At 59.4% G+C, this 42945-nt stretch carries 36 protein-coding genes and 4 pseudogenes; 28 read left to right on the top strand and 12 right to left on the bottom strand.

The features are described from left to right. Positions 1–112: 112 nt before the first annotated feature. Positions 113–1057 (top strand): annotated as a pseudogene (locus tag J2858_RS24015) (IS630 family transposase). Between the two features lie 13 nt (positions 1058–1070). Here J2858_RS24015 and J2858_RS24010 read toward each other — a convergent pair. From J2858_RS24010 to J2858_RS24000, 3 pseudogenes are all read right to left on the bottom strand, one after another. Then, a pseudogene (locus J2858_RS24010) lies at positions 1071–1471 on the bottom strand (IS5 family transposase); the annotation flags it as partial. A 50-nt stretch (positions 1472–1521) separates the two neighbouring features. Then, positions 1522–1719: pseudogene (locus J2858_RS24005) on the bottom strand (IS30 family transposase); the annotation flags it as partial. 15 nt (positions 1720–1734) lie between these two features. Continuing rightward, positions 1735–2727 (bottom strand): annotated as a pseudogene (locus J2858_RS24000) (IS30 family transposase); the annotation flags it as partial. Positions 2728–3218: 491 nt separating this feature from the next. Here J2858_RS24000 and J2858_RS23995 point away from each other — a divergent pair. Further along, on the top strand, positions 3219–3962 hold the full coding sequence (locus J2858_RS23995) for a FadR/GntR family transcriptional regulator (protein WP_210107406.1): 744 nt from the start codon (positions 3219–3221) through the stop codon (positions 3960–3962). Here J2858_RS23995 and J2858_RS23990 read toward each other — a convergent pair whose 3' ends face one another. Further along, complete coding sequence (locus J2858_RS23990; protein ID WP_210107400.1) at positions 3963–4748, bottom strand: discoidin domain-containing protein; 786 nt, start codon at positions 4746–4748, stop codon at positions 3963–3965. It lies immediately after the preceding gene. 12 nt (positions 4749–4760) lie between these two features. Then, on the bottom strand, positions 4761–6554 hold the full coding sequence (locus J2858_RS23985; protein WP_210107399.1) for a heparinase II/III domain-containing protein: 1794 nt from the start codon (positions 6552–6554) through the stop codon (positions 4761–4763). Between the two features lie 209 nt (positions 6555–6763). Here J2858_RS23985 and J2858_RS23980 point away from each other — a divergent pair, with 209 nt between their 5' ends. The 8 genes from J2858_RS23980 (at position 6764) to J2858_RS23945 (ending at position 16479) form a co-directional block, all read left to right on the top strand. After that, positions 6764–7714 (top strand): carbohydrate ABC transporter permease, encoded by a 951-nt coding sequence (locus J2858_RS23980; protein WP_348635529.1) that lies wholly within the window; start codon positions 6764–6766, stop codon positions 7712–7714. Positions 7715–7717: 3 nt separating this feature from the next. After that, positions 7718–8554: a carbohydrate ABC transporter permease gene (locus J2858_RS23975; RefSeq protein ID WP_210107397.1), complete on the top strand. Its 837-nt coding sequence runs from the start codon at positions 7718–7720 to the stop codon at positions 8552–8554. A 5-nt stretch (positions 8555–8559) separates the two neighbouring features. Continuing rightward, positions 8560–9732: a glycoside hydrolase family 88 protein gene (locus J2858_RS23970; RefSeq protein ID WP_210107396.1), complete on the top strand. Its 1173-nt coding sequence runs from the start codon at positions 8560–8562 to the stop codon at positions 9730–9732. 12 nt (positions 9733–9744) lie between these two features. Further along, complete coding sequence (locus J2858_RS23965; protein ID WP_210107395.1) at positions 9745–10854, top strand: ABC transporter ATP-binding protein; 1110 nt, start codon at positions 9745–9747, stop codon at positions 10852–10854. A 9-nt stretch (positions 10855–10863) separates the two neighbouring features. After that, positions 10864–11571: a DUF624 domain-containing protein gene (locus J2858_RS23960; protein WP_210107394.1), complete on the top strand. Its 708-nt coding sequence runs from the start codon at positions 10864–10866 to the stop codon at positions 11569–11571. Between the two features lie 57 nt (positions 11572–11628). Next, positions 11629–12909: an ABC transporter substrate-binding protein gene (locus J2858_RS23955; RefSeq protein ID WP_210107393.1), complete on the top strand. Its 1281-nt coding sequence runs from the start codon at positions 11629–11631 to the stop codon at positions 12907–12909. 78 nt (positions 12910–12987) lie between these two features. Further along, positions 12988–14835, top strand: a complete 1848-nt coding sequence (locus tag J2858_RS23950) for a DUF2264 domain-containing protein (RefSeq protein WP_210107392.1) — start codon at positions 12988–12990, stop codon at positions 14833–14835. A 3-nt stretch (positions 14836–14838) separates the two neighbouring features. Continuing rightward, positions 14839–16479 (top strand): acyltransferase, encoded by a 1641-nt coding sequence (locus J2858_RS23945; protein WP_210107391.1) that lies wholly within the window; start codon positions 14839–14841, stop codon positions 16477–16479. A gap of 316 nt (positions 16480–16795) precedes the next feature. Here the strand turns inward: J2858_RS23945 and J2858_RS23940 are convergent, their stop codons facing one another. After that, a complete protein-coding gene (locus J2858_RS23940; RefSeq protein ID WP_210107390.1) occupies positions 16796–17665 on the bottom strand; it encodes an SDR family oxidoreductase in 870 nt (289 codons plus the stop codon). Between the two features lie 121 nt (positions 17666–17786). Here J2858_RS23940 and J2858_RS23935 point away from each other — a divergent pair, with 121 nt between their 5' ends. Next, on the top strand, positions 17787–18677 hold the full coding sequence (locus J2858_RS23935; RefSeq protein ID WP_210107389.1) for a LysR family transcriptional regulator: 891 nt from the start codon (positions 17787–17789) through the stop codon (positions 18675–18677). A gap of 291 nt (positions 18678–18968) precedes the next feature. Here the strand turns inward: J2858_RS23935 and J2858_RS23930 are convergent, their stop codons facing one another. Together J2858_RS23930 and J2858_RS23925 are read right to left on the bottom strand one after the other, a co-directional pair. After that, the gene (locus tag J2858_RS23930) at positions 18969–22079 is read right to left on the bottom strand and encodes a multidrug efflux RND transporter permease subunit (protein ID WP_210107388.1); all 3111 of its coding nucleotides are present in this window, start codon (positions 22077–22079) and stop codon (positions 18969–18971) included. A gap of 10 nt (positions 22080–22089) precedes the next feature. Further along, on the bottom strand, positions 22090–23253 hold the full coding sequence (locus J2858_RS23925) for an efflux RND transporter periplasmic adaptor subunit (RefSeq protein ID WP_210107387.1): 1164 nt from the start codon (positions 23251–23253) through the stop codon (positions 22090–22092). 160 nt (positions 23254–23413) lie between these two features. Between J2858_RS23925 and J2858_RS23920 the strand changes: the two genes are divergently transcribed. The 3 genes from J2858_RS23920 to J2858_RS24210 all read left to right on the top strand — a co-directional run bounded on the left by J2858_RS23920 (position 23414) and on the right by J2858_RS24210 (position 25694). Then, positions 23414–24103 carry a response regulator gene (locus tag J2858_RS23920; RefSeq protein ID WP_210107405.1) on the top strand — a complete coding sequence of 230 codons (690 nt, stop codon included), beginning with the start codon at positions 23414–23416 and terminating at the stop codon, positions 24101–24103. Then, entirely contained in the window at positions 24100–25161 is a 1062-nt protein-coding gene (locus J2858_RS23915; RefSeq protein WP_210107386.1) for an ATP-binding protein, read from the top strand. The genes J2858_RS23920 and J2858_RS23915 overlap by 4 nt, the downstream gene beginning before the upstream one ends. A gap of 218 nt (positions 25162–25379) precedes the next feature. Then, positions 25380–25694: a hypothetical protein gene (locus J2858_RS24210; RefSeq protein WP_245367284.1), complete on the top strand. Its 315-nt coding sequence runs from the start codon at positions 25380–25382 to the stop codon at positions 25692–25694. A gap of 873 nt (positions 25695–26567) precedes the next feature. On the opposite strand, the gene J2858_RS23905 is transcribed toward J2858_RS24210, so the two are convergent. After that, on the bottom strand, positions 26568–27416 hold the full coding sequence (locus J2858_RS23905) for a MurR/RpiR family transcriptional regulator (protein WP_210107385.1): 849 nt from the start codon (positions 27414–27416) through the stop codon (positions 26568–26570). Between the two features lie 101 nt (positions 27417–27517). Between J2858_RS23905 and J2858_RS23900 the strand changes: the two genes are divergently transcribed. The 7 genes from J2858_RS23900 to J2858_RS23870 all read left to right on the top strand — a co-directional run bounded on the left by J2858_RS23900 (position 27518) and on the right by J2858_RS23870 (position 34326). Continuing rightward, on the top strand, positions 27518–28255 hold the full coding sequence (locus J2858_RS23900) for a 5-formyltetrahydrofolate cyclo-ligase (protein WP_210107384.1): 738 nt from the start codon (positions 27518–27520) through the stop codon (positions 28253–28255). Between the two features lie 58 nt (positions 28256–28313). Next, positions 28314–29285, top strand: a complete 972-nt coding sequence (locus J2858_RS23895; RefSeq protein ID WP_210107383.1) for an ABC transporter substrate-binding protein — start codon at positions 28314–28316, stop codon at positions 29283–29285. Further along, positions 29285–30055: an ABC transporter ATP-binding protein gene (locus J2858_RS23890; RefSeq protein ID WP_210107382.1), complete on the top strand. Its 771-nt coding sequence runs from the start codon at positions 29285–29287 to the stop codon at positions 30053–30055. Before J2858_RS23895 ends, J2858_RS23890 begins: the two co-directional genes overlap by 1 nt. Continuing rightward, positions 30045–31655, top strand: a complete 1611-nt coding sequence (locus J2858_RS23885; protein WP_210107381.1) for an ABC transporter permease — start codon at positions 30045–30047, stop codon at positions 31653–31655. Before J2858_RS23890 ends, J2858_RS23885 begins: the two co-directional genes overlap by 11 nt. Before the next feature lie 19 nt (positions 31656–31674). Continuing rightward, positions 31675–32430, top strand: a complete 756-nt coding sequence (locus J2858_RS23880) for a 5-formyltetrahydrofolate cyclo-ligase (RefSeq protein ID WP_210107380.1) — start codon at positions 31675–31677, stop codon at positions 32428–32430. A gap of 361 nt (positions 32431–32791) precedes the next feature. Next, a complete protein-coding gene (locus J2858_RS24205) occupies positions 32792–33052 on the top strand; it encodes a LysR family transcriptional regulator (protein ID WP_348635530.1) in 261 nt (86 codons plus the stop codon). 62 nt (positions 33053–33114) lie between these two features. Further along, positions 33115–34326 carry a GGDEF domain-containing protein gene (locus J2858_RS23870; protein ID WP_210107379.1) on the top strand — a complete coding sequence of 404 codons (1212 nt, stop codon included), beginning with the start codon at positions 33115–33117 and terminating at the stop codon, positions 34324–34326. Positions 34327–34571: 245 nt separating this feature from the next. Here J2858_RS23870 and J2858_RS23865 read toward each other — a convergent pair whose 3' ends face one another. The 3 genes from J2858_RS23865 to J2858_RS23855 form a co-directional block, all read right to left on the bottom strand. Then, entirely contained in the window at positions 34572–35279 is a 708-nt protein-coding gene (locus J2858_RS23865) for a GntR family transcriptional regulator (protein ID WP_245367273.1), read from the bottom strand. Then, a complete protein-coding gene (locus tag J2858_RS23860; protein WP_210107378.1) occupies positions 35280–35951 on the bottom strand; it encodes a GntR family transcriptional regulator in 672 nt (223 codons plus the stop codon). It abuts the gene before it with no gap. A gap of 86 nt (positions 35952–36037) precedes the next feature. After that, entirely contained in the window at positions 36038–37930 is a 1893-nt protein-coding gene (locus J2858_RS23855; protein ID WP_210107377.1) for a bifunctional sugar phosphate isomerase/epimerase/4-hydroxyphenylpyruvate dioxygenase family protein, read from the bottom strand. Between the two features lie 201 nt (positions 37931–38131). Here J2858_RS23855 and J2858_RS23850 point away from each other — a divergent pair, with 201 nt between their 5' ends. From J2858_RS23850 to J2858_RS23820, 7 genes are all read left to right on the top strand, one after another. After that, the gene (locus J2858_RS23850) at positions 38132–38962 is read left to right on the top strand and encodes a transporter substrate-binding domain-containing protein (RefSeq protein ID WP_210107403.1); all 831 of its coding nucleotides are present in this window, start codon (positions 38132–38134) and stop codon (positions 38960–38962) included. Between the two features lie 122 nt (positions 38963–39084). Then, a complete protein-coding gene (aroQ, locus tag J2858_RS23845) occupies positions 39085–39558 on the top strand; it encodes a type II 3-dehydroquinate dehydratase (RefSeq protein ID WP_210107376.1) in 474 nt (157 codons plus the stop codon). Next, a complete protein-coding gene (locus tag J2858_RS23840) occupies positions 39555–40223 on the top strand; it encodes an amino acid ABC transporter permease (RefSeq protein WP_210107375.1) in 669 nt (222 codons plus the stop codon). The genes aroQ and J2858_RS23840 overlap by 4 nt, the downstream gene beginning before the upstream one ends. Before the next feature lie 10 nt (positions 40224–40233). Continuing rightward, positions 40234–40875, top strand: a complete 642-nt coding sequence (locus J2858_RS23835) for an amino acid ABC transporter permease (RefSeq protein WP_210107374.1) — start codon at positions 40234–40236, stop codon at positions 40873–40875. 91 nt (positions 40876–40966) lie between these two features. Beyond that, positions 40967–41695 carry an amino acid ABC transporter ATP-binding protein gene (locus J2858_RS23830; RefSeq protein ID WP_210107402.1) on the top strand — a complete coding sequence of 243 codons (729 nt, stop codon included), beginning with the start codon at positions 40967–40969 and terminating at the stop codon, positions 41693–41695. A 49-nt stretch (positions 41696–41744) separates the two neighbouring features. Continuing rightward, entirely contained in the window at positions 41745–42572 is an 828-nt protein-coding gene (locus J2858_RS23825; RefSeq protein WP_210107373.1) for a shikimate dehydrogenase family protein, read from the top strand. A gap of 54 nt (positions 42573–42626) precedes the next feature. Next, on the top strand, positions 42627–42869 hold the full coding sequence (locus J2858_RS23820) for a hypothetical protein (RefSeq protein ID WP_210107372.1): 243 nt from the start codon (positions 42627–42629) through the stop codon (positions 42867–42869). Positions 42870–42945 lie beyond the last annotated feature (76 nt).

Here is a 42945-nt window from a genome sequence, read left to right as displayed (position 1 = left end):
ATCCTCTTCCGTTCCTTTCCCAGCCAGGAAAATGCACCGGAAAACTCTAGCCAAAAATGGTCCAGTTTGAAGGGGTCAGATCAGGTTCAGATCAGATGGGAGGCCAGCAATGATGGTGCGACCTCTATCTCTTGATTTGCGAACGCGCATTGCAGCGGCGTTGAAGGACGGCATGACCGTTCGTGCCGCAGCGGAGCGGTTTGGGGTGTCGGCTGCAACAGCGGTCCGTATTGGGCAACGCGATCGGCTCGGTAAAGGCCTGATGCCGGCGAAGATCGGCGGGTATGCCAAACCGACACTGAGGGGCGCTGCGGCCGATGCGGTGCGTCAGCGGCTGCAGGTAAAGTCCGACTGGACGGTGCGTGCGCTGTCGGCGGAGCTGAAGTCTGCGGGGATCAACGTGTCTCATGACACCGTCTGGCGCTTCCTGCGCAGCGATGGCAAGACCTTCAAAAAAAACGCTGATGGCAAGCGAGCAGGATCGTCCGAAGGTGGCCCGGTTCCGGATGCGATGGAAGACCCATCAACATCGGCTTGATCCGGACCGCCTCGTCTTCATCGACGAAACTTGGATCAAGACCAACATGACGCGCACTCGCGGCTGGTGTCAGCGCGGCGAGCCACTCATCGCAAAAGTCCCTCATGGTCATTGGAAGACGCTGACGTTTCTGGCCGGCCTGCGCCGCGACAGCATCGTTGCCCCCTTCGTCCTCGATGGCCCGATCAATGGCATCGCCTTTACCGCATGGGTCCAGCAAAGCCTGGTCCCAACTCTGAAGGCTGGCGATATCGTCATCCTCGACAATCTCGGGAGCCACAAAGGAAAACGAGCCCGAGACGCGATCCGAGATGTCGGCGCACATCTCTTTTTCCTGCCGCCATACAGTCCAGACCTCAATCCCATCGAGATGATGTTCGCCAAGCTCAAGACGCTCGTCAGAAAGGCGGACGAGAGAACCGTCGAAACAACATGGAGACGAATAGGAGAACTCCTCAAGGCGTTCAGTCCGCAGGAGTGCTCAAACTATTTAGACATGCAGGTTATGGTTCAATTTAAATCTGACAGACTCTAGAGCATCGGTCAGCGCCAGGATTTTGGTTGTCATTCCACCTTTTGAGCGACCAATGGCCTGGCTCTGAGTCCCCCTTTTGCGCCCTGACCGTGTCGGTGGACCTTGACGATGGTGGCATCCACCATAGCGTATTCCATGTCCGGTTCTTCAGAGAGGGCATCGAAGATGCGTTTGAAAATATCGGCTTCACGCCAGTCGCGAAACCGACGGAATGCCGTGCTCCAGTTGCCGAACACAGCGGGCAGGTCGCGCCATGGGCTGCCCGTGCGTACAATCCAAAGCACGGCTTCAATGAACAGCCGGTTGTTTCTTCCGCTGCGACCGGGATCCATAGCTTTTCCCAGGCAATGCGGTTCTATCTTCACCCATTGGGCGTCTGTCACTACAAAACGATCCATTCAAAGCGTGAATCACATTCGCGCTGATTTGTGAATCTCCACAAACCCTAGGCGAACCTATAGATCGTTCTGTGACTGACCGAGATCAGGTGCCGTTCCAGGCGCATCCGGCCAGCGATTTGCTGCGTTGACCAGCCATGCATGATCCGGTCAACAACGGAACGCCTCACACTCGAGAAGCGCACCAGGTTCCTCAGCCTGGCTCGCCGTTCGCAGGCCATGTCGCGCGCCGTGACGCAGTAGTAACCAAATTGCCCTTCCAGAGCCAATAGATGTTTGCTGAATATCTCCTTTGGTGTTTGAAACCCTAAGCACTTGCGCGGCGTGCCATTCAGCTTGTCACACAGGGAGCGGATCTCCTGATTGCTGACATCCAGCACGATCGTTTCCGGCGGCAGGTATCGTCGAACACGTTTGTTTGTGTTCTCGACTGTGCCTTTCTGCCATGGAGCTTGGGGGTCGCAGAACCAGGCGATCGTTCCCATGCCGTGCTCGAGTTCGCGCCATGATACGAACTCCAACCCTAGATCGAATGTCAGACTTTGCCTGGCTTGGACGGGCAGGGGTGCCAGATGCCGGATCAACTGGTTCATGATCGGCTTCGAGCGCCGGTCATTGTTGCGAAACAGCAGAGTGTAACGGCTCTTGCGCTCCACGACGGTGGCTATGTTTGCGGCGCCATGCTCCTTTCTGAAGATCATCAGATCCGCTTCCCAGTGACCGAGCTCACTTCGGGAATTGATGATGTCAGGTCTGTTGCGAATGGCGCATTCGATTGGAAAGACGAGGCTTCTGGGTTTTCGTGCATATCTTGGTCGCCGTCGGCGGCGCCGTTCAGGCAGGTGACGCGCTAATTGTTGATCCTGGCCTTCCTGTAAATAGACGTACTGATGGATTGTCTCATGGCTCAGCCGGGTGGCGACACCGCCGGCAAGCCGCAGCCGAACGGCAATCTGTTCCGGCGACCAGCCGTCCTTGAGCCGATCTATCACGGCAGCGCACAGACTAGGGTCGCGCAGCAGCTTGCGGTATTTGCGACGCCGGTCGACCGCCATCCCATGTGCCGTGACGTGTCAGTATCCTTCCGCAATCGGAACCTCACGATCATGCCAGAAATTGCGTCGCAGTTCTCGGCAGATCGTTGAGCGGTCGCGGCGAAGGGCGCGCGCGATCTACGCTTGACTGATCTTTTTCTCATGCATCCGTGCGATGATACGGCGTTCATCCAAACTCAACTGCATAAAAGAGCGGGCCATTCCATCCTCCTGAAATTATGGCCATTATTGTCTTCGTTGCATTTGAAAATGGAATCTGCCCGGCTACACAACTCTACCAGATAACAAGTATTATGGAACATAATCAAAACTCTCGATAGTCGGTTGCCAAATCCGGCGAATGATTGGCGATGGTTTCAAGGTGAAGTGAGGCTTTGGCGGGTGAACATCAGCTGACAGTCGATACAGATCACCGGTCATCCCCTCGCACCCGAAACACATTCTTCGCCAGATCGAGCCCGACTATGACAATCTTCGACATAACCCTTCTCCTTTGTGGACCAATGGAGACCCACCTTCGCGCATTGAGGTCGGCGGGCGGCGCATTCAGTGTGCTGCCGTTTTTGTTCAATCCAGAAAGTCGTATGACGAATGTTCTGTATTGCGCTGAAATAGTTGAACAGCATCCAAATACATCGTACTAATACCCCTGATGGTCGCTTCGGCGATAGTGAGAGGGGCGGCGGGTGAGCGTGAGCAGCCAGGTAAAATCGAAAGCCAAGGGTGCTGGCTCGCTGGTGGCGCAAGTTCGCGAACGCCTGCGGAGCGAAATTCTGGGCGGCCAGTATGCGCCGGGCGATCGGCTGCCGAGCGAGATCGAACTGACGGAGACGCATGGCGTGAGCCGCACGGTCATCCGCGAGGCGGTCACAGGGCTTCGCTACGATGGTCTGGTGGAGGTGCGTCAGGGGGCTGGCATTTTCGTCCTGAAGCCGAAGGCCGCAGAGCCCGCATCCTCCAGGCTGGATACCGCCCGTATTGCCTCGGATCTTGAAGTGCTGGAAGTCCGCACCCCCCTGGAAATCGAGGCGGCGGGGCTTGCGGCGCTGCGGCGCTCGCCCGCTCAGGAAGAAGCCATCTTCGAATGTCACGCGCGGGTGCTGAAATGCATCGAGGCGAACGAGTCCATTCGCGAGGCGGATCTGGCTCTGCATATGGCTATTGCCGCTGCCACCAACAATCCGCTCTTCGCGCAGTTTCTCGAGACCCATAGCGCCTCGGCCATTCCGCAGTCCAAGATTGTGTCGGATAGCCAAACGGCAGAGCAGACCGCCTATCGTCGCCTGATCCACAGGGAACACCAGGCGGTGGTCGTCGCCATTTCCGATGGCGACGAAAAGGCAGCAAAGACTGCCATGCAAGAGCATCTACGCGGTAGCCAGATCCGCTACCGCGATCTTCTGCGAGACCTTCGCGGCCTCAATACGGATGCCTGATCAGCACTCCCGACCCCAGGCCTCGATCTGCGACAACGCCGGATAGGGTGACGGATCGTCCGCCTTGATCAAGGAGTGAAGACGCAGCCACTCAATTTTCCGTTGCGGTACCGGGAAACGCTGCGCCGCGCCGGATTTCTTCAGCGGCAGGCGGATGGTTTCTCCGTCGGAAAAGGTGATGCTCGCCTCATTCCACCACGCGTCATGCGGAAAATCCGCTCTGAGATAGAGGAACACTTCGTCCACCAGCACCGGACGGCCAAAATCAACCGTCAGTTCAGCATTAGGGTCCTTGTTGATGCCCCAACTCGTGAAGGGCCAGGAACCATGGTCGAAGGTGGCCTTCTCGCCGTCGATCGCATTGCGGGCGGCAAATTGCGCCTCTCCCCGCGTTTCGACATTGGCCACGGCATGGGGGAAGAGCGATTGGTTCGCGTGCTGGTCGAAGGGATTGAAGGCCAGATTGCGACGTGCCGCGGTTTCACACGGCTCAACAGACCGAACATGCAAACGATGAAGCGATCCGCCGAAGGATAGCGGCGGATAGGGCATGCGCTTTTCGCCAAACGGAATGGTGAAACTGAATGGCGTGTCCTTCAGGAGCACGATGGCTGGCGGCATCCCCGCATCCAGCGAGAGGTGGATATGGCCGGTTTCGGTGGCGCTGAGCACCAATCGGTCCCCCTCCTCGTAGGGTGCTTGATAGACAAGATACAGTTCATCCTCGCTGGACGATTCCGCCTTTACCTGTCCCGCGACATCTACGACCTTGAGGGTGAACTGCATGCATTTGTCTTTCTAGCTGATCGTCAGTGTCAGTGTTGAACCCGCCAGCGGCACAAGCAGACGGTAGAGCCGGTCCGGCCAGCTCTGCCGTAAGCGGGCATCGTTGATTTCAATCTCTTCGACGGTGATGGCGCTCGCGCCCTCCACCCGGATTTCCGCTTGCTGTCCAAGCCAGATCACACCGCGATCGGGCCTTGGCTGCAACACGGTCATCAGGCAAAGGGTGGCTGGTCGAGCGCCCCGATAGTCATCCTGGATTTCCACGTGGCGGCCTCTGATCAGGCGCACCCTTCGGCGATAGCTCTGCACCTCGGCCTCGGCCGGATAGGCCCCGGCGATGTCCAAGGAGATCTCCGCCTCATCCATATCGGAACGGACAAGCATGTCCCGCGCGGAAAATTGCTGACCATCGGCCTGCATGACGCCGCCGAAACTCGGCAGATTGTGATAGGCCGACTGCATGGTCCAGATCTCATAGCGGCGCGGCGAGAAGGTTTTGGCCGTATAGGTCTCGACGCCCACATCGATCAGCAGCGGCTGCCCGTCCTTGTACAGTGTGATGCTGCCGACATCATTATGGTTATGGCTTTCGCCATTGTGTCCACCCTTGACGGCAAGGGCAAAGCGGTCATCGCGCGCGATCGCAAGGCCGATACCTGGAAAATAGTGATCGGCCTTGGCTGGGGCGGGCCGTCCGTATCGGCCGATCTCCGGCGCAGCCAGTATAGCCTGCAGCCGGTACCAGAGGTTCCACTCCTTCGGCATCAGCCGGTTCTCGTCGCGTGCGAAATCTGCAGCCGCAAAACCCATCAGGGGCCCGGAGCCAACGGCACGGCCAAAGAGATATTCCCGCGCACCGCAAGGCGGAACCACGGCGGAGGAATCGGCAAAATTGAAGTAGTAATCGCCACCGACATGCATATGGCAGATATACTCCGCCATGTTGCGGATCTTGGGCTCCTGCCAGAGCGGAGCCATGGCACCGGGCGCCACCTGATCCAGTATCGTCATGGCACCGAACAGGCAAAGGCCGGCATGGCGATAGTAGACCACACCCTCCTCGCAGGCGCCGTCCTCCGCATAATCTTTCAGGAAGGCGTCAAGGCTGGAAAGCGCCTTCGGCAGGATCGCGCGGCGCAGGGTGTCGTCTGTCGGCAGGGTAAAGGCGGCAAGCAGAACGTTCTGGGTAATCCAGGCGGTCCAGTTGTTCATCCGCTCATCACCGCGCCCCATCCACCAGAAATGCCTGTCGAGATAAGGCTTGAAGATACGACGGTGGATTTCGCGCTCCACCCGTGTGGTCACCAGCGGATCGAGCGCATCAAGGCGGTCGCGCAGCAGATAAAGAGTGGTCGAGAGGATGGCCGCTGTCTCCGCCGCGAAGAGGTCGACGACGGGGTCATCGGGATTGGGCAGGGATAGGCGCTTACCGCCCCGCTCGTAGGAATTATGCGCCGGCAATTGCCAGCCGCTTTCCTCCAAGATCAGGATGAGGCCATCGATAATGGCATCCAGGAAACGCCCCTGCCCTTGCGCCCATTCGGCAAGAGCGAGATCGTTCAACATCAGGCGGCGGCGGAAATACAGCTCTTCGAAGCGCGAGCGGTTCCCGTTGAGGCCGTATTCCCGATAGTCGTAAGCGCGGATTTGCGGCCAGGATGCTGCCAGAGCTGCCTCCCCCGCGAGGACGAGCTTCTCAACGAGACGTTCCTCAGGCACGGCTGGCTGGTCGCCGGCACCCGGCAGGCAATCCGGCCGGAAGCTCTTCAGCGAGCCCTGAAATCCGCTCAAGCGTTCGGCAAACACGTCCTCTCCTCCGGCGTGACCGCATCGGTCCTATCATACCTATCTTGGCTTATCCAGCAGATTTGTCTGACCGCATAAGAAGTTGTTTGACCAATACGCCGGATATGCTATGCAGTCTTCAGGAGGCAGGGCGAGCCGGTTGTGGCGCGCCCTGTAAAATGCAGCCATGCGAAAGGTTTCGGGCATCTCCGAAGCCGGGAGGAAAGCTGGTGACGCTCGCCCATCCAGCTCTGTCGGACAATCAGACGGACGTAGACAGAAAACGCAAGGTGCGGGTCGTCTCGAAACGTCGCCGCCGGGTCGAGAACGCGTTGATTGCCTATTCCTTCATTGCGCCGAATTTCCTGGGCTTTGCCGTCTTCACGCTCGGGCCCATCCTGTTCGCCTTTGCGCTCGCCTTCATGCATTGGGATGGCTCCAACCCGATGACCTTTGCAGGACTGGATAATTTCTGGCGCCTTTTCCAGGACAAGTCCTTCCTCGATGCCTTCTGGAACACGATTGTTTATACGGTGGTCTCCGTGCCTGCGACGCTGATCTGCGCGCTGGGTCTTGCCATCCTGCTGAACCAGAAGATCTTCGGCAGGGACTTCTTCCGTACTGCCCTCTTCTTCCCTTATGTCGCCTCGCTGGTGGCGGTCGCTGTGGTCTGGAACATGATCTTCAACCCGGACATGGGTCTGGTGAACATGGTTCTCTACACCATTGGCATTGCGCCCGAGAATCTTCCCGGTTGGGCGGCGGATCGCCACTGGGCCATGGTGACCGTCATTCTCTTCGGCATATGGAAGAGCATGGGCTACTACATGGTGATCTATCTCGCAGGGCTTCAGGGTATCAATTCTGAGCTCTACGAGGCTGCCGGCCTCGATGGCGCCAATGCCTGGCAGAAGTTCATCCATGTGACCGTGCCGCAGCTGGCGCCCACCACCTTCTTCGTCACGGTGATGCTGACCATCCAGTCCTTCAAGGTCTTCGACCAGGTCTACATGATTACCCAAGGGGGTCCCGGCACCTCGACGTTGGTGCTGGTCTACCACATCTATAACGAGGCCTTCATCTCTTGGGATCTGGGCTATTCCAGCATGATCGCACTCGTCCTGTTTCTTCTGGTGCTGACTGTCACGGTCATCCAGTTCCGTCGCCAGAGGGAGGATTGAGCGATGCGCATTGCCGGACGCAAGATCAGCGGCGGAACGATCGCCGTCTACCTTACGGTCATCGTCGTCACCATCATCATGCTGTTGCCCTTCGCCTGGATGCTGTCGGCCTCGCTGAAACTGGACCGCGATGTCTTCACCTTCCCGATCGAGTGGATACCGTCGCATCCGCGCTGGCAGAACTATGTGGACATCTGGACGAAGATTCCGCTGGCGCTGTTCATCTACAACACCTCGAAGCTGACGATCATCGTCACGGTCCTGCAGCTGCTGACATCGAGTTTTGCGGCCTATGCCTTCGCCAAGCTGCACTTCCCTTACAAGAACACGCTGTTCCTCGGCTATATCGCCACCATCGCCATGCCCTGGCAGGTTTACATGGTGCCGCAATTCCTGCTGATGCGGGAGTTCGGTCTGAACAATACCCATCTGGCGCTCATCTGCCTGCAGGCCTTCACCGCCTTCGGCGTCTTCCTGATGCGGCAGTTCTACATGTCGATCCCGACCGAGCTGTGCGAGGCAGCCCGCATCGACGGCATGAACGAATACCAGATCTGGGCGAAGATCATGCTGCCGCTGTCGAAGCCGGCGCTCTCGACGCTCACCATCTTCACCTTCGTCACCACCTGGAACGACTTTCTGGGCCCGATGATCTATCTCACCAAGACGGAGCTCAAAACCATTCAGATCGGGCTTCGCATGTTCATCTCGCAATATTCCGCTGAGTACGGGCTCATCATGGCGGCATCCGTCGTGGCGCTCATCCCCGTGCTCATCGTCTTCCTGTCGCTGCAGCGCTTCTTCGTCGAAGGCGTCGCCTCGTCGGGCCTCAAAGGTTGAATGCCATGAACGCTCTTTCCCCGTTGCAGCCACAGCCCATCACGGATCAGGAGATCAAGGCAGCGCTCGATCTCGCGGTTGCGCAGGTGCGCCGCAACCTGCCTGACTTCACCTACAAGGCGCAGAACCATTCGAGCGTCGGCAACATCTATCCAGCCGTTGAAAACGACCAGTGGACGGCAGGCTTTTGGCCGGGCGAAATCTGGCTGGCCTACGAGCACACCGGCGACAGGATTTTCCAGTATGCTGCGCAGATCCAGGTGCAGAGCTTCCTGCATCGGATCGAAAACCGCATCGAGACGGACCATCATGACATGGGCTTTCTCTATTCGCCCTCCTGCATCGCCGCCTGGAAACTGGTAGGCGACGAGGATGGGCGAAAGGCAGCCCTGCTGGCGGCCGACCAGTTGATCGAGCGCTACCAGCCAATCGGACAGTTCATCCAGGCCTGGGGTCGCAAGGGCAACCCGAACGAATACCGCTACATCATTGATTGTCTGTTGAACCTGCCCTTGCTCTATTGGGCGACGCGCGAGACCGGCAATGAGCGTTACCGCGAGATCGCGCTGACCCATGCACGCACGACGCTTGCGCATTCGGTGCGGCCTGATTGTTCCACCTATCATACCTTCTACATGGACCCGATTACCGGCGAGCCCGTGCGTGGCGCGACGAAACAGGGCTATAGCGACGACAGTTTCTGGGCGCGCGGCCAGGCCTGGGGTATTGCGGGCATGGCGATTTCCTATCGTTATGAGCGCCTGCCCGCCTATCGCGAGGCATTCGAAAACCTGCTCGGCTTCTACCTGAACCGGCTGCCAGTCGATCTCGTGCCCTATTGGGATCTGATTTTTTCGGAAGGCTCGAGCGAGCCGCGCGACAGCTCATCCGCCTCCATCGTCGCCTGTGGCCTGTTGGAAATGGCGGAACTGGTCGAAGCCGATGATGCGGCACGCTACCGCGATCTTGCGCGCCGCATGATGAAGAGTCTCGCCGAGCAATACGCAGTGAAGGATCCGTCGATCTCGAACGGGCTCGTGCTGCACGGCACCTATTCCAAGAAGACGCCGCACAATACCTGCCGTGGCGAAGGCGTCGACGAATGCGTCTCCTGGGGGGACTATTATTACATGGAAGCTTTGACGCGCCTCGCGCGCAACTGGTCTTCCTACTGGTGATCCGAGGGGATAATGGCAAGCATTTCGCTGAAGAAACTCAACAAGACCTTTGGCGCACTGAGAGTGGTGCACGATATCGATCTTGAAATTGCCGACAAGGAATTCATCGTGCTGGTCGGCCCTTCCGGCTGCGGCAAATCCACGACATTGCGGATGATTGCCGGCCTTGAGGAAATCTCCGGCGGCGAACTGATCATCGGCACGGACCTGATGAACGACGTGCCGTCCAAGGATCGCGACATCGCCATGGTCTTCCAGAACTATGCGCTCTATCCGCATATGACCGTCTATCGCAACATGGCCTTCGGCCTGGAACTGCGTAAAGCGCCCCGCGACATCATCGACCGGCAGGTGCAGGAAGCCGCCAAGATCCTCGACATCACCCATCTTCTCAACCGCAAACCGAAGGCGCTCTCGGGCGGCCAGCGCCAGCGCGTCGCTTTGGGCCGCGCCATGGTGCGCAACCCCGCCGTCTTCCTGCTGGATGAGCCGCTGTCCAACCTCGACGCCAAGCTGCGCGGCACCATGCGCGCAGAAATCACCAAGCTGCACAAGCGGCTGGATGCGACCTTCATCTACGTGACCCACGATCAGGTGGAAGCCATGACCATGGCCGATCGTATCGTGGTCATGAAGGACGGGCACATCCAACAGGTGGACACGCCGCAAAACCTTTATGACCGCCCGGTCAACATGTTCGTGGCCGGCTTCATCGGCGCACCGCAGATGAACCTGCTGCCGGCAAAGCTTACGCAGGAGGATGGGCGCTTCTTCGCCCTTGTGGAAGACCACAAGCTGCCATTGCCGCAGAATTTCGATCGCAGCCCCCTCGCGGCTTACGAAGGCAAGGACGTGATTCTCGGCATCCGTCCGGAAAATTTCCACGAGCTGGCACCGGCCGATATCGATCCAGCGAATACCGCACCTTTCCATGCCGTAGTGGAGCTGGCCGAGCCCATGGGGTCTGAGGTGCATCTCAACCTGATCGCCGGCGGACGCAACCTGATTGCCCGCGTCTCGCCGCGCTTCCGCTCGAAGATTGGCGACCGCGTTTCGCTGGTGGCCGATCTCACCAATGCCCAACTCTTCGATCCGCAAACCGAGCGGTCGATTCTCTACTAAGGCAACGCGATGCAGTGGCTGGAGGCATTCTGGACGAAGGAAGGAAAGGGCATCCCCAAGGATGCGCCGAAGAAAACCGGTCTGCCTCTTTTCGCCGAGATCGTCGCGCGCGAATGGTGGGAACTGGTGAAGCTGAACCTCCTCTTCCTCCTGTTTTCGCTGCCGCTCGTCACCCTGCCCGCCGCCCTTTTCGCAACCGCCACGATCAGCCGGATGATGGCGAAGGACCGCCCAGTGTATTTGCTGCGCGACTTTCTGGAGGCCCTACGGGCGCATGCGCTGCGGGCAACCCTCTGGGCGCTCGTCGCTGGCGCGACTGTCATTATTGGGGGCGGTGCGATCTCGGCCTATGCCGAGGCCGCCAAGACCTCGCTTTTCTATGCGGCGCCCTTGGCGCTGAGCCTCGTTGTCACCCTCTTCGCCACCCTGTGGGCCGCCTGCTTCGTGATGGTGAGCGTGACTGAAGTGCGATCCTTCTGGGAAACCCTGAAGCTTTCGGCGCTCGCCGCCCTGCTTCGCCCGCTTCCTCTGCTGGCGGCACTGGTCTTCGTCGCCACGCTCTGGATCGCGCATATCCTTTTCTATCCCGTCTCGGTCTTCATGCCGGCGGTTATGAATTTCTCGCTCGGAATGTTCGCCGTTGCCTTCGGCGCGCAAGGGGTCGTGGCGCAGGTTCTCGCCCGCTCCGGGGAGGAGAGCACCACACAGGAACCATAATGACGGCGCTGAGGAGGCGCTGGTAACCAGACACACTTGAGGGAAGGAGATCAGCAAATGTATCTGGAAAAATTCGGAGGAGCGATCCGGGCAACCGTCGCGGGATTGAGCCTTGCAACCGTGATGGGCGGTGCAGCTCTTGCCCAGTCATCGGAGCCGGTGACGCTGAAATGGGCGCTGTGGGATTGGGACAAGGTCGCCTATTACAAGCCGCTGATCGCGGCCTACCAGGCGAAGCATCCGAACGTGAAGTTCGAGCCGGTCGATCTGGGCTCGCAGGACTACACGCAGATGATTTCAACCCAACTCACCGGTGGTTCGAAGGATATCGACGTCGTCACAATCAAGGATGTGCCCGGCTATGCGACGCTCGCCAAGGCCGGCACCATCAGCGAACTCGGCAGCTTCCTCACAGCCCAGAAGATCGAAGCCGGCCCCTATGGCGGCCTGGTCGAGGCACTCACGATCGACGGCAAGATCTATGCCCTGCCATTCCGCTCGGATTTCTGGATCCTCTATTACAACAAGGACATCTTTGACAAAGCGGGCGTGCCCTACCCCACCAACGACATGACCTGGAAGCAGTTCGACCAGATCGCCGAAAAGCTGAAGGGTGGCTTCGGCTCCAACAAGACCTATGGCGCGCTGCTGCACACCTGGCGCTCCACCGTACAGCTGCCCGGCATCCAAGACGGCAAGCATACGCTCATTGAAGGGGATTATGCCTTCCTGAAGCCGTGGTATGAGCGGGCGTTGGCACTGCAGAAGAGTGGCGCGATCCCCTCCTATGCGTCGCTGAAGACATCCAACACGCACTATTCCGCGCTGTTCTTCAACGGAACCGTTGGCATGCTTCCGATGGGAACCTGGTTCATCGGCACGCAGATTGCCAAGGTGCAGACGGGCGAATCCAAGGCCAAGAACTGGGGCATCGTGAAGTTCCCGCATCCTGAAGGCGTCGAAGCCGGCACGACGGCGGCACAGCTTGCCGGTCTTGCGGTCAACAACAACTCCACCCACAAGGATGTGGCGCTCGACTTCATCAAGTTTGCCAGTGGCCCGGAAGGCGCGAAGATCGTTGCCGATACTGGCACCCTTCCTGCCATCCGCACCGATGATGTTGCCGCAAAGATCACCGGCCTCTCCGGCTTCCCGCAGGATGCAGCCAGCAAGGAAGCGCTGAAATCCGGCAAGTCCTACCTGGAAATGGCTGTGAGCCCCAATGCCGCAAAGATCGAAGTGGTGCTGAACCGCGTGCATGATTCCATCATGACCGACAACACACCGATCGATGCAGGTCTGAAGGACATGACGGATGGGGTGAAGGCAATCAAGTAAGACCAGCAACCGTTGTTGGCCGCGGGTTGCTCCTTCTCCCGCGGCCACTCCCGCAGTGAAACAGACTGGAAGCATCTCGTGCCCTTCGATCTCGCCAAGGCAAATCCGCTTCATGGCAACCCGCTGAAAACCCGTCAGGATCTGTCCAAGGCGCTGATGGATCTGTTCAATCCGTTGCTGCCGTATTTTTCAGAAGGTGGCGCAAGGGTGAGGTTGAGCGCCTTCGGCGCGATCTTTGATCATCCGGCGGCAGATCTCGAAGGCTTTGCTCGCCCGCTCTGGGGCATCGTCCCGTTTGCGGCCGGCGGCGGTGATTTTCCATATTGGGATCTTTACCGGCGCGGTCTTGCCAATGGCACAAACCCTGATCATCCTGAATACTGGGGGGATATCAGCGACCGTAACCAGCGCCTTGTCGAGCTGGCTGCGATCGGTTTTGCTTTGGCCCTGGTGCCGGAACATATCTGGGAGCCACTGGATAAGCCCTCCCGCCAGACCATCGCCACCTATCTCGTGAAGGCGCGCAACTGCGAATATGTCGACAATAACTGGAAGTTCTTCCGGGTGCTGGTCGATCTCGGGCTGGAGCGTGCGGGCGTTTCCTTCGATACAGCCAGGACGGTGCAATATCTGGACGAACTGGAGGCCTTCGACATTGGCGACGGCTGGTATCGCGACGGGCCGGTGCGGCGGGTCGATCACTACATTCCTTTCGCCATGCATTATTACGGCCTGATCTATGCCGTGCTCGCCAAGGGGGACGAGGCTCGCACGACGCGGATGCGCGAACGCGCCAGGATTTTCAGCAAGGATATTCGCCACTGGTTCGGGCCGGATGGCGCCGCCCTGCCCTTCGGGCGCAGCCAGACCTATCGCTTTGCCGGAGGTGGATTCTGGGCGGCGCTTGCCGTTGCGGATCTGGAAGCGCTCCCTTGGGCGGAGATCAAGGGCTATTATATGCGCCATATCCGCTGGTGGGCGGACCGGCCGATCTGCGACCGCGATGGTGTGCTATCCGTGGGCTATGGCTATCCAAACCTGTTGATGAGCGAGAGCTATAATTCCGCCTGCTCGCCCTACTGGGCCTTCAAGTTCTTCCTGGCCTTGGCGCTGCCCGAGGATCACCCCTTCTGGCAGGCGGAAGAAACACCCGCACCCCATTTTGCCGAACCCGTGCCGCTTGCCAAACCCGGCATGGTGGCGATGCACATGCCGGAGAATGTCGTGATACTGGCGTCCGGCCAGGAGCACGACAAAATGCGCGGCTCGCACGAGAAATATTCAAAGTTTGCCTATTCCACCCGCTATGGCTTCAACATCGAAGCGAACGACCGGCATTTCGATGCGGCAAGCTTCGACAACATGCTGGGCCTTTCGGACGACGGCGTGCACTTACGCATGCGCGAGACGCTGGAAGAGGCGCTGATTGCCGAGGCCAGGCTCTATTCCCGCTGGAAGCCTTGGGCTGATGTGACCGTCGAGACCTGGCTGATCCCAGCCAATCCCTGGCATATCCGTATTCATCGGATAGAAACACCGCGGCCGCTGCATTCCGCCGAGGGCGGCTTTGCGATCCAGCGCGCCGATTTCAACCGCGACCGCAACGAAACCTCTCCGGGTCGTGCAGTCTGGTTTGGCCGAAGCGATACGAGCGCGATCGTGGATCTGACGGCGGGCTCGCCCCGTGGCGGGCATGCGCATCTCGCCATCGCCAATACCAATCTCATCCATGCCCGAACGCTGGTTCCGCAGCTGCGCGGCATGATAACGCCCGGCAAAACCATCCTCGTGACGGCGGCTTGCGCGCTGCCAAAGTCGGAAGGCGAGGCATACCTGGCGAGCGTACCGGTAGCTCCCGATCTTGCCGCGCTGGAAGACCTGTTCCAGCACTCCGGACGACGCGTCGCTGCCTTCGATATCGGGTGATCCATGCAGGACACAGAGGACGATACAGCCCCAGCCGAACTTCATCATCGGCGCCTGAATGTTCTCACTTGGGAGCGCTCGGCCACTGACATTGAGGATCCAGCCCATCAGGCGCGTCTCAAGCGGCTGGAAGCCTATGCCGGCGCTACGTTCGGACAGGGCGTCTATGTGGCCGAGGCGGCCGAAGTACACACGTCGCAGCTGATGATAGGCGCAGGCTCCTGGATCGCCGGCCATGCCATCGTCCGCGGCGAGATCGACATGGGCGAAAACGTCTCGGTCAATCCTTATGCCTGTCTTTCCGGCAAAGTGCGCATCGGCAATGGCGTGCGCATTGCCTCGCATGTCAGCATTGTCGGCTTCAACCATGGCTTCGATGACCTCCACACGCCGATCTACCGGCAGCCGCTGACCTCAAAAGGCATCGAGATCGAGGATGATGTCTGGATCGGCGCCAATGCCGTCATTCTGGATGGCGTGAGGGTCGGCAGAGGCTCTGTCATTGCCGCAGGTGCTGTCGTCACGCAGGACATTCCGTCCTTTTCCATTGTGGGCGGTGTTCCGGCGCGCGTGCTGAAATTGCGAAAGCCTGCCAGCCCTTCACGCTATATTGCCGCAGAACAGGCGCTCGCCGAGTTGAATGCTGCGGCAAAGCGGGATTGGTGGGATGTCATTGCACATCACAAATCCGGCGAGATATTCACCTCACCTGACGCCAGCGGCAAGCCAATCACGACGCTTCGCCATCTCTGCGATGTTATCGAGATTGCCTCTGCCTTTGGCGATCCCGACGCGGCGGGCGATCGAGCAAAACTCATTTCCTATCTGCAGTCACTTCAGGATATGGAGACGGGTCTTTTTCCGGAGCCCGGACGTCCAGCGGAGAGACCGCTACGGACTGACCCAACAGCCCTCTATAATCTGCTGGCTGTCACCTATGCGCTTGAATGCCTGGGGTCCGCACCGCTCCACGCGATTCAGGCTGTCGAAGAATTGGACGGGCGCGAACTGGTGGCTTGGTTGCAGGAACTGCCGTGGCAAGGCCGCGCCTGGCATTGCGGCGCGATCGTGGATGCCATTGCCACCGGGCTCTATATCAACAGGCGCTATTTTGGCGGCGGCGAAAACCGGCATGTTCTGTTCGGCTGGCTTGGCGAAAACTGCGATGCCGCCATGGGTCTTTGGGGAAATCCCACGGAAAGGCAAGGCCTGCTACAGCCGGTCAATGGCTTCTATCGGCTGACCAGAGGCTCTTACGCCCAATTCGGCATACCCCTGCCCTATCCCGAGCAAGCGATCAATTCCGTCATTCAGAACTATCGGGATTTCGAGGGATTTTCCGGCGAGAGTTTCACCGCCTGCAATCTCCTGGATACGGTGCATCCTCTGCTCTTATGTCTTGAACAAACCGGGCATCGACGGGAGGAGGCGAATACGATCGCGGCAGAGATTATCCTGAAATTTGCCCCTCTCTGGCAGCCCGGAAGAGGTCTCCCCTTTGCGGAAGGCCATGAACCGGGCCTGCAGGGAACGGAGATGGGCCTGTCGCTGCTATGGCTCGCGGCCAAACTGCTTGGGCTGGGGGAAAGCCTTTCGTTCATACCGCGTGGTATTCACCGGTTCGGCCCTGCACCTTCCACGTAATAAGAAGAAATGGTGGCCGCCGAAGCGGCCACCAGACCCTCCAGAGCAGCTTCGCCAGAGTGTAACTTGCTGCGCCTTGAGCCGCTTCTTGCCGTCACTTTCTCGCTTGAAGCGGCTGTATCCATTCTCATCGGCTTTTCGTTGCGTGGCGTGGTCGAGCGTGCGGAGGGGTAGCAACAATTGTCGATTACATGACCGCGCCCGAGCCGCAAATCTGCGCGAAGATCAGCGGGACTTCACCCTCGGTGATTGACTGGAACAGTCGCGGTTGAATAGATCATGGTCCTCGTCCTTGTTGTCGAGTGATGCGCCCGGTTCAAGCAGATTGGGCGAGCTGCGACGCGAATTCGCGATAGCTGTGCAGCGGGCGCCCCAGGATACGCGTCAGGCGCTCGACATCGCCCGCCTGGGGAACCATACCGTCGCTGACGTAGCGCTCGGCCATCAGGCGCATTTCATAGGCCATCCACTTGGGCATGACGTTGAAGAGGTTCTGCTCGAAGCCGGACGGATCATCGCCACCATACACTACCGGACGGCCCAGAATATCAGACCAGATGGCCGCGAGGCCCGTACCAGTCAGCGTATCCGGGCCGACCAAATTGATGGTCTCGCTCGGCAGCTTTTCCGAAGCCTGGTCGCGACGAACGAGCTCGGACGCTGCGACTTCAGCGATATCTCTGGCATCGATCATGGCAACACCCTTGCTGCCGATCGGCATCGGGTAGACACCGTAATTGAAGATGACATCCTTGATCATGACTTCATTGTCGATGAAGTAAGCCGGTCGCAGGATCGTGGCGCTAAAGCCCATCGCCTCCAGCATACGCTCGGCGCCAAACTTGACCGCAAAATGCGGGACATTCACAGCCCGGTCGGCATCGAACACCGAGAGATAGACGACACGTTCCACGCCGGCTTCACGCGCGATGTTCAAGGCTATGATGGCCTGGGTGAATTCGTCGCCGGCGACCGCGTTCAACAAGAACAGCGTCCGGACACCGGTAAAGGCCCGGCGGAGCGCCTCGATATCGAGCATGTCGCCCTGAACAACTTCGACGCTGGAGGCAAAATTGGCCTTGGCGGGATCACGCACGAGGACGCGGACATCAGCATGGCGCGCGATGAGCTGGTCAACGACATGGCGGCCAACACGGCCGGTAGCACCCGTTACGAGAATGGTCATTGGAGTTATCCTTGGTTCGGTGTGAAAGACTTCGGTGTTGAAGACACGCCGAATATGGATGGTTCACATGCACACCAATAGACGCTAAAAATAGACCCATCGTCTCACTGATGGAACGTTCATGGACTTGGTCGCCCTTGTTGATTTTGTCACCGTCGCCCGCCATGGCGGCTTCGGCCGCGCCTCCCGAGCCTCCGGTCGGCCGAAGGCGACGCTTTCGCGCCGCGTCGCTGAACTGGAGGCGAGCCTCGGCCTTCGGTTATTCGAACGCGGTGCACGTATCCTCAAGCTTACAGAGGAAGGCCGGGCGCTTCACGAGCGGGCAGGCGTACTGCTCACCGAACTCGACGAGACTGTCGCCGCCATCACTTCGGGCGGCGATAAGCCGCGCGGCAGGTTGCGGATCAGCGCGCCCTTGCTGTTCTCCCAGACGGCGATGGGCAAGCTGGCTGCTGGCTTCGCCCTCAAGTATCCAGATGTGCGCCTGGAAGTCACGACTGAAGATCGCCCTGTCGATATGGTGGAAGAGGGATATGACCTCGTCATCAGGGTCAATCCTGATCCTGATGAGAGCCTGGTCGGCCGGGTTTTCCTGCGAGACAAATTGGTGGTCGTGGCTGCGCCAGACCTTGTCTATGCCAGTGGTGGCGTTGTGCCGGTCATCATACGCGGCGCGCCGGGTCAATCAAGGTCATGGACCATCACCACACCGACAGGGGGCACCAGTCTTCAGATCGATCCCGTACTGAGCCTGTCCTCAATCACCATGGTCCGCGACGCTGTGCGGATAGGCGTCGGCGCCGCTCGACTTCCTCTGTCGCTGGTAAGTCATGATCTTGCTGCAGGTAAGCTGGTTATGTGGGGAGATGTGGAAGGGCCAGAAACGGTGCTATGGGCACTCTATCCATCGCGTCGCCTCCTGAGCGCGAGGGTGTCTGCGTTCCTTGACTATCTCAAGCAGGCCTTTCCCTTGGGGACTGCCGACGAGCTGGCAGCCTATGTTGAGGAATAGCCGCGCAAGGAGTGCCCGCTTCTGGCGCAGCCACGGCAGTATGTCCACTCTCGGGCATGAGAGTGGACTACCTTCACGACCGATACGACGGCGCAAAGCAGTATTAGCCTCGCTTTGAAAGGAATCGAGCCGTCAACTCGCCATAATTTCGGATGTAACTCAGCAGATAAACGAGGCGGATCAAGCATCTGATCTAGCTTGAATGTCTGGAAGGGGCCGACAGGCGACTGTCCGCTTCTGCCTCAGGGACGAATGAAGCGGACAATTTCATAAGGGAAACCTGCATCAATCCTAAGGGCTAGCCGTTGCGCGAAGCCTACTTGAACATCCGAGCCGGCGCGCCAGCCCTGCGACGACGACATAGAAGACCGGAACAAAAATTACCGCCAGGACCGTGCCGGAGATCACTCCGCCGAACAAGCCGGTTCCGATGGCATTCTGGGTCTCCGAGCTTGCGCCTGATGCACTGACCAGTGGTACTAAGCCCAGCGTGAAGGCGAGCGATGTCATGACGATGGGACGCAGGCGCAGGCATGCTGCTTCGATGACAGCTTCGGCCAACCTCGGTCCATCGCTCTGGCGCTTGCGGGCGACTTCGACAATCAGCACGGCATTCTTGGCGGAGAGACCAATGAGCGTAATCAGGCCGACCTTGAAGAATACGTCGTTTTCCAGGCCGCGCAGATGAACAGCGATCACTGCTCCGATGACACCGAGGGGTACGACGAGCATGACGGAGAGCGGTATCGACCAGCTTTCGTAAAGCGCCGCCAGCACCAGGAAGACGATCAGGAAGGAGAAGGCCATCAGCATCGGTGCCTGGGCGCCGGATTGCCGCTCCTGCAGGGATTGCCCGGTCCATTCAACCGCGAAACCTCTGGGAAGTTTCAGCGCCAGTTGCTCGATCTCATCCATGGCCTTGCCACTGGAAACGCCTTTCGCGGCAGACCCGGAGATGCTGGTCGAGGGATAGCCGTTGTAGCGCGTGACCTGCAGCGGGATGGTGGACCATTCCGGCGTGACGAGCTCGGACAGACGAACCATCTTGCCGGTATCGCTGCGCAGGTGAAGCTTGAGAATATCATCGACCTGCATCCGGCTTGCCGGCTCGGCCTGGACGATGACCTGCTGCAGGCGACCGTCGCGCGGAAAATCATTGACATAGATCGAGCCCACGGCGCCGCTCAATGTGTCGCTGATTGTGCTATAGGCGACGCCGAGCGCTGCGGCTTTTTGCCGATCGATATTTAACGTGACGCTCGGCCCGCTCGGGAGCCCGTCTACGCGGACGTCGGTCAACAGTTTGCTCTGCGCTGCAAGGTCGGTGAGTTGGGCAGCTGCCGCCGCGAGTGCACCCGCGCCCTGATTGGCCCGATCCTGAAGCCTCAGCGAAAAGCCTGAGGTCGTGCCCAGTTCATCGATTGCTGGTGGCTTCAGGCTGAAGACCTGGCCTTCATTGGACGCGGACATGGCGTCGGCGGCGGCAGCCAGTTCTTGGTCCACGCTGGTGGTGCGCTTGTCCCAATCCGCCATTGTCGTAAACGACATGGCCGTGTTCGGCCCCGAACCAAATCCCATGATCGTCAGATTGTTGGCAATGTCAGGGCGGGTTTTGACATGATCTTCGAACAGATTGACCACGTCGCGCGTACGTTCGGCCGTTGCCTCCGCCGGCAGGGTGAAAGAGGTCATGAAGGAACCCTGATCCTCTTCCGGCACGAAGGTGGTGGCAAGCGTCGTGTAGCCAAAGGCGACGGCGGCAACGATGGCGAGGTAAACCACCATGGTCCGGCCGGTGCGGCGCACAAGACCGGCCACCCATCCCGCATAATCCTGGGTCAACCGATCGAAGCCGCGGTTGAACCAGCCAAAGAATCCCTTCTTCTGGTAATGGTCAGGGCGAACAGGTTTCAGCAGGGTGGCGCACAGTGCAGGCGTCAGGCTCAGAGCCAGGAAGGCAGAGAAGAGAATGGAAACCGCCATCGATACCGTGAACTGACGGTAGATCGCACCGGCGGAACCGGAGGCCAGACCCATGGGCAGGAAAACAGCCGTCAACACGAGGGTGATCCCAATCACGGCGCCGGTGATTTCGCTCATCGCCTTGCGCGTTGCCTCCCGTGGAGAGAGACCCTCCTTCGCCATCAGCCGCTCGACATTTTCGACCACCACGATGGCGTCGTCGACGATGATGCCAATGGCGAGAACCATGCCGAACATCGTCAGGACGTTGATCGAATAGCCGATAGCCATCATGACGGCAAAAGTGCCGAGCAGGGCGATCGGCGCGACGATGGCCGGAATGAGCGTGTAGCGGACATTCTGCAAGAAGAGCAGCATGATCAGGAAGACGAGCACCATAGCTTCGACAAGCGTCTGCACCACCTTCTGGATTGAGATCTTCACGAATGGAGCGGTGTCGTAGGAGATTGCATAGTCGAGCCCCGCGGGCATGGTGAGGGCAAGCTCTGTGAGGCGTGCTCGCACCCCGTCCGCGGTGCTGACAGCATTGGCTCCCGGCGTCATCTGGATGGCGGCTGCGGTTGCGCGCTTGCCGCCGTCGAGAATGGCAAAGCTTGACGATTGCGATCCCACCTCGATAGTGGCGATGTCGCCCAGGGTGAGGCGGGAGCCGTCGGCATTCGAGCGAAGAATGACTCGCGCAAACTCCTCAGGCGACTGAAGCTGCCCCCTAACTTTCAGCGGTACGCTGACTTTCTGTCCGGGAACCGTCGGCGCATCCCCCAGACGGCCGGGTGCGACCTGGATGTTCTGGGTCTGGATGGCCTGGGCCACCTCCGCTATCGACATAGAATGCGCCAGCAGGCGCACTGGGTCGATCCAGATCCGCATGGCGGCTTCGGAACCGAAGGATTGTACACGACCGACGCCGGCGACCCGCTTGAGCTCGGGCGCGATGTTGCGCACGAGATAATCATCAAGCGAGAGCGCATCGATGGTCCCGTCCTTCGACTTCAGGGACACAATCATCAGGAATCCCGAGGAAGCGGATTCGACGGTCAGACCTGCGCGGCGAACCGGCTCCGGCAGTTTTGCTTCCACTGCCTTAAGCCGGTTCTGGATATCAACCTGCGCCAGTTCCGCGTTGGTGCCCGGCTTGAATGTCACGTTGATGGTGGTTGATCCGGATGAATCCGCCGACGAGTCGAAATAGAGCACGTTCTTGGCGCCGGAGATTTCCCGTTCGAGCACGGTGGTGACGCTGTCGTTGATCACCTGCGCCGCCGCCCCCGTATAGTTGGCGTAGATCGACACACTGGGTGGAGCGATGACCGGAAAGCGAGAAACGGGTAGCTGCGGGATGGCGATCAGCCCGGCAATTACGATCATGAGGGCAATGACCCAGGCAAAGACGGGTCTGTCGATAAAGAACTGCGGCATCATCCGCTCCTTAGTTCTGCTTTTGGGGGATGACGTGCGACGGCGAGGTTTCCACCGGTTGACCAGTCTGCACCCGTTCCTGTCCCAGCACGACGATGGTGTCGCCGGCGCGAAGACCGCTTTTCACAAGGTATTTTCCATCGACCAGCGGGCCCAGCTCAACGGTCCGTTTCTCGCCGGTCTTGTCTGCGGCGATGATGACAAGTTCAGGTCTTCCCGTCGGGTCGCGGGTCACCGCCTCCTGAGGGACCAGCAGCGCCGAGCTGTAGACTTCGCGTGGCACCATGGCGCGGATAAACATGCCCGGCAGCAGTTGCCCTTCCGGATTGGGGACCAGAATGCGTATGCCGAGACTGCCAGTGGCGTTATCGACCGTGATGTCGGAGAACAGGACCTTGCCCGGATGCGCATACGGCTTGCCGGTGATGGTCCTGATCAAGACGGGCAGTTCCTGTGGATCGCCAGCTCCGCCCTCAGGCGCGGTTTCCTGCAATTGCTCTATGATGATTGAGGATTGGCGGACATCCACATAGACCTGATCGATCTGTTGGACGACCGCAAGCGGCGAGGTCGCCGACGACGACGCCAGCCCGCCGGCGCTCATGAAGGACTGACCGATGATGCCGCTGATGGGGCTGCGAACGGTGGCATTCGACAATTCCAGCTTTTGCCGCGCCAGATTGGCCTTGGCTTCCGCTACGCTTGCCTTGGCCTGGGCCAGGGCGGCCGTTGCATTGTTGAAGGCCTCCGCACTGGTGATCTTTTGCGCAGAGAGCAGTTCCGATCGCTCGAATTTCACCTTGGCATTTGCGAGTTCCGCTTCAGCACGCGCCAGCACGGCCGTAGCCGCATCGGCCTCTGCGGTGAAGGGCGCCGGATCGATCTGGAACAGTGCTGCGCCAGCCTCGACGGTGCTGCCTTCCTCAAAGAATTTCTTCTGGATGATGCCGTTCACCTGCGGCCTGATCTCGGCGGTGCGCAGAGCGCTGACACGCCCCGGCAACTCGTCATAGACAGTGACCGCTTGCGGCTGCACTGTCATCGCGCTGACATGCACAGGCTGCGCTCCGACTGATTCAGTCGCCTCGACGTTCGTCTGGTCGCTGCAGGAGACGAGAACCAGCATCGGAATGCACAAAAGGAAGAAGATCCAGACAAGCGTTAGAATTCGCATCGCAGTGACCATCGATTGAGTAACACTATTGTTGGCGACCCTCTAAAACCGTCGCGTTGGTGCTTTGTGGAGGTTTTGTTGCGATCGTGTGGAGGCCAAACGCGGCTACTCGACGCTTACGAAGTTCGGTGGCATTGAAGCTGCAAGGAGTGCGATGACCATGGAAGAACTTGTTTTGATCGCCGAAGACGATGCGGAGATCGCCGGCATTCTGGACGCCTACTTTAGCCGCGAAGGCTTTCGCACGGTCCATGCCCGCGACGGGCAGGTTGCACTGGATCTGCATCGCTCGTTAAAGCCCGACATCGTGCTGGCCGACATCACCATGCCGCGGCTGGACGGATGGGACCTTCTGGCTGAAATCCAGAGACGCGGCCGCACGCCCATCATCATGATCACGGCACTGGATGAGGATGTCGACCGGCTACAGGGGCTGCGCATCGGCGCGGACGACTACATTGTCAAGCCGTTCAATCCGATCGAGGTTGTCGCGCGGGCCAAGGCCGTGTTGCGTCGCGCCGGCCTCACCCAAGCGGGAGCCGTGATCCGCGTCGGAAACCTCACGATCGATCTCGACAGCTATCAGGTCAAGATCGAAAAGGACGGCGTGTCAGTGGCCCTCTCCCTGACATTGACCGAATTCCGGCTGCTGGCCCAGCTCGCTCGGACCCCCACCAAGGTGTTTTCCCGCAGCGAACTGGTTGACGCCTGTCTTCCCGGTTCCGATGCGCTGGATCGAACCATAGACAGCCATTTGAGCAAGCTGCGCAAGAAGCTCGAACAGGCTGGCAGCGAAGGCATGCTGCTAAGCATCCGCGGCGTCGGCTATCGACTGGCGGTCGATCCATGATCGTGAAGGGGCTGAGCCGGCAAATTCTGGGCGCTATGGCGTCAGTCACCGTGGCTGCCGGCCTGTTGGTCTTCTTCGGAACCTACCTCGCCTTCACCATCCTGTTCTATTTCTCCCCCTGGGCGGAGGGCACCGACAACTGGCTCACAGGCTTCGATTTCATCATCCTGGCCGTCCTCATCTTTCTCGCGCTGATCGTGGCAGCCATTGCATCGATCAAGCTGGCGCGGCGCATTCTCGAGCCGCTGGAATCGCTCGCGGTCAGCGCCAGACGGATCAAGGATGGCGACCTTTCCGCCCGTGCCCTCCCAGGCGACCATTCGTTGGGAGAAACCGCCCTTCTGGTCCAAGATTTCAACGCCATGGCGCAACGCCTTCAGGATATGGCTGCCGACATGACCTTATGGAATGCCACGATCGCCCATGAACTGCGCACGCCGCTCACCATCCTCAAGGGGCGCCTGCAAGGCATGATCGATGGCGTCTTTGAACCCGACGAAAAGTCCCTCTACGCCCTCGTCCTGCAGGTTGATTCGCTGGCTCGGCTTGTCGAAGACTTGCGAACCGTCACGCTCGCCGATAGCGGCCACCTCGACCTTCGCCTTCAGCCGGTCCGCCTGAAGGATGAAATCCTGCGGCTGGCGGTGGTGCTGGACCAGGAGTTGAAGCAGGATGGCTTCGAACTGAGGCTCGATCTGAGCGATGCGGTGGTCCGGGTGGATGCGATGCGCATCCGGCAGGCTCTTCTGGCGCTCGTCACCAATGCACGTCGCTATGCCATGCGCGGCGTCATCGAGATCAGCCTGCAGGCAAAAGATGATCTGGTTATCTTGCGCTTTGCCGACGAAGGGCCGGGACTTGATGCCGATATCGCCGCTTCCGCCTTCGAACCCTTCCGGAGGGGAACGCGTTCCTGCGCCATGGAAAAGGGCGGCAACGGTCTAGGCCTGTCGGTGGTGCGCGCCATCGTCGAGGCACATGGCGGCAAGGTCCGCTACGCACCCTCCGACAGAGGCGGCGCCATGTTCGAGATCTCGCTGGCTGGGCCGGTCTCCTGATTGGTCAGCCGCCAAGTCTGGTCGATGGCTCACATGACTTGACCGGAACCGCTTCCTCCACACGCTCTCCACAGATTCTCCACACAGTCTCAAAATGAGCGGTGTAGCGGGATGGACATGGATCGATGGCCCAAACAAGGCCGACAAGTCTTTCGACGAAGTCCCGAGGATCAGGCCGGTTTCGATACCGATTTTCGATGGAATGTCGCGAGGAAGATATGAGCAGCAACAATGTCAGCCGGACCATCGCAGATGCAGGCGACTTCCCGGCCTTCAAGAAAGAGCTTCGGGAAGCCTTTTCTATTGCGGTGATCGAACAATACGGGGAACTTCCCAATGGGCCGATCCCTGATGACGACGATCTCGCCAGTTTCATGAGCGCTCTCGGCGCCATGGTGCTGCGCATACTCTCAGATGGCAGGAGGGTCGGCGGCGCCGTGGTGACGATCGACGAGGAGACGCATCACAACACGCTCGACCTGTTTTTCCTCAAGGTCGGCGAGCATGGGGATGGCCTCGGCCACAAAGCTTGACTTGCCATTGAAGCGCGCTATCCGCAGACCATCACCTGGCAAACCCATACACCGTATTTCGAGAAGCGAAACATCCACTTCTACGTCAACAAATGCGGCTTCAAGATCATCGCGTTTCACCACGCCACGCACCCGGGCCACAACCATCCCGGCCCCAGCGATCTGCCAGATGACGAAGGGTTTCTGTTCGAAAAGGTGATGCGATAGGGAGCAATCGATGGGAGGACCTCACGCTCCGCGAGGGTCTGCTTAGCATCAATGGATCGCCAACGCGAACGGCCGAAATTGAGGGGCGAAGTGGCCATCGCTTAGCTCTTGAAAAGATACGAACCATCGACACCTATTGGTAAATCGATGAGTGTGGAAGCGCCAACTTCCCAGACTGAATATTGCCTGTAGGCGGTGGGACCACGCCCGACGGTCTCTTGAAGTTGATTGAGAGATGAAATGCGGAGCTGAAACGGTCCCGCTACCTCCTGTACGAATTTGTCAGTTGTCGCGAAGATGTGCTACGCACATCGCATTCGGCGCGAAACGAGGTGCCGGTTGGGCGAGATGCCCGTCTGTTCACGAAAGACCCCTGGAGTGCCACTGGCTTACCCCAAGTTCTTCAGCGAGGTCTTCGAGGGAAACGCGTGGGTAACTGCTTGATCAACAGGACACGCGCACGGCTCCACGAGCCGTTACACGGGCGGCGGTGACGCGAGCTCGCTCTGCCTGAAAGGCAGCGCCAACAATTGCTGGCCCCGGGTCGAGGTCAGCGATCGGTCAGCGACCATTCTTCGATGGCCAGTCCGTGGATCCTCTCGAACACCCCTGCAAATTCTGGAGTTGAGGGTAACCCGTTTCCTGAGAGCGGCGCGCGATTACACTTCAATCCAAATCTCCTAGTTCTTCATGGATTGCGGAAATGATCTCGGCGCGCTGTTGCGCGGATCGACCGGCTTGCGCCGCGAATGTCAGCGCCAGAAGTCTCACCGTGCTCAGAACCGCCGTATGCGACGGACCCAGCGCGAAACTCGCCACATGGCAGGGCAGCACAACATCTGAATAGCGCTGCGCCTCCAGCATAGAGGTTCGATCGGTGATGGTGACGACATTGAGACGGCTTGTTGCGGCGTGGCTGAGGATCGGCTTCAGGATCGGCTGATGCGGTGGCAGCGTCACCAGGATCAGCGCGTCCTTCGGCCCGGTCATGGCAAGGTCCTCGGCCCAAGAACCCTGATTGATGCCCAAGATCATCACGCTATGGCGAAGCCGCGAGAAGACCAGCCGCGTATAGCGCGCAACGCCCTCTTCGGTGCCGAGGCCCAGTATCCACACTTTCGGCGCAGCACCGATCAGTTCGGCAGCCTGGCGCACCTTGTCGGAGCGCATCTCCTCAAAGGTCTTGGTGAGGTTCTTCAGTTCCAGTTCCAGATGGGCGCCGATGGTGCGGCCAAGCGCGACCTGTTCGGACTGAGTGACGGAATAGCCATACGGTTCGGTGCGATTGCGTTCCTCGCGCGCCTGCAGTTTCACCTCGTTGAAATCCGCATAGCCGAGATGCTGGAAGAAGCGCGCGGCCGTCGCTTTCGAGACGCCGGCCATCTCGGCGATCTCGGTCGCGGAATGGGTGAGAATGTCATCCTGCCGATCGAGGATGAGCTGGGCAAGCTTTTGCTCGCCAGCGGTCAGCCGCGAATGACGTTCCTGAATGCGCAAGACGAGACGCGAGGCCATGAGTTCTCCGGGTTACCTCTCTGCATAAAAAGATTAGCAGCCCTCTTGCAATGATGAAACTGCTGTTTCAGAATTATGAAACAATGAAACAGGGGGCATGAATGGCGCAGCCTCGCGTAATCCGGCAGAGAATTTGGGAAAGCCTCAAGGCCGTTGCTCGTCCTGACACGCGCTTTCATCTGAGTTTCAGCGAATTCATTCCCGATTTCGAAGGTGTGGAACAGGCGACCGACCGGATTGCCGGACTTGACGCCTGGAAGGACATGAAACTCGCCTTCGTCACGCCCGATAACTCGATGACCGAACTGCGGCGGCGGCTAATCGCCGAAGGCAAGGCCTTCGTGATGTCGACTTACAACATGCAGCGCGGCTTTCTCTACATGGCGCCCGGCATCGTTCCGGCCGAAGCGGCCCCCTTCGCCGCCTGGCTCGATGGCATGGAGCATTTCGCCCGTCCGATCGATCTTGCCGAACTGAGCAGGATCGGTCGTTTCGACTTTCTCGCGACGGGCGCCTCCGCAGTCACCCGCGACGGCATCCGCTTCGGCAAGGGCCATACCTATTTCGATCTCGAATGGGGCATGTTCACCGACCTCGGCCTTGTCGACGAAAGGACGCCGGTCGCGGCGATCGTCCATGATGTCCAGGTCGTCGACGAACAGATGAGCCCCAGTGAAACCGACATCCAGGTGGATTACATTGCCACGCCGAACCGTCTGGCGACGGTCGCGCGCCAGAACCGGCGCCCGCGCGGCATCCAATGGGATCGCCTGACGCGCGACGAGATTGCCGATACGCCGCCCCTCAAGGAACTCGCCCGCATGCGCGGCGTCGCCTGACCAGACAACCGATACATACCTTCCTCCATGCCTCCCTCGACAACAAGGAACAGCCTCGATGCATCTCACCCTTAACCGCCGCCACTTCATGGGCGTGATGGGCGCCGCCGCGACCATGCCGATGATGAGCCGTCTGGCATCCGCCGCCATGCCCTTCACTTTCCAGGCTTCGTGGATCAACGATGCCGAGTTCGCCGGCTATTTCCTGGCGGCCGACAAGGGCTTCTACAAGGAAGCCGGCCTCGACCTGAGCTACCTTTCGGGCGGCCCAGACGTCATCCCGGAAAGCGCGATCATCGCCGGCAAGGCCGACCTGACGCTGACGACGCCGGACACCACGATAAAGGCGATCGTCGAGCAGGGCGCCCCCTTCAAGATCATCGGCGCCCAGTACCAGAAAAACCCGATCGGCATCGTTTCGCTGGCCAAGAACCCGATCCGGGAACCGAAGGACCTGATCGGCAAGACGCTCGCCGTTCCGCCGGTCAATGTCATCTCCGTGGAAGCCATGCTGAAGATCTCAGGCGTTGACCGTTCGCAGGTCAACATCGTGCCCTATGCCTACGACCCGACGCCGCTGATCAAGGGCGAGATCGACGCTTCGCTCGATTTCACCACCAATGTCCCCTTCACCATCAAGCAGGCCGGCGAACAAGCAACCTCTTTCCTGCTTTATGACTTCGGCTTCACCATCTTCAACGACACCGTCGTCGTCACCGAAGAGACGCTAAAGGCGAAACGTAAGGAAATCGTCGCCTTCCTAAAGGCCAGCCGCATGGGCTGGGAAGAAAACCTCAAGGATCCGGCAATCTATCCCAAGACCTTTGCCGACAGCTGGTTCAAGGGCACCGGCCGCTCGATCGACAACGAGGTCTATTTCAACACCGCGCAGAAGCCGCTGATCGAAAATGCCAAGGGCGTCTATGCGATGAGCGAGGAGGCAATTGCCGCCAATATCGAGGCGCTTGCCGCCGTTGGCATTGCCGCCAAGCGCGAACACTTCGACACCACCGTTCTCGAAGAAGTTTGATGACCTCTGCAACCGGCATCAAGCTCGAAACGGTCTCGCGCTCCTTTGAGGGGCGCGGGACTGTCGTTCAGGCGCTCGACAATGTTTCGCTCGATTGTCCCGCAGGCTCGTTCACGGCGCTGATCGGCCCGTCCGGCTGCGGCAAGTCCACCATGCTGCGCCTGGCGCTCGGCCTGGACGAAGCGACATCCGGCGAGATCGGCATTGCCGGGATGAGGCCGCAGCTGGCGGCCAAGGCTGGCCTCACCGGCGTCGCCTTCCAGGATGCGGCACTGATGCCCTGGCGCAGCGTCGAAGACAATATTGCCCTGCCGCTCAACGTGCTCGGCCGCAAACGCGCGGATTTCACCGCCAAGATCACTGATCTGATCGAGCTCGTCGGATTAAAGGGTTTCGAGAAGGCGCTCCCCGGCGAGCTTTCCGGCGGCATGCGCCAACGCGTCGCCATCGCCCGCGCGCTTGTCACCGATCCCAAGGTTCTCTTCCTCGACGAACCCTTCGGCGCACTCGACCAGATTCTCCGCCGCCAGATGAACCTCGAGCTGCAACGCATCTGGATGGAAAGCCGCGCCACGACCCTGCTCGTCACCCACGGCATCGACGAAGCCGTATTCCTCGCCGACCGGGTCGTCGTCATGCAGAGCCGTCCCGGCCGCATCGGCAGGATCATCGATATCCCGCTCGCCCGTCCGCGTTTGCCGGAAGTCTTCACGACACCGGAATTCCACGCGCTGGAAGACCAGGTCGCGGAGGCGCTGGATGGCCACTGAAACGGCGCCGGGGGCGCCTTCTGGAAAGCTCAAGGGAAAATCCGGCTTCCGGCACTCGTCCGCCATCAGAAACGCGGCGATCCTGCTTGTCGCCTGGGAAATCCTTGGCCGCTTCAAGCTCGTCGCCGGCGGCGCGCTTCCGGCCCCGACCGAAGTCCTCGTTCGTTTCTGGTCGGATCGCGGCGATTATCCCGCTCATATCCTCGCCACCTTTCAAGGCGCGTCGCTCGGCTTCCTGATCGGAAATGGCATCGCCATCCTCGCCGGCATTCTCTTCGCCATCTCGCCTCTTGCCGCAAGGCTCGGGCGCGGCCTCAACGTCGCGATGTTCGCCCTGCCGCCGATCGCCATCTCGCCAATTCTCGTCTTGACCTTTGCCGGCATGACGCCGCGCGTCGTGCTGGCGGCGCTGGGCTGTTATTTCGTCACCATGAGCGCCACCGTCACCGGCATCAGCCAGACCGACCGGCGCATGCTCGACGTGGTTCGCGCCTACGGTGGCGGACGTTTTGCGCTGCTTCGCCTCGTCGAGATCCGCGCCGCCCTACCCGCCATCCTCGCCGGCCTGCGCGTCGCAGCACCTGCCGCCGTGCTCGGCTCGATCCTGGCGGAATTCGGCGGAGGAGGACGCTTCGGCCTCGGCGTCTATCTCATCGGCTCTCTCGGCCGCGCCGATCCCGCCCGCCTCTGGGGCATCGGCCTTGCCGCGACCGCCATGGCGCTGATCGCCTACGGAATTTTTTCCGTCATCGAAGCGCGCATCACCCGCTCGACACGGGCGGTGACCGTCGCGGCAACGCCGCCAGGAAGGCGCGCGGAGGGCAGCCGCCTGTCCAGCATCGCCATCACGCTTGCCTCGATCGCGCTCCCCTTCATCGTCTGGTGGCTGCTCCTGAAAATTCTCGGCACGCCGGCCATGATCGCCAAGACCCCTGCCGGCGTCTTCGACTACCTCTTTATTGCCGCCTCGGCGAGCTCGGCGCAAAGCCGCCTCCTCGCGGCGCTCGGCCAGACGCTGCCGATGACGCTCATCGGCATGGCTGCCGGCCTCGCCTTTGCATTTGCGCTGGCGCTCGCCTCGGTCGTGCGGCCCGGCATCGTCCGTTCGTTCATGCCGGTGGCGCTGGTCACCCAGACAATGCCGCTCGTCGCCCTGACGCCGCTTCTCGTGCTGCTTCTCGGCCGCGGCCCCTCGGTCATCCTGTGGATCACGATCTCGGTCACCTTCTTCCCGGCCTTCGTCACTCTGGCGCAGGGGCTCGGCATGGTGTCACGCGGCGCGCTTGATGTGGTGCGGGCCTATGGCGCAAGCCCGTGGGCACAGTTGCGGCTGGTCTCGATCCCGGCATCGCTACCCTATCTCTTCGCCGCCATGCGGCTTGCCGTGCCGCGCGCGCTGTTGGGCGTGATGATCGCCGAATGGCTGGCAACCGGCACCGGGCTCGGCAATCTCTTGAACCAGTCGCGCGGTTATCTCGACTACGGCATGATCTGGACGGTCGCCGTGGTCTCGGTCCTCATCTCGGTTCTGTTCTATCAAATCGTCATCCTGGTCGAACGGCACGTGCTGCAAAAGCACGGCATGCAGCCGGCCGCCTAATAATCTACAAGGAGTTTTCATGACCACTGCCGCCGAGATCGCCGATCACAAATCCTCCGTGCGCGAACGCGTCTGGACCGAATTGCGCAAAGTCGCCGTGGCCGACAGCCGTTTCCATTTCGATTTCGGCGAGTTCATCGCCGATTTCGAGGGCGGCGACGATGCCGTGAAGCGTCTGACCGACAATGCCTATTACATTGATGCCAGGCTGATTTTCATCACGCCCGACAACTGCCTGGACCGCCTGCGCCTCAAGGCTCTGGAGGACGGCAAGATCGTCCTGATGACCACCTATTCGATCAAGCGCGGCTTCTGGCTACTCGATCCGGCAAAGATCGCGCCGGAGCTCTACCTTTACGCCTCTACCCTCGACGGCATGGAGCGCGTCGGCCAGCACCTGACGCTCGCCGACATCAAGGCGATCCTGCCGGATGTCGACTACATGGTCACCGGCACCGGCGCGATCAATCTGGAAGGCGTGCGTTTCGGCAAGGGACACGGCTTCTTCGATTCCGAATGGGGCATGCTGTACCAGATCGGCCGGATTTCCGTCGAGACGCCCTGCGCGGCCGTCGTGCATGATTGCCAGGTGCTTTCGGAAAAGCTGACGCCCGACGTCTATGACACCGTTGTCGATGTCATCTTCACGCCGACCCGCACCATCGAGGTCAACAATCCGCACAAACCGACCTGCGGTATCATCTGGGATCGTCTCGATCAGCACATGTTCGACACCATTCCGCCGCTGCAGGAACTGAAGGCCATGGGCCTCTGAGGGTCGCCTTTCAAGCCCTGAGCGGCTTCATGCTCATGTCAGGGCGAAGCGACATGAGCCGACAATGCTTGGTGCGCGCAAGAACGCATGCCTGGCCGTTGACGAGTGCCACGCAGGCGACGTGAGTGCAGGCGTTTGATGACTGCGCGGGCCAGGCCGCACTACCTTCGAGGCGGAGCTGGTGATAGAGTCCGCACTTGAATGCAATGCCCTGCTTTGATTGCGCCCATTCGCCGGTGAGTACGGCCAACCCGATGACCGCACGTTTGCCTAATCTTCGCAACCGTCCACTCGCTACGCTTAAGACCTTCGAGGCCGCCGCGCGCCATCAGAGCCATTCGAAGCCGCCGCTGAGCTCAGCCTGACGGATAGCGCCGTCAGCCATCAAATCCGGCGGCTGGAAGAAGCGCTCGGTTGCAAGCCGTTTATCAAATCCGGCCGTAGTGTCGTGTTGCGCAACGCTGGAAGGATATTTGAAGCGCCGATACTGCTCTCGAGAGACAGGTCGCGCGTGTACCGTCGCGTTCGGTCAGCCGCGAGCCCTTTTGCGAAAGGCACCACCGAATTAATACTGGCACTCAACAGTACGCTTAACGTTACGCGAACCATGTCGGCAATATGAGAGAAACGTGAAGAATCTTATAAAGACCACCCTGTAGGCTTTGGCGTAAGGCAGGCGGAGCAATGCAGATCGATTTACCAACCCTGTGGTACTTAACCGTTGGAACGCTCCTGGTGTCAGCGTCGCTTCTCCTTTGGGAAAGGCAGGCTCATCCAGGTCGCGCTCGCGTGCTCGGTGTTCTGGCCGCGGCACTCTTGGCGTTCGTTCTCGGCTGCATTCTCGCAATGAACCGCAGCCACTTTCCGGTCGCGCTCGGTATGGCGGTGATCAACATCCTGATGATGTTGGGATACCTTCTGGTCCTTAACGCCGTCGCAAACCTCGATGGTCAACGGTATTTCTGGTCGTCCGTCGCGGCTCTAACCTTCCTGGCCATCGCTTGGGCGATCGCTGGCACACACTTCCCGGCCGCCTTCTGGAACCATGTCTCGTCTATCCCGATCGCGCTGACCTGCGGCCTTACAGCATGGCTACTTCTGCGCGGCCGCACATTCCAGCGATTGCGCTCACGCCCGATCGCAGTATCGATTTCGGCCGTCCATGCCGTATTCTACCTTGGCCGGGCGTTCATCACCCCTGTTCTCCTTCAGCAATACGGGCAAGATATTATCTCCATCGTCGGAAAGGCGACGATGTACGAGGCCGTCTTGTACTCGGTTGCAATGCCTATGTCCTTTCTGATGATTATTCGGGAGGAGGAAAAGCTCCACCTGCTCCGCATGTCACAAACCGATCAGTTGACTGGGCTTGCAAACCGTCACGCCTTTTTTGAGCAGGCATCTCGGATCCTCCGGGAACGGCATGGTGACCCCGTCTCACTACTCGCCTTCGACCTCGACCACTTCAAGGCGATCAACGACCGTCATGGACATCTAACCGGAGATAAGGTTTTGCAGCTCTTCGCCGAAACGGCCCGCAAAGAAGCTGGGCCGGACGCGCTTATTGTCCGGCTGGGCGGTGAGGAATTCGCTGCGCTTCTGCCACGGTGCGACCATTCCCAAGCCTTCAGTCGGGGCTCGGCAATCGCAAGCCGGTTCGCCAAAGCAGCCGCTGGCGCAGAGGGCTTGAAAACCCAGGCCACCGTCAGCATTGGCCTTGCGGCATCGGACTGCCACGACCTCGCCGGGATGCTTGCAAGCGCCGATCGCGCCTTGTACCACGCGAAAACCCTCGGGCGGAATCGCGTTGAGATCGCACTGCCAAACGAATTGCTGCACCCCTCAACCGATAGCTTGCATCATCAGTTGCGGGTAGTGCCGGTGGGGGCGTCCTGAACCGATGTTGCGTTTTGGGCGAGAGCGCTCTTGAAGGGATGAGAACCGCCGACACCGCGATTGTTATCTTAAACCTCTGAGTTTGCGGGATTACGCAGAACGACGTGATATATGGAACCTTCGCACGATGCAGCGCAACGCCCTGCATCGCACGCAGGGATCGTGTCCCGCCGAGTAGTGTAGCTGGGTAAGGGTGATGGGCAAGTTGCGGGACACGATCGACGGCGAACCAAGAAGCTATTGCATCATTGTAGCTTGAGCTGCGTGCGAACGTGTTCCACGCCGCTCATGACATGCTGATGAATGACCCGCTTTGCGGCTTGCAGATCTCTTGCCAGTGCCAACTCGAAAAGCGAGCGATGATCGTCTGCGACGCCCTGTCCACGGAAACTTCTGGCGAGCAAGTGGTAGCGGAGAAAGCGGTCAAAGACCGAGGAGAGATTCGCCATTAAGGTTTCCGAATTGCAGGCCGAGACAATTGATCTGTGAAAGTCCCAGTCGGACCGCACCCAATCGATCGTGCGCGAAGCATCGCCGGAAAGCAGCCTTCTCTCCGCGGCGGCGAGCTTATGCTGTGCAGCAACCACGCGCCCTTCCCATTCCAGGTCGCCTGCCTCAAACGCGAGTTCCATGGCGTGGGCCTCCAGAACGATGCGCAGATCGGCAAGTTCGATCAGTTCCTGCTCTGATACCGGGCTGACCTCGAACCCTTTTTGCCCCTCGGCTCGCACAAGGTTCTCGGCCGTCAGGCGGCTGAGAATTTCCCGCAGTGACGACACGCTGATCGAGTAACGCTCCTTTGCCTGTTCCAGCTTGATCTTGCTGCCCGGAGCAAGGACACCGGAAACGATGTCTGCTCTAACCTGACGAAACACAACGTCGCCAATTGTTTCCCCGGCATGCTCCGGGGTGCCGTCCGTTTCCGTTAAGCTGTCCTGTGCCCGCATCGACATCTATCTCTCCAGCCGATTACGCATCAGCGCGTGCTCAACCCCACCCTGGATATGCTCGATCAAAATCGCTTTTGCGGTTTTTTCATCGCGCTTCAAGGCTGCATCCAGTAGCTGTTGGTGTTCCTTGGCTGCGATGTCACCACGATAGGAAAGCGCAACCATCTGATAGCGCAGATATTTATCGAAAACTCCCGAATGCGTATCCATCAGGAGCTTCGAACCGCAGCCAGAGATCAGAGCCTGATGAAACTCCCAGTCGTAACGCTTCCAGCTTTCGGCCTGGCTGGTATCGCCAGTCGCCATGATCTTCTCCATCCTGGAGAGCTTGTAATGCGCAGAGACAACACGCGCCTCCCAGTCGACCCCGCCATGTGCAAAGGATTGCTCCAGGGCATGCGTTTCGAGAAGTAGACGAAGGGCTGCGATTTCCCGCAGATCCGACTCGGAGGTCGGAGCGACTTCGAAGCCCCTTTGACCCTCTGCGACCACGAGGCCCTCCGAGGATAATCGGTTCAGGATCTCGCGCAGCGTGCTGACACTTGTTTCGTATATTTCCTTCAGACTATCCAGCTTCAGTTTCTGCGCCGGCGCCAGCCGGCCAAAGATAATGTCAGCACGAATGCGCCTGTAGCTGACTTCTGCAACCGATTCTGTCGTAATTTTGGAAAACACCGGAGATCTCTGATATTTTGAGGATCGTCCTATGTAACAGGAATAGGGCGGACTTCAACACCAAGTGTATATAGGCAAGGAGCAACCTATGCAGTTGGCATACCTTCAGGCCGCATCTGCTTCTTGAGGGCAGCGATCCGGAATATGGCATTCGGCGCTCCATAACCGCGATAGCCGCTTCGCTGGACAATTTCGAAGAAGAAACCCTCCCCGAAGGTTCCGCTATAAAGCTGGAAATATTCCCCGCCGTCATCTCTGTCGTAAAGAATGTTTTCAGCCTTCAGACGCTCACTGAGTTCCGGGTCGAGCCCGAAACGGGCTTCGACATCGCCATAATAGTTTGCCGAAATCGGAAGTGCACGGAAGCCGTTTTCGCGCAGTGCCGCTGCCGTCGCAAAAATATCAGGCGTTTCGAACGCAAGATGTTGCACGCCGGAGCCAAACGTCTCTGCAATGAAATGCCCTGCCAGCGTACGTCGGTTCTCTGCGCCGTTTAGCGTTATGCGCAAGGCGCCGCTGTGATTTTCGACAACCTGGCTACGCACCACACCCGAAGGATCGATGATATCGACCATAGGCGTTTTGTTGGCCTCGAAGATCGAGGTGTAGAAGAGGAGCCATGTCAGCATTTCATCATAGGCAACCGTCTGGGCGATATGATCGACCCGCTGCAGATGCGCAGGGACGACCTCATGGCCCGCCTCATCGGACGCTACAAAATCAATTTCCGAAAACCGCCCCAGATCGCTCTGATTATCAATCAGATAGATAAGGCCGCCGCCGACACCACGGATTGCCGGTATCTCGACCTCTCCTTCGGCAACCGGTTGACCAAAGGGCTCTGCACCCAGCGCAACGGCCCGCGCCAACGCCTTCTCGGCATCGTCTACAGAAAGTGCCACCGCATAGGCAGAAGTGCCGTGTACCGCAAAGGCAGTGTTGGCGAAGCCGGTTTCCTCCGTGTTGACCAGAAGACGGATATCGCCCTGTTCGAAAAGTTCGACCCTTTTCGTTCGGTGGATCTTTGTTTTCCTGAACCCCAGCGTCTTGAGAATTGCAACGAGACTTCGCGCATCTTCCTGATCGGCAGAAAACTCGACAAAGGCAACCCCCTCAACGCGGGTACGATCCGGCATAGCGGGGACAGTCAAAACCTCGGCGCCCGGTACGCGCCTTACCTGGTCGCCCAGATAAATAAGAGAACGATGACCGTCTGCCGCAATGGACCGGGTGGAGCCGCCGCGGAACTGGTCGTTGAAAATTTCCAAAGAGAAATAGCCGTCATAGCCGGTCTGGGCGATGGCAGCCGTGAAGGCCGTGACGGGAAGGTCTCCTTCACCCGGCATATTTCGGAAATGACGCGACCAGTAAAGCAGGTCCATGTCGATCAGAGGCGCGTCCGCCAGCTGGACGATGAAGATCTTGTCCTTCGGGATGGACCGGATCGAGTTGATGTCTATCTTGCGGGAAAGGCTGTGGAAGCTGTCGAGGATCAAGCCGACATTCTGATGATCGGTTCGCCTGACGATTTCCCACGCGTCGCGGTGGTCATTGATATGGCGACCCCAGGCAAGCGCCTCGAAACCAACACGCAAACCGCGCTTCGCCGCCCGTTCCCCAAGCTCATGGAAGTCGGCGGCGGCACGGTCGATCCCTCCCAGGGAGACCGGTGATACGTTCGAGCAGACCAGAACAAGATCCGTGCAGAGTTCCTGCATGATATCAAACTTGCGCTCTGCCCGATCGAACGTCCGCTGCCGATGGGAAGCTGGCATTCCCTCGAAATCGCGGAACGGCTGAAACAGGGTGATCTCCAGTCCGAGGTCGCGGACCATGCGTCCTACGTCTCTTGGACTGCCGTCGAAGGCGAGAAAGTCGTTCTCGAAGATCTCGACACCGTCGAACCCTGCAGCGGCAATTGCGGCAAGTTTTTCCGGCAGTTCGCCGCTGATCGATACGGTTGCGATCGACGTTTTCATGCGCGCTCCTCCCTGAGCATCAGCCTCGGCCCGGCTGCGGCCAACTGAGCATAGCGAATCCGAAGCCGGCGCGTCAAATTCAATGCTGAAATCGTTTATACCATAGATTTTTAAAATTCTATGTTGATTGGAGCATCACTCCGTGGCAGTTCTATGACGACAGCAACGGGAGTGCTGGTTGAACACGTTAGGAGGAGCAACATGTTCGGAATGGATTTTACGCGTCGTCGTGCCTTGATGGGAGCAGCAGCTCTCTTGGCTGCAGCGTCGTTTGCCGGGTCTGCCGCAGCCGTCACGCCGCAGGAGATCAAGGCCCGCGGCAAGTTGATCGTCGGCATCCAAGGCGACAACCCTCCGTGGGGATTCGTCACAAGTGCCGGCAAGCAGGACGGATTTGACGCCGACATGGCGACACTGTTTGCGAAGGAACTGGGCGTGACCGTCGAGTTCGTGCCGCTCGAAGTGAACAACCGCATCCCGGCATTGACCTCCGGTCGCGTGGACGTACTGTTCGCCACCATGGCGATGCTGCCCGACCGCGCAAAGGCCGTCCAGTTCTCCAAGCCCTACAATGCAAACGCCATTGTTCTCATCGGCCCCAAGGCGAAGTCGATCAAGACCAATGACGACATGGCCAATATGACCATCTCGGTCGCCAAGGGTGCGGCGCAGGACACGCAGGTCACGAAGAATGCACCGCAATCGGCCACTATCCGCCGCTACGATGGTGACGCGGCCAGCGTCCAGGCGTTGATTTCCGGCCAAGCCGAGGCGCTTGGTGGCAACATCTTCTACTTGGACCGTGTCGAGAAAGCGGCACCGGGCAAGTTTGAGAACAAGCTGGAGTTCCAAAAGCTCTATAACGGTGCCTGCACCCGTCTCGGCGAAAAGGAACTGAATGCCGCGCTGAACACCTTCATCGACAAGATCAAGGCAAACGGCGAACTGAAGACCATCTACGACAAGTGGATGAAGGTTCCGGTGCCGGAATTCCCGCAAAGTCTCGAAGGCATCCCGTTCGCGGCACAGTGACATAGCAGCCATCCTTCGGCCAGCAGTTCTGCAAGCCGGCACCGAGTGAAGCGGTGTCGGCAGCGCAGACAGGTGGCCGGCTGTCCTGAGTTACGTGCGCTTTCTGACTTCGGAGCATCACCATGAGCAAGACGATCTTCGTGCTGAACGGCCCCAATCTCAATCTCTTGGGAGAGCGCGAGCCCGCGATCTATGGCACCACAACCTTGTCCGACATCCATGGGAGCTGCCTTGCTCGTGGGGCACAACTAGGCTTCGAGATCGACTTTCGCCAGACCAATTTCGAGGGTGAACTGATCGAAGCCGTGCATCAAGCCCGCAGCCGAGCCTGCGGCATCATCATCAATCCCGCGGGCTACACCTTCACCTCTGTCGCGCTGCTGGACGCCTTGAAGATGTTTGACCGGCCGAAGATCGAGCTGCATATCTCGAACGTCCACGCCCGCGAAAGCATATACCACAACTCCCTCATCTCCCGCGTGGCAACCGGCATCATGATCGGCTTTGGGGCGAAGGGTTATGAACTGGCCATAGAAGCCATGGCGGACATGGTGACCACCTCTTGCAGCAACACGCCGCGACAGGAGGCGTCATGAACTATACGCTGGATTTCACGCCGGTTGTCGAGGGCCTGCCGAGTCTTTTGACTGCCTGCCTCGGCACCTTCGCGCTGGCGATCTGCGGCATGCTGCTCGCAACGGTCATCGGCATCGGCGGTGTCGTTCTGCGGCAATCGAAGATCGCGCCCTTGCGGTGGCTGATCATCAGTTTCGTGGAACTGATCCGCAACACGCCCTTCCTCGTGCAGATCTTCTTCATCTATTTCGCCCTGCCGCTGACCGGTATCCGGCTGGACCCGACACCGACCGCGATCATAGCGCTCGGTATTAATGGTGGCGCCTACGCCATTGAAATCATCCGCGGCGGCGTCCAGTCCATCCCGAAGGGGCAGATGGAGGCAGGGCTGGCGCTTGGTCTTCATAAGGGCCAAGTCTTCCGTCTTATCATCCTGAAGCCGGCGCTGAAGGCAATCTTCCCCTCGCTCACCAGCCAGTTCGTCCTGCTGACGCTGACGACCAGCATTGCCTCAGCCATCTCCGCTTACGAACTGACCTCGGTATCCCAGCGGATCGAGTCCGACAGCTTTCGAAGCTTCGAAGTCTACTTCACCGTTACGATCTTCTACCTGGTTATCTCCTGGCTGATGATGCGCCTCTTCGCGTTGTTCTCCGCCCGGTATTTCGCCTATCCGGTCAAATGAGGGAGTGAGCATGGGACGCGATGAATTTCTCTTCCTTCTCCTCGGCTTGAAGTGGACGGTTGCGCTTTCGGCAATCGGCTTCGTCAGCGGCTGCCTGGCGGGACTTGCCATTGCGCTGCTGCGCACATCGGGCATACGCCCCGTCGAGCGCGCTACGGCCGGCTATATAGCTCTCTTCCAGGGAACGCCGCTGCTGATGCAGTTGTTCGTGGTCTATTATGGCCTCGCCCTGATCGGCATCAAGATGGACGCCTGGGCGGCTGTTGCCGTCGGCCTTACTCTTCACGCCAGCGCCTATCTGGGCGAAATCTGGCGTGGCGGCATCGAGGCTGTCCCGCGCGGACAGACCGAAGCGTCCAAGGCGCTCGCACTCAGCTACGCGTCGCGGATGAAGGACGTCATCCTGCCACAGGCACTGCGCATCTCACTTCCTGCCACGATTGGCTTCCTCGTGCAGTTAATCAAGGGCACCTCGCTCGCGTCGATCGTCGGCTTCACGGAGCTCACCCGGGCGGGCAACATTATCTCCAACCAGATCTTCCAGCCTCTGACCGTCTTCGGCATCGTCGGCATGCTCTACTTCATCATGTGCTGCCCGCTGACGATCTACGGCGCATATCTCGAACGCAAGTTCGCGGCATCTGCGCGGTAGGGCCCATGTTTTCCAACCTCTTCTTCTTGCTGAGCCATACGGAGTTCTTTTCATGAACGACATCTCGACCACTGTGGACAGCACGCACCCGATGATCAGCATGAGCGGCGTGGAGAAATGGTATGGCGCCTTCCAGGCTTTGCGGAACATCAACATCTCGGTCGAAAAAGGCGAGAAGATTGTTCTGTGCGGCCCCTCCGGCAGCGGCAAATCCACGCTGATCCGCTGCATCAATCACCTCGAGTCCTACCAGAAAGGCGTGATCCGCGTCGGCGGCATCGTGCTGGGGCACCAGGCGAAAACCATCGATGCGGTGCGCCGCGAGGTTGGCATGGTGTTCCAGCAGTTCAATCTTTTCCCGCACCTGACCGTGCTGGAGAACTGCATGCTTGCGCCGCTGCGCGCGTTGAGGCTCGGGAAAGAAGAAGCCGAGGCGCGTGCGCGACAACTGCTGGAGCGCGTGAAGATTGCCGAACAGGCGGACAAATATCCAGCCCAGCTTTCAGGCGGCCAGCAGCAGCGCGTCGCCATCGCCCGTGCGCTGTGCATGCGACCGCAGGTCATGCTGTTTGACGAGCCGACCTCCGCGCTCGATCCGGAAATGGTGAAGGAGGTGCTGGATACGATGATCGGGCTTGCCGAGGAGGGCATGACGATGATCTGCGTGACGCACGAGATGGGTTTTGCCCGACAGGTCGCCGATCGCGTCATCTTCATGGCAACCGGGGCCATCGTCGAGGAAGCGCCGCCCGCCGAATTCTTCTCAAACCCCAAGCATGAACGAACACGCAAGTTCTTGGGAGAAATCCTCGGGCACTAATCGCGCCGCACCGCAGCTGTAAAATCCCCTCCTACGGAAGGTGAAGCCGATGATTAACGGCAACACAAAGCTCATTGCCCATCTCGGCTACCCGACCCATACGTTCAAGGCGCCGCTGATCTACAATCCCTATTTCGAGGAAGCCGGCATCAATGCGGCTGTCGTGCCGATGGGCTGCCGTGCCGAGGACTATCTCGCCTTCCTGAAACTGGTGTTCAAGCTGTCCAACATCCACGGCGCGCTGATCACCATGCCGCATAAGATCGCGACGGTCGAACTGCTGGACGAAGTCTCCAAACGCGTCTCCGTGGCCGGCGCCTGCAATGCCGTTCGCCTCGGATCTGACGGTCGGCTGATCGGCGACATGTTTGACGGAGAGGGGTTCGTCCGCGGCGTTCTTCGCCGCGGCAGGGAGATCCAGGGCAAACGCGCCATCATGGCCGGCGCCGGTGGCGTGGGATCCGCCATCGCCGCCTCATTGGCGCAGGCAGGTATCGCGGAACTCGCTTTCAACGACGCGCATCCGCCGATGATGAACGAACTCGCGCAACGTCTGCGCCATTATTACCCGGAACTTACGGTTGTCACCGGCGCAACCGACCCTGATGGCTACGACATTGTCGTCAATGCGACACCGCTTGGCATGCAGGATCATGATCCGCTTCCCTTCGATGTGCAGCGCATATCACCTGCGGCTTTCGTCGGGGAAGTGGTCCTGAAGCAGGAAATCACGCCCTTTCTCGCGGCGGTTCGAGGGCGTGGATGCCAATTCCAGTTGGGGCTCGACATGCTGTTCGAACAGATCCCTGCCTATCTTGAGTTTTTCGATTTCCCGACAACGACCGCCGAGCACCTGCGCGAGATTGCGCAGGTTTAAGACTTCCGAGGCGCATAAGAAACGACTGTGGTACTGAAGGTATGAAGACAGCCGTTGCTCACGCCGCTGCTGCGCCAGCACATAACGCTCGATGGCAGCCGCGCCTGTCAAAGTCAGCCTCATCAATTTCTCGATGTTATCGAAGGCAAGGCGGACTCGATCTTTTCAGCACGGGATGGGATGCTGACGACGATCCTTGCCATCACCAAAGCTGGTCAAGAGGGCAGAGATCAAGTATCTGATGCCGATGTTACAGTTCGGCCCCTGAGCGAACAATGGCTATTGACCTGCCACTGAACTTTCATCCAGCAGCGATTAGAGCCTCGGCGGTTTTGAACTGCTCCCAGACATTGGGCCAGCGGAGGCTGGAGTT

The organism is Neorhizobium galegae (genome assembly GCF_017877135.1).
Taxonomy (GTDB): domain Bacteria; phylum Pseudomonadota; class Alphaproteobacteria; order Rhizobiales; family Rhizobiaceae; genus Neorhizobium; species Neorhizobium galegae_A.
This window is presented reverse-complemented; position numbering and strand designations above follow the sequence as displayed.

Bases quoted from the DNA above. Each gene is read 5' to 3' on its own strand.
- J2858_RS23975 (WP_210107397.1), top strand. From the start codon at position 7,718: ATGCGCATTGCCGGACGCAAGATCAGCGGCGGAACGATCGCCGTCTAC.
- J2858_RS23895 (WP_210107383.1), top strand. From the start codon at position 28,314: ATGCATCTCACCCTTAACCGCCGCCACTTCATGGGCGTGATGGGCGCC.
- J2858_RS23930 (WP_210107388.1), bottom strand. From the start codon at position 22,079: ATGCCGCAGTTCTTTATCGACAGACCCGTCTTTGCCTGGGTCATTGCC.
- J2858_RS23830 (WP_210107402.1), top strand. From the start codon at position 40,967: ATGATCAGCATGAGCGGCGTGGAGAAATGGTATGGCGCCTTCCAGGCT.
- J2858_RS23905 (WP_210107385.1), bottom strand. From the start codon at position 27,416: ATGGCCTCGCGTCTCGTCTTGCGCATTCAGGAACGTCATTCGCGGCTG.
- J2858_RS23885 (WP_210107381.1), top strand. From the start codon at position 30,045: ATGGCCACTGAAACGGCGCCGGGGGCGCCTTCTGGAAAGCTCAAGGGA.
- J2858_RS23890 (WP_210107382.1), top strand. From the start codon at position 29,285: ATGACCTCTGCAACCGGCATCAAGCTCGAAACGGTCTCGCGCTCCTTT.
- J2858_RS23840 (WP_210107375.1), top strand. From the start codon at position 39,555: ATGAACTATACGCTGGATTTCACGCCGGTTGTCGAGGGCCTGCCGAGT.
- J2858_RS23880 (WP_210107380.1), top strand. From the start codon at position 31,675: ATGACCACTGCCGCCGAGATCGCCGATCACAAATCCTCCGTGCGCGAA.
- J2858_RS23850 (WP_210107403.1), top strand. From the start codon at position 38,132: ATGTTCGGAATGGATTTTACGCGTCGTCGTGCCTTGATGGGAGCAGCA.
- J2858_RS23965 (WP_210107395.1), top strand. From the start codon at position 9,745: ATGGCAAGCATTTCGCTGAAGAAACTCAACAAGACCTTTGGCGCACTG.
- J2858_RS23960 (WP_210107394.1), top strand. From the start codon at position 10,864: ATGCAGTGGCTGGAGGCATTCTGGACGAAGGAAGGAAAGGGCATCCCC.
- J2858_RS23835 (WP_210107374.1), top strand. From the start codon at position 40,234: ATGGGACGCGATGAATTTCTCTTCCTTCTCCTCGGCTTGAAGTGGACG.
- J2858_RS23925 (WP_210107387.1), bottom strand. From the start codon at position 23,253: ATGCGAATTCTAACGCTTGTCTGGATCTTCTTCCTTTTGTGCATTCCG.
- J2858_RS23970 (WP_210107396.1), top strand. From the start codon at position 8,560: ATGAACGCTCTTTCCCCGTTGCAGCCACAGCCCATCACGGATCAGGAG.
- aroQ (WP_210107376.1), top strand. From the start codon at position 39,085: ATGAGCAAGACGATCTTCGTGCTGAACGGCCCCAATCTCAATCTCTTG.
- J2858_RS23945 (WP_210107391.1), top strand. From the start codon at position 14,839: ATGCAGGACACAGAGGACGATACAGCCCCAGCCGAACTTCATCATCGG.
- J2858_RS23935 (WP_210107389.1), top strand. From the start codon at position 17,787: ATGGACTTGGTCGCCCTTGTTGATTTTGTCACCGTCGCCCGCCATGGC.
- J2858_RS23990 (WP_210107400.1), bottom strand. From the start codon at position 4,748: ATGCAGTTCACCCTCAAGGTCGTAGATGTCGCGGGACAGGTAAAGGCG.
- J2858_RS24210 (WP_245367284.1), top strand. From the start codon at position 25,380: ATGAGCAGCAACAATGTCAGCCGGACCATCGCAGATGCAGGCGACTTC.
- J2858_RS23865 (WP_245367273.1), bottom strand. From the start codon at position 35,279: ATGTCGATGCGGGCACAGGACAGCTTAACGGAAACGGACGGCACCCCG.
- J2858_RS23855 (WP_210107377.1), bottom strand. From the start codon at position 37,930: ATGAAAACGTCGATCGCAACCGTATCGATCAGCGGCGAACTGCCGGAA.
- J2858_RS23870 (WP_210107379.1), top strand. From the start codon at position 33,115: ATGCAGATCGATTTACCAACCCTGTGGTACTTAACCGTTGGAACGCTC.
- J2858_RS23940 (WP_210107390.1), bottom strand. From the start codon at position 17,665: ATGACCATTCTCGTAACGGGTGCTACCGGCCGTGTTGGCCGCCATGTC.
- J2858_RS23825 (WP_210107373.1), top strand. From the start codon at position 41,745: ATGATTAACGGCAACACAAAGCTCATTGCCCATCTCGGCTACCCGACC.
- J2858_RS23920 (WP_210107405.1), top strand. From the start codon at position 23,414: ATGGAAGAACTTGTTTTGATCGCCGAAGACGATGCGGAGATCGCCGGC.
- J2858_RS23955 (WP_210107393.1), top strand. From the start codon at position 11,629: ATGTATCTGGAAAAATTCGGAGGAGCGATCCGGGCAACCGTCGCGGGA.
- J2858_RS23900 (WP_210107384.1), top strand. From the start codon at position 27,518: ATGGCGCAGCCTCGCGTAATCCGGCAGAGAATTTGGGAAAGCCTCAAG.
- J2858_RS23915 (WP_210107386.1), top strand. From the start codon at position 24,100: ATGATCGTGAAGGGGCTGAGCCGGCAAATTCTGGGCGCTATGGCGTCA.